The 52,799-nt window shown below is 27.4% G+C and carries 43 protein-coding genes, 2 tRNA genes, 1 other RNA gene and 2 pseudogenes; 33 read left to right on the top strand and 15 right to left on the bottom strand.

Annotated elements, in window-relative coordinates; genetic code table 11:
• On the top strand, positions 1-2,180 hold a 2,180-nt coding region (gene flcA / locus F811_RS0107950; protein ID WP_020004720.1), incomplete at its 5' end, for a periplasmic flagellar collar protein FlcA.
• 788 nt (positions 2,181-2,968) lie between these two features.
• On the top strand, positions 2,969-4,558 hold the full coding sequence (locus tag F811_RS0107945) for an ankyrin repeat domain-containing protein (RefSeq protein ID WP_020004719.1): 1,590 nt from the start codon (positions 2,969-2,971) through the stop codon (positions 4,556-4,558).
• 645 nt (positions 4,559-5,203) lie between these two features.
• Here the strand turns inward: F811_RS0107945 and F811_RS0107940 are convergent.
• Complete coding sequence (locus F811_RS0107940; RefSeq protein ID WP_245555845.1) at positions 5,204-5,605, bottom strand: hypothetical protein; 402 nt, start codon at positions 5,603-5,605, stop codon at positions 5,204-5,206.
• 304 nt (positions 5,606-5,909) lie between these two features.
• On the opposite strand from F811_RS0107940, the gene F811_RS0107935 reads away from it, so the two are divergent.
• Positions 5,910-7,526, top strand: a complete 1,617-nt coding sequence (locus tag F811_RS0107935) for a CTP synthase (RefSeq protein WP_020004717.1) — start codon at positions 5,910-5,912, stop codon at positions 7,524-7,526.
• A 523-nt stretch (positions 7,527-8,049) separates the two neighbouring features.
• Here F811_RS0107935 and rpiB read toward each other — a convergent pair.
• The 5 genes from rpiB to F811_RS0107910 are packed head-to-tail and all read right to left on the bottom strand — an operon-like array spanning position 8,050 to position 11,690.
• Complete coding sequence (rpiB, locus tag F811_RS0107930; protein WP_020004716.1) at positions 8,050-8,499, bottom strand: ribose 5-phosphate isomerase B; 450 nt, start codon at positions 8,497-8,499, stop codon at positions 8,050-8,052.
• A 32-nt stretch (positions 8,500-8,531) separates the two neighbouring features.
• Positions 8,532-9,137 carry a peptide-methionine (S)-S-oxide reductase MsrA gene (gene msrA / locus F811_RS0107925; protein ID WP_020004715.1) on the bottom strand — a complete coding sequence of 202 codons (606 nt, stop codon included), beginning with the start codon at positions 9,135-9,137 and terminating at the stop codon, positions 8,532-8,534.
• A 29-nt stretch (positions 9,138-9,166) separates the two neighbouring features.
• Complete coding sequence (gene msrB, locus F811_RS0107920) at positions 9,167-9,652, bottom strand: peptide-methionine (R)-S-oxide reductase MsrB (protein ID WP_020004714.1); 486 nt, start codon at positions 9,650-9,652, stop codon at positions 9,167-9,169.
• A gap of 60 nt (positions 9,653-9,712) precedes the next feature.
• Positions 9,713-10,696 (bottom strand): hypothetical protein, encoded by a 984-nt coding sequence (locus tag F811_RS0107915; RefSeq protein WP_020004713.1) that lies wholly within the window; start codon positions 10,694-10,696, stop codon positions 9,713-9,715.
• 13 nt (positions 10,697-10,709) lie between these two features.
• Positions 10,710-11,690, bottom strand: a complete 981-nt coding sequence (locus F811_RS0107910; protein WP_020004712.1) for a hypothetical protein — start codon at positions 11,688-11,690, stop codon at positions 10,710-10,712.
• Positions 11,691-12,048: 358 nt separating this feature from the next.
• Here F811_RS0107910 and F811_RS0107905 point away from each other — a divergent pair, with 358 nt between their 5' ends.
• The 8 genes from F811_RS0107905 to F811_RS0107875 all read left to right on the top strand — a co-directional run bounded on the left by F811_RS0107905 (position 12,049) and on the right by F811_RS0107875 (position 17,293).
• A complete protein-coding gene (locus F811_RS0107905) occupies positions 12,049-13,278 on the top strand; it encodes an LCP family protein (protein WP_020004711.1) in 1,230 nt (409 codons plus the stop codon).
• Complete coding sequence (rsfS, locus tag F811_RS0107900; RefSeq protein ID WP_020004710.1) at positions 13,262-13,699, top strand: ribosome silencing factor; 438 nt, start codon at positions 13,262-13,264, stop codon at positions 13,697-13,699. Before F811_RS0107905 ends, rsfS begins: the two co-directional genes overlap by 17 nt.
• A 22-nt stretch (positions 13,700-13,721) precedes the next feature.
• Positions 13,722-14,465: a hypothetical protein gene (locus F811_RS0107895; RefSeq protein WP_020004709.1), complete on the top strand. Its 744-nt coding sequence runs from the start codon at positions 13,722-13,724 to the stop codon at positions 14,463-14,465.
• A gap of 96 nt (positions 14,466-14,561) precedes the next feature.
• Positions 14,562-14,635 (top strand) — tRNA-Arg (locus tag F811_RS0107890).
• Positions 14,636-14,648: 13 nt separating this feature from the next.
• Positions 14,649-14,734 (top strand) — tRNA-Ser (locus F811_RS0107885).
• Between the two features lie 34 nt (positions 14,735-14,768).
• Positions 14,769-14,863: signal recognition particle sRNA small type (gene ffs, locus F811_RS16365), an RNA gene on the top strand.
• Between the two features lie 122 nt (positions 14,864-14,985).
• Positions 14,986-16,272: a recombinase RecA gene (recA, locus tag F811_RS0107880; RefSeq protein ID WP_020004708.1), complete on the top strand. Its 1,287-nt coding sequence runs from the start codon at positions 14,986-14,988 to the stop codon at positions 16,270-16,272.
• 166 nt (positions 16,273-16,438) lie between these two features.
• On the top strand, positions 16,439-17,293 hold the full coding sequence (locus tag F811_RS0107875) for a hypothetical protein (protein WP_013114808.1): 855 nt from the start codon (positions 16,439-16,441) through the stop codon (positions 17,291-17,293).
• Here F811_RS0107875 and F811_RS0107870 read toward each other — a convergent pair.
• The gene (locus tag F811_RS0107870; RefSeq protein WP_020004707.1) at positions 17,290-17,775 is read right to left on the bottom strand and encodes a CAP domain-containing protein; all 486 of its coding nucleotides are present in this window, start codon (positions 17,773-17,775) and stop codon (positions 17,290-17,292) included. The genes F811_RS0107875 and F811_RS0107870 overlap by 4 nt on opposite strands.
• Before the next feature lie 243 nt (positions 17,776-18,018).
• Here F811_RS0107870 and F811_RS0107865 point away from each other — a divergent pair, with 243 nt between their 5' ends.
• Genes F811_RS0107865 through pyrF form a run of 3 tightly spaced genes read left to right on the top strand, consistent with a single transcriptional unit; the run spans position 18,019 to position 21,133 of the window.
• A complete protein-coding gene (locus tag F811_RS0107865) occupies positions 18,019-18,792 on the top strand; it encodes a dihydroorotate dehydrogenase electron transfer subunit (protein ID WP_020004706.1) in 774 nt (257 codons plus the stop codon).
• 15 nt (positions 18,793-18,807) lie between these two features.
• Entirely contained in the window at positions 18,808-19,719 is a 912-nt protein-coding gene (locus tag F811_RS0107860) for a dihydroorotate dehydrogenase (RefSeq protein ID WP_020004705.1), read from the top strand.
• 58 nt (positions 19,720-19,777) lie between these two features.
• Complete coding sequence (pyrF, locus tag F811_RS0107855) at positions 19,778-21,133, top strand: orotidine-5'-phosphate decarboxylase (protein WP_020004704.1); 1,356 nt, start codon at positions 19,778-19,780, stop codon at positions 21,131-21,133.
• Between the two features lie 71 nt (positions 21,134-21,204).
• Here pyrF and F811_RS0107850 read toward each other — a convergent pair whose 3' ends face one another.
• Both F811_RS0107850 and F811_RS0107845 read right to left on the bottom strand, forming a co-directional pair.
• Complete coding sequence (locus F811_RS0107850; protein WP_020004703.1) at positions 21,205-21,810, bottom strand: metal-sensing transcriptional repressor; 606 nt, start codon at positions 21,808-21,810, stop codon at positions 21,205-21,207.
• A gap of 159 nt (positions 21,811-21,969) precedes the next feature.
• Positions 21,970-23,658, bottom strand: a complete 1,689-nt coding sequence (locus F811_RS0107845) for an FAD-dependent oxidoreductase (RefSeq protein WP_020004702.1) — start codon at positions 23,656-23,658, stop codon at positions 21,970-21,972.
• A 321-nt stretch (positions 23,659-23,979) separates the two neighbouring features.
• Between F811_RS0107845 and F811_RS0107840 the strand changes: the two genes are divergently transcribed.
• From F811_RS0107840 to F811_RS0107795, 10 genes and pseudogenes are all read left to right on the top strand, one after another.
• Positions 23,980-24,138: a hypothetical protein gene (locus F811_RS0107840; RefSeq protein ID WP_245555847.1), complete on the top strand. Its 159-nt coding sequence runs from the start codon at positions 23,980-23,982 to the stop codon at positions 24,136-24,138.
• A 198-nt stretch (positions 24,139-24,336) separates the two neighbouring features.
• Complete coding sequence (locus F811_RS0107835) at positions 24,337-24,525, top strand: putative motility protein (protein ID WP_013114816.1); 189 nt, start codon at positions 24,337-24,339, stop codon at positions 24,523-24,525.
• 195 nt (positions 24,526-24,720) lie between these two features.
• A complete protein-coding gene (locus F811_RS0107830; RefSeq protein ID WP_020004700.1) occupies positions 24,721-25,104 on the top strand; it encodes a helix-turn-helix domain-containing protein in 384 nt (127 codons plus the stop codon).
• A gap of 227 nt (positions 25,105-25,331) precedes the next feature.
• The gene (locus tag F811_RS0107825; RefSeq protein WP_020004699.1) at positions 25,332-26,429 is read left to right on the top strand and encodes an ankyrin repeat domain-containing protein; all 1,098 of its coding nucleotides are present in this window, start codon (positions 25,332-25,334) and stop codon (positions 26,427-26,429) included.
• Positions 26,430-26,482: 53 nt separating this feature from the next.
• Positions 26,483-27,420: pseudogene (locus F811_RS16040) on the top strand (Rpn family recombination-promoting nuclease/putative transposase).
• Between the two features lie 160 nt (positions 27,421-27,580).
• On the top strand, positions 27,581-29,266 hold the full coding sequence (locus tag F811_RS0107815) for an ankyrin repeat domain-containing protein (protein WP_020004698.1): 1,686 nt from the start codon (positions 27,581-27,583) through the stop codon (positions 29,264-29,266).
• A gap of 100 nt (positions 29,267-29,366) precedes the next feature.
• Positions 29,367-30,251 (top strand): Rpn family recombination-promoting nuclease/putative transposase, encoded by an 885-nt coding sequence (locus F811_RS0107810; RefSeq protein ID WP_020004697.1) that lies wholly within the window; start codon positions 29,367-29,369, stop codon positions 30,249-30,251.
• Positions 30,252-30,382: 131 nt separating this feature from the next.
• Positions 30,383-32,308, top strand: coding sequence for a lysozyme inhibitor LprI family protein (locus F811_RS0107805; protein ID WP_020004696.1), 1,926 nt, complete (start codon positions 30,383-30,385; stop codon positions 32,306-32,308).
• Positions 32,309-32,487: 179 nt separating this feature from the next.
• A pseudogene (locus F811_RS16035) lies at positions 32,488-33,492 on the top strand (Rpn family recombination-promoting nuclease/putative transposase).
• 137 nt (positions 33,493-33,629) lie between these two features.
• The gene (locus F811_RS0107795; protein WP_020004695.1) at positions 33,630-35,297 is read left to right on the top strand and encodes an ankyrin repeat domain-containing protein; all 1,668 of its coding nucleotides are present in this window, start codon (positions 33,630-33,632) and stop codon (positions 35,295-35,297) included.
• 111 nt (positions 35,298-35,408) lie between these two features.
• On the opposite strand, the gene F811_RS0107790 is transcribed toward F811_RS0107795, so the two are convergent.
• Entirely contained in the window at positions 35,409-36,671 is a 1,263-nt protein-coding gene (locus F811_RS0107790) for a hypothetical protein (RefSeq protein ID WP_020004694.1), read from the bottom strand.
• A gap of 431 nt (positions 36,672-37,102) precedes the next feature.
• Between F811_RS0107790 and F811_RS0107785 the strand changes: the two genes are divergently transcribed.
• Positions 37,103-38,383, top strand: coding sequence for a tetratricopeptide repeat protein (locus F811_RS0107785; protein WP_020004693.1), 1,281 nt, complete (start codon positions 37,103-37,105; stop codon positions 38,381-38,383).
• Between the two features lie 72 nt (positions 38,384-38,455).
• Positions 38,456-39,163 (top strand): acyl-[acyl-carrier-protein] thioesterase, encoded by a 708-nt coding sequence (locus tag F811_RS0107780; RefSeq protein ID WP_020004692.1) that lies wholly within the window; start codon positions 38,456-38,458, stop codon positions 39,161-39,163.
• 2 nt (positions 39,164-39,165) lie between these two features.
• Here F811_RS0107780 and murB read toward each other — a convergent pair whose 3' ends face one another.
• Positions 39,166-40,071: a UDP-N-acetylmuramate dehydrogenase gene (murB, locus tag F811_RS0107775; protein WP_020004691.1), complete on the bottom strand. Its 906-nt coding sequence runs from the start codon at positions 40,069-40,071 to the stop codon at positions 39,166-39,168.
• Positions 40,072-40,581: 510 nt separating this feature from the next.
• Here murB and ychF point away from each other — a divergent pair.
• The 7 genes from ychF to F811_RS0107740 all read left to right on the top strand — a co-directional run bounded on the left by ychF (position 40,582) and on the right by F811_RS0107740 (position 48,853).
• Positions 40,582-41,682 (top strand): redox-regulated ATPase YchF, encoded by a 1,101-nt coding sequence (ychF, locus tag F811_RS0107770; protein ID WP_020004690.1) that lies wholly within the window; start codon positions 40,582-40,584, stop codon positions 41,680-41,682.
• Positions 41,683-41,736: 54 nt separating this feature from the next.
• The gene (locus F811_RS0107765) at positions 41,737-42,987 is read left to right on the top strand and encodes a chloride channel protein (protein ID WP_020004689.1); all 1,251 of its coding nucleotides are present in this window, start codon (positions 41,737-41,739) and stop codon (positions 42,985-42,987) included.
• 49 nt (positions 42,988-43,036) lie between these two features.
• Positions 43,037-44,122, top strand: a complete 1,086-nt coding sequence (locus F811_RS0107760) for a hypothetical protein (RefSeq protein ID WP_020004688.1) — start codon at positions 43,037-43,039, stop codon at positions 44,120-44,122.
• A 587-nt stretch (positions 44,123-44,709) separates the two neighbouring features.
• Positions 44,710-46,620, top strand: a complete 1,911-nt coding sequence (locus F811_RS0107755) for a methyl-accepting chemotaxis protein (RefSeq protein ID WP_020004687.1) — start codon at positions 44,710-44,712, stop codon at positions 46,618-46,620.
• Between the two features lie 120 nt (positions 46,621-46,740).
• Positions 46,741-47,400 carry an electron transport complex subunit RsxE gene (gene rsxE / locus F811_RS0107750; RefSeq protein WP_020004686.1) on the top strand — a complete coding sequence of 220 codons (660 nt, stop codon included), beginning with the start codon at positions 46,741-46,743 and terminating at the stop codon, positions 47,398-47,400.
• Complete coding sequence (rsxA, locus tag F811_RS0107745) at positions 47,393-47,974, top strand: electron transport complex subunit RsxA (RefSeq protein WP_020004685.1); 582 nt, start codon at positions 47,393-47,395, stop codon at positions 47,972-47,974. The genes rsxE and rsxA overlap by 8 nt, the downstream gene beginning before the upstream one ends.
• A gap of 39 nt (positions 47,975-48,013) precedes the next feature.
• Positions 48,014-48,853 carry an RnfABCDGE type electron transport complex subunit B gene (locus tag F811_RS0107740; RefSeq protein WP_020004684.1) on the top strand — a complete coding sequence of 280 codons (840 nt, stop codon included), beginning with the start codon at positions 48,014-48,016 and terminating at the stop codon, positions 48,851-48,853.
• A gap of 76 nt (positions 48,854-48,929) precedes the next feature.
• On the opposite strand, the gene F811_RS0107735 is transcribed toward F811_RS0107740, so the two are convergent.
• From F811_RS0107735 to F811_RS0107720, 4 genes are all read right to left on the bottom strand, one after another.
• The gene (locus F811_RS0107735; RefSeq protein ID WP_020004683.1) at positions 48,930-49,277 is read right to left on the bottom strand and encodes a YqfO family protein; all 348 of its coding nucleotides are present in this window, start codon (positions 49,275-49,277) and stop codon (positions 48,930-48,932) included.
• 17 nt (positions 49,278-49,294) lie between these two features.
• Positions 49,295-49,777, bottom strand: a complete 483-nt coding sequence (locus tag F811_RS0107730; protein ID WP_020004682.1) for a GNAT family N-acetyltransferase — start codon at positions 49,775-49,777, stop codon at positions 49,295-49,297.
• 25 nt (positions 49,778-49,802) lie between these two features.
• Positions 49,803-51,014: a dicarboxylate/amino acid:cation symporter gene (locus F811_RS0107725; protein WP_020004681.1), complete on the bottom strand. Its 1,212-nt coding sequence runs from the start codon at positions 51,012-51,014 to the stop codon at positions 49,803-49,805.
• Between the two features lie 282 nt (positions 51,015-51,296).
• The gene (locus F811_RS0107720) at positions 51,297-52,379 is read right to left on the bottom strand and encodes a glycosyltransferase family 61 protein (protein WP_020004680.1); all 1,083 of its coding nucleotides are present in this window, start codon (positions 52,377-52,379) and stop codon (positions 51,297-51,299) included.
• Positions 52,380-52,799: the final 420 nt, after the last annotated feature.

The following is a 52,799-nucleotide window of genomic DNA, read 5'->3' as shown; positions in this document are numbered from 1 at the left end:
ATGATTTGGATTTGGATAATTTATCATTAGACGATGCAGAAGAAGAAAAACCTATCGAGAGTAAATCAGAAGAAGATAATAAAAAAGATGAATTTAAAAAAGAAGAAGAACATGCTGATGATGGATTAGATTTGGATATAGATAATTTGGATAAAGAAGAGGTTTCAAATAATGCTGTTTCTAATATAGTTGAAGGAGGTACATCTCTTCCAGCCCCTGAAACTGCTGATAATTTGCCTGCTTCAAAATATGATGATGTTGATAAGGATATAGATAAGGATAAAGTTATAAGTGCCATTAAAAACCTTTCTCCTCTTACACAATATCATGTTTTGGATACTATCCTTAATGAGAAAATAGATAAAGACTCAATGGAAACCCTGCTCAATGCTTTAGAGAGAGGCGAATCCAGTGAAAATATTACAGAGCTTTTAAATAAAGAATTAGGTTTGGGAATAAAAGAAGATGGCAGAAAAAATGTAATAGATCTTATACCTATACCAAATTCATTAAAAGATTACGGACGAATAATAAGAGTTGCAGCAGTATTTTTGGTACTTTTTGTTGCTTTGGTAATACTCTCTTTCCAATTTATTTATAAACCAGTAATGGCAAATAAATATTATAAACAAGGACTTGTAAGTATATCAAACGGAGCTTATGATGAGGCAGAACGTAATTTTGCAGAAGGAGAAAGACTTAAACCAAAACAAATAAAATGGTATAATAAATATGCCAGAGCCTATATTGACAGAGAAACTTTTAATAATGCTTTCAGTAAAATACAAGGTGCTTTAAATATTAAGCCTAGAGATTTTGAAACTAGAATAACATTCGGATACTATTACAGAAAGAAAGGAGAGAAAGAATTATCAGAAGAAGATTATGTATTGGGTGAACAACTATATGAAGATATGCTTGCTTATACAAGTAAGAAGAAAGAAAAAGAAACTATATATGATGAACGCGGTCTTCTTATGATAAGCAGAGCAAGAAATATGTTAGAACCTCAGTATTATGATATAGCTTATACTAATTATATTGATATGATTACTTTCTTTGGAGACGGTGTTGTACCTAGAAAGAGAGGTATGCTTATAAAGATATATCAGGATAATTATGATCATGTAAAAGCTTTGCAAAATCATATAGAGCTATTAAAACCTGGATATATAGATGATGAAGTTTATCCTAAATTGGCTCAGTACTTGCTTGATAAAGATGATTTCTACGGCTCAAGAGTATTGTTTGAAAAACTTTTAACAGCCTATCCTAATAATTTGGAATCTATAGTGGGATATGCAGATTATGAAACTAGATTAAAACATTATGACAGAGCTATGGAACTTCTTAATACAGCAGCATTGCCTTTATATGAGTCTAATCCTTTTAATAAGGGTAAAGAGTATGTTTATAATATGTTAGGTCAGATATATTATAATTTGGGAGAATACGGAAATGCTGTAAGAAACTTTAATGAGGCACTTGCTATTAATGAAGTATATCCAGACGCTAATTATAATTTGGGTAATGTTTACTTCTATAAAGATAAAGATTATGCTAAAGCCAAACAGTATTATCAGATGGCTTATGATAATTTAGCTCCGAACCTTAGAAGTGATCAGCTGCTTTATAATTTATCTTGGATATATTATTCAGACGGAGAATATGACAGTGCTTTTGAAGGATTCAATGCATTATTTCAGAAAAACCCTAGCAACAGCGTAGTATCTTATGCTTTAGGTAATTCGCTTTTACATTTGGATAGAGCTAATTTAGCTAATGGTTTTTATAGAAATGCTTTAAGTCAGGTACTATCTAAACGCAGCAGTTTGGGAAGATTGGAAATGCGTACAGAGAGGGATTTTATACTTATAAGTTATTTGGCTAGCCTTTATAACAATATAGGTGTTTCTTATGCTTATAATGCAGCTGTTACAAATACTGTAGTTAATGAGCAGCAGGCATTTAAACATTTTGTTTTGGCAAGCGAATATTTTGACCAGATTAGAACCTCTAATATAGACTTGGAAAGAGCAGAAAAAAGAACTGTATTAGTTGATGACCAAAATATTGGAGCTGCTACATACAATATTATGTCTATGCAGGCTAAAAGAAATTTAAAAGAAACTACTGTTATAGATGATTATATACCTAAAGATATGTATTATATAAGATAATAATAAAAGTTTGCATAAATTTAAAAGCAGGGCTTAGTGTAATAAAGTCCTGCTTTTAATTTAATTATATACTTTAAACTTATTTCAAAACTTTTTATAAAATTATTACAGTTATTTGTTTTTTACTTCACGAAAAACACTACTATTAGATTTATACGTTGGTGATTATTAAATGTATGGTAATTTCTAAAATTCAAGCTTCACATAAAGGCGTACTTCTTAAAATGAATTTTTTCTCTGCATACAGCACTCATAATGAGTTTTACTGCGTATGGTTATTTGTGATAATTCGTACCTAACGGTATTTATTACAGGCGTAAATAACTTAGTATGTACATGTGGGGCAAAGCCGCAATATTAAAATTATAAATATTATTTTGGATCATTATATAATGATATAAAATTGACAATTAAAAAATAAATTATTATACACATAAACGACTATAATTTGTCAAAAAATAAATATTTTAATTTAAAATATTGCAGGGTTTTGCTGCGAAGCACACAGTCATTTCGCACCCCACTTTAGGAAGTGCCTGTGGTATTTCTACAAAGAAGCAGGCACATCCAGCAGTTATTTTATTCTAAATTCAATAATTTGTTTACATATAAAACATAAATGGTACTATTTAGTACTATTTAGTATTATTTTTAGGCTTGCACTTTTTGCAACTTTTGCGGCGGGAAAAAGTTGAATAAAAAAAATTGACAAACTTAGGAATTTTTAATATAATTCCAAGAATATTTTTTAATTTTTAAAAATTAATGAGGAAGTTTAAGTAAGTTTTATGAAAAAAATTATATTAATGATAGCTTTAAGTATTATAGTAGGCTGCAATAATAATAAATCTAATAACACACAAAACAATACGAAAGTTAATAACAATACAAACATAACAATCACTAACAATACCACTCAAAATACAAATCAAATTATAAATCAGCAAACAACTCCAGCAAGAAATAAAAAAATAGAATTTAAAAATATATATCCTATCAAACCATATACAGAAGAAGAAATTGACGAAATATTATACAAAACCATTGACACAGAATTATCAAATTATGGAATATCTGATAATTCCAAAAAAGAAAGAAGAGAAGAAGAAAAACAAAGAATGCAGAATATTAAAGATTTACTTTTGAAAGGTATAAACAGCGAAGATGAAGATGGAAACAGCATATTAACTCTAATGCAGAAACTTGACTATAGAAATTATGCTTATAATGATTTAGTAAAATGGCTTGTTGAACTTGGCATTAGTTTAGATGATACTAGAATATTAGATTATAATTATACTGATAAGATTATAGATTATTTATTAGATAGCGGAGTTAATTTTGATTATAATACAGTATATAATAAAATTGACTTAAAAAATAATAATTATAATTTAATATCAAAATTGATTAAAAAGTTAGAATCTGCAGGTTATTATTTTTCTGATATAGATTATCAATTACAAAGCGATTTATTATTTCAGTCTATTTTAGCTGATAATTTGGATTTAGTAATATTATTTTTAAAACTTGGTGCTGATATAAATTCCATAAACAGAATTCGCGATGGTTATGTGGGAACTCCTTTAATGTATAGTGCCTATTATGAAAAGTATGATATTATGGATTATTTAAAAGAGAAAAATGCGGATATTACTATTCACTGCTTTCAAGATACAGAAGAATTAGAAAGTATCCATAATGATAGCCATATATCTTTTGTATTGATGGAAAATTTTCCTGTTTTAAGTCCTACAAATTTAATTAATACTGTTATCACTGGAAACAACAATGAAGATTTGATGATAAGAATATTAAATAAAATATCTCAAACTTTTAAATTTGCAGATACTAGCTATATTTATTCACCTGCCTCACAAATTGAATTTACAAATAATAATGAAAAATATATTTTAATACAAAGTCATATATTAAATGAAGAATATGTAGAAAATCTTATATCAATGGAAAAATATGTATATGATTTTGAAGTAAGCGATAAATATTTTAATTATGTAACTATATGGAAAAGAGATAAAAACAATGAAAATAAAGCAGAGTTTATAACAGGCTTTTATCCAATGCAAAATGATGACTACTCACAAACTTATGATATTGCCTCATCAGGAAATTATGTCACAATAGAAGCAATAGATGACGGTACATATTATTATACATTTATAATAGATAATAATGATTTTTATTTAGATAAATTTTCTATGGAAAAGTATAATAGATCAGACAATAACAAAAAAGAAGAAGAGCATTATTATAATTATAAGAGAGATGCTAGTAAATTTAATCATACCAGCAGAATAAAAGCTATTGATTTAGAAAGAAGTTTCTTTAGTAAGTTAATAGAAGAATACAATAAATAAAAAATAATAAAGGTCTTTAGTTTTTTAGTTAACTTAAAGCCCTTTGTTTTTTATTGATTATAATTTTTTTATACATATATACATAAAAAATTATTCGCTGAAAATATCTGACAAGTAAACTTATCAGATGCTCATAATTTTTTTATACATATATACATAAAAAATTATTCGCTGAAAATATCTGACAAGTAAACTTATCAGATGCTCATAATTTTTTTATTTCTTTTATACTCAATCCTCTTAATTCTCTTATAAGTTTAAGTCAATATTTTTATTTTTCATATTTTTAGTATATACTGAAAATTTTTAAGTTTGTCAATTTTTAACTGTTCTTTTTCCCGCCTTCGCTTGCCTACGGCACACAGAGTGAGGCGTACTTCGTATGTGGCAATACCATACCTAACGGTACTTCCTTTGCTCACAGACTTCCTACAGTCGCAAAAGAAGTGGGGGGACTGTGTGCTTCGCATGGCTAGTCCCTGAAAATAATAAAAATATAAAAACTAATTTTGACAAATTATAATTGTTTAGGTATATAAATAAAGAGAAAAATGCTATAACTATATTTTAAAGTTATAAAATAGTAATTGATAACTTTAGTCATAAGCTAGTTTATCACTGGCAATAATAAAAGCATAATAAAATTTATTTATATAGTTTCGGCGATACATATATATTATTTTGTTTCAATTTAAAAGCAAATGTAATTATGACTATTGCTAAAAATATAAATATAAAAGCCAAAATTAATGTGTATTTATTAGGTTCATTTATAATGGTTCCAGATTTAGTGTCATAAAATATTTCTGTTTTTGAATTAACCAATAAATTATTATTATTATCTTCTAAATATGAATTTGTAAGTATGATATTTTTTCCTTCGTATACGAAACTGTAAACTATATTTGCAAATTTTCTTTTTTTAATAGTGCCATATTCATAGTGATTTATGCTTTCTATATTGGCATAAATTTTTATTATACTGCTGTTATTATGATTAAATCTTATATTAAGAAAAATAATCATCAGTGCTGAAAATAGAAACATAAATCCTATAAAAAAAAGAGTGATTTTATACTTTATTACTTTGTATTTACTTTTCATAATAATATATATTAATATATTTTAGTTTTTAAATAAACTATCGTTAAATAAAAAATTATAATTAATTGATTTTTACTCAATATTTTTAATAATTAAATAATTTTTTTAATTATCATTACTTCTAATCGTATTTACTTACTTTTATTCTTTTAATTATAATACAAAATTTACTTGATTTAATAATAATTTATGATAATGTTATAGCGATTTTATTATATTTAATAAAAAATAAAAATTAGAGGATTATATGAACACTAAATACATATTTGTAACAGGCGGTGTTGTATCTGGTTTAGGTAAGGGTATAACAGCAGCTTCACTAGGAAGACTTTTAAAGGCTAGGGGATTAAGTGTAACTATACAAAAATTTGACCCGTATATAAATGTAGACCCAGGTACTATGAGTCCTTTTCAGCATGGTGAAGTTTTTGTTACTGATGACGGAGCGGAAACGGATTTGGATATTGGGCATTATGAGAGATTTATAGATGAGAACTTAAATAAATACAGCAATGTTACAACTGGTAAAATATATCAGCATGTTATAAATATGGAAAGAGAGGGTAAATACCTAGGAGAGACTGTTCAGGTTATACCTCATATTACTAATGAAATAAAAAGAAGAATATACAGAGAAAATGATACTAAAAAAACAGATATAGTGATTACAGAGATAGGAGGTACTATTGGAGATATAGAATCTCTTCCTTATATAGAGGCTATAAGACAGGTAAAAACTGAGTTAGGTCAGGATAATGTACTTTATATACATGTAACTTTAATACCTTTTATAAAATCTTCAGAGGAAATCAAAACAAAACCTACTCAGCATAGTGTTAAAGAACTTATGCAAAGCGGTATTATACCAGATATTATAGTTTGCAGAACCAGTCAGCATTTGCAGGAATCGCATAAAAAAAAGATAGCATTATTCTGTAATGTTCCTAAAGAGAATGTGTTTGAAAATTTTGATGAGCCTAATATATACGGAGTGCCTTTAATGCTTGAAGCTCAGGGGCTTTCTGATGTTGTATGCAGGCATTTTAAATTAGAGACTGCTAAAATAGATTTAACTAATTGGACTGATTTAGTATGTAAGCAGAAAAACATAGCTATACAGAATGACAAAGTAAAGATTGCTATAGTGGGAAAATATGTTTCTATGAAAGATGCTTATATTTCTTTAACAGAGGCATTAAATCATGGCGGAATATATAATGATATTAATGTTGATATAGATTGGATATCTGCTGAGGATTTGGAAGATATTAACGATATATCAAAATATTTTAAAGGTGTTCATGGACTAATTATACCGGGCGGGTTTGGAGAGAGAGGAATTGAAGGCAAAATAGAAGCTATTAAATATGCTAGAGAAAACAAAATACCTTATTTTGGAATATGTTTGGGTATGCAGCTTATGAGTGTAGAGTTTGCAAGAAATGTATTAAAACTTGAAGATGCTAATACTATAGAAGTTAATGAAAATGTTAAAAATCCTATTATTACGCTTATGGAAGAGCAGAAAAAAAACATCTTAAAAGGCGGTACAATGCGTCTTGGAGCTTTTGACTGCGATATAAAAGAAGGAAGTTTGGCACATAAATTATATGGAAAAACTTCAATAAGTGAAAGACACAGACATAGATATGAATTTAATAATGCCTATGTAGAAAAAATGGAGAAAGCTGGATTTATTATTACAGGAAAATTAAAAAATGGAAATTTAGCTGAGATAGCAGAAGTAAAAGATCACCCATATATGATAGGTGTTCAGTTCCACCCAGAATTAAAATCGAGAATTACTAATCCTCATCCTTTGTTTGTTGGATTTATAGATGCAGCTAAAAAATTTAGAAATTAAAAATTAACATTTTTATAAATTGGCATGCTTAAAATTAGCATGCCATTCTTATATATACTGAAAATTTTTAAGTTTGTCAACGGATGCACTTTATATAGAAATTATCAACTTTTTTACCGCACACACTCTGTGGGCTTCACCAAAGTTTTTATCCTTCGGATACGCTTCGTGAAAAACGCAATCACTAGAATTTTATATTTTAGTGGACTTCGTCAAATGTAGTTATTTAGCCTCTATGACACACAGAGCTGTACAGCGTATGGTTCTCGCCGAAAGCGGGATTTGCTTTAACCATACCTAACGGTACTTCCTTCGGCATTGGTGGACAGACGTCATAAAAGAATTGGGGCTACGTCACACATCATGGTCACTCTGTGTACTTCGTAAGGGCAAAGCCCTGAAAATATTTTAAATTAAATAATGTATACTTGTTACGCATACACTTTATTATATTTACTAATCAAAAAATTTGTTACACAAAAACATAATCAAATTAAACTTAACACATATATTTTATAAAAAATTAAATTTCCTCTCCATTCTCTATTTTTGTGATAAGCCCAACTCTTCTAGCATGACGTCCGCCTTCATATTCAGCATCAAGCCATTCTTTTACTATCATTTTAGCCAAATCAACGCCTACAACTCTAGCACCAAATGCTATTATATTAGAGTTATTATGCTGTTTGGAAAGTTTAGCAGAATAAGGCTCACTGCATACTGCTGCCCTTATACCTTTGACTTTATTTGCTGCTAATGATATACCAATACCAGTTCCGCATATTAAAACACCGCCTTCATATCTTCCGCTTGCTACCTCATCAGCAACTTTTTTCCCATATATGGGATAATCTACACTTTCAGAAGTATAAGTTCCAAAGTCTTTTACTTCATGTCCTAATTCTTCTAAATATTTTATTATCTCTTTTTTCAATTCTATAGAAGAATGATCTCCGCCTATAGCTATTTTCATAATTTTATTCCCTTTTAATTTATGGTATTTAATTAAAATAATTTTGTATAGAAATGACAATAAGGCATAGAACCTTTTTTAGCATAATAATCCTGATGATAGTCTTCTGCTTCATAAAAATTTTTATACTCTCTTAATGTAGTAGCCACATCATAATTTCTATCTCTAAGCATTTTTATATATTTCTCTGCGATTTCTTTTTCTTCTTCATTTTGATAGAATATAGCAGATAGATACTGTGAGCCTATATCAGGACCCTGACCATTTTTTTGAGTAAAGTCATGAGTTTCAAAGAAAAGTTTTACAAGCTCTTCGTATGTTGTTTTTTCTGGGTCGTAGCATACTCTAACAGTTTCTAAATGACCTGTAAGGCCTGTGCATACTTCTTTGTAAGTAGGATTAGCCTTATGTCCCCCAGCATATCCGCTTACAACCGAAATGACACCTTTAGATTTTTCAAACCAATATTCTGTTCCCCAAAAGCAGCCTGAAGAAAAATATGCATATTTAACATTATTTGGTATTTCTGTTTTAGTCATATCATCGTCCTTATTATTAATATTTTGGCTGTTTAATTTTTGAGAACAGGATATTACTGATAATAAAGATAAGATTGTTATTATAATTTTTTTTATCATCGTATTCTCCTATAATCTTTATATTTATTTTATTTATTTGTAGAGATTTCATTTGTGAATTTGTTTATAAAATTAAGAGAAACAGAATTTATGCAATACCTTGTTTCTTTTTCAGTAAATCCTTCATTATAAAATACATGTCCTAAATGTCCGCCGCAATTTGCACATACCACTTCAACTCTGTTTCCGTCTTTTTGTAATTTTATATTTTCTATTATAGCATCATCAAAACTAGGCCAGCCAGTACCAGAATTGAATTTTGCTTCAGAATGAAATAAAGGAGTATCGCATATTTTGCATGTATATATTCCGTCTTCTTTATTATTTAATAACTCTCCTGTAAATGGAAGCTCTGTACCTTTATTTATTAGTACATGATATTCTTGAGCAGACAGAGTTTTGGAGCAGTCAGCCGTACTGTATTTTTTATCATCAATATTATTAATATTATTCTCTTCATCACATGAAATGATGCTTATAAATATTAAAATAATTAAAAAAATATATTTTTTCATAGCAGTTATTGATATTAATTATCCTTTTTAAAATTAATTTTATATTTATTTTATATGTGCTTATCTATGTGTTTTTATAGGAAAACTATAAGCCGTTCTGTCTTTTATATCAAAAATATTTCCAGAAGTATCTATTAATTTATAATCAAACATATGAGTAAATTTTTTATATTTAATTTTAGCAGGAAGCTGAATAGTTTCTATATTACCAGAATATGAATCTATTCTGTAAAGCACCATACTTTCAATTTGAGTGTTTGATAATTTTTCCTGTATTATTGCAGGAGTGTCTAAATATACTTTATTGTCTTCTTTGAGGTAAAAAAATCCTCCGCTGTAATGATTAAGGAATGATAAAAATTGTATTTTCCATATAATTTTTTTATTGCTGTAAAGTGAAATAGATTCATCATGATCCATTAAAAGCAGATCTTTTCCTTCTGCATTAAAAATTTTAGATACTTTTATTTCCGCATATCCAATAGATTCTTTTGTTTCAGTTAGAGAATTAAAGTTTAAATGATATATCACTCTATTTTCTGATATTGAAGGATATGAAAATATAATTCTTTTTTCATCAAAACAGCCGTTTTTAATAAAAATATGTTCCTTTAATAAATACATAATTTTCTTATTTTGAATATCATATACAAATACTTTCATAATATTTCCATCTTTAATTCTCATGAAAATATATCTTTCATTTGCAGTGAAATATGCTTCATATACATACCATTCAGTTATTTCTAATAATACTTTATTTGTACCTATTTCTATTATTTTAAATATATTATTTTTAGAATCACCGCTTGTAACAGATATAGTCATTATTTTTGTACCATCTAATGACAGATCTATAATAGAGTATGACCTAGCATTTTTATGAAATATTCTGCAAATATCTAGTTTAAAATCGTATAAAAAACTATTCCAGCTTCCTTTATAGTACGGAGTAAATATACCTTTATTAGTTTTTTGATCTATATAAATATAATAATCTTCTTTATCAATCTCATTATAAACTACATTTTGTTTAGTTATCATAATATCTATGCTCCTAATCTTTAACTTTCACTATCATCATAGGTTCTATTTTATCATAATATTCACTTTCTAATATAGCAAAATTCTCATAAGTTTCTATAACTTTTGCAGATGCTATAAAGTTTTCAGCATTTTTATAATATCTATATTTATAGAGCATTTCACTAGTATACCAAACATCACCTTTTTCATTTGTTCTTACTGACATATAGCTTCTGTTTATTTGATTTGTTTGTGTTGAAATTTTAGGGCTGTTGCTTATGTTAGTTATGATATTTATTTGACTTGAACTTGGCATTTCTAGTATTTTTTCTATCTTGTATATATTAAATTCATCACCTTTTTTTATATTATTTTTTTTACCTAAGTTTATATATATCTGATTATTTTCTATTCTTGTTATAATACCTGTTAATGGAGGATTTCCTAAAAAATCGGATATACTTAATGCTGTTTTATTAAGAGCAATATCTGAAGCTCTCCCCAAAGCAGTTTCATTAAATAATGCGTCCTCGGCAGAATATACCATACTATTGTTTGGAAGTGTATAAGTTCCTGTATCAGTGAATGATTTTATAGTTCTTAATGAGTTTATATCTAGTAAATTTACTCTAAACTTCACATTTGCTACATCTTTTCCGCCTTTTTTCAAATTAAAGTCTAATACTTCGCCAGTTATGATATAATCTGAATTAAAAGTTTCTTTAACAAAATCTGAAGCTATTTGAAGATTAGTTACTAGTGATTTGTATGAAAGTACTATATCATATGAGCTAAAATAGGATACTAACAGGTCATAGTCGGTAACTTCAAACATTTTTGTGTTTATAAGGGAATCCTGCAAAACTCTAGGTATTCCGTCATCTACTTTATACTCATTTATCCACTCTTCATTTTCTGATGTAAATGGAAGTATTGTTAGTGTAATAGAGTAAATATTAATACTATAGATTAGTATTATTGATAATACAATTTTACTTCTTAAAAAAAACATATTTAATAGTCTTTTGTTATTTCTTTCTCTTTTTTTGGTTCACGGTATGACATTAATGCGTTTATAGATATTAATGACAAAAGTATTCCAAAAATAAAAAATATTTTCCTAAAAATTTTCATAATACTTAGATTTCCTCTTTAAGTATTTTATTATTATTATAGTATAAAGTATAACAATTTCAATAGAGTTAACATAAAAAATATTAATGCAGTTTATTATTATAACAATGCTTTAAAAAATACTAAAAATTAAAACAGTATAATTATTTATTAGTTTAGTTTAAAAATGAGTATAGTATTTAAATTAGCATTAAAATATATTTGACAACTTAATTAACATAATATATTATATATTGATGACTAAACATAAAAAAAATAATACTAATGATGATAAAGCTCTTAGAACTATAAGTCAGGCAAATAAAAAAGCCACTATACTCGTATTTTTTTCAGCTATTATTATCGTATTTGTATTTGGTTTTATATTTTATTACTTTTTCTTTAGTAAATTAAATACTGCAAAAAAGAATGATGAGCCTTTATATTTTGCGGTATTATTTATAGATGATGACAGAGAAATTTACGGAGCTTATGTAGGTATTATATCGAGTCTTCATAATAGGATAGGTATGATAGGGCTTCCGCGTAATATAGCTTTATGGGAAAATAGTAAGGATTCGCCTCCTGTACCATTAGAAACTTTATATAAAAACGGCGGAGAAAATGCTGTTTTTAGGGCTATAGAAACATCCGTTGATAAAAAAATAAGTTACAGAATTGCTATTGATAATAATCAAATTTCTGATATTATAGACTTGATAGGCGGTGTGAAAATGTATGTTGAAGAGCCTATTGAGTTTAAAGACGAGGAGAAAGGATACGAGCTTTCATTTGGTATAGGCGAGTGGCTTTTTACAAGCAGTAAAGTAATATCATATCTGCATTATCTTCAAATGAACGGATACAGCGATATAGAAACGCTTTACAGATTAGAAGATGTAATAATTAATTCTATGATAGGGTTTATACAGAGTCCTCAGCTTAGAAATATTTTTCATTCTAAGGATATGCGTAAAGCTATAGCTTCAAAGGTAAAAAGCAATTTAAGACCTCCAGATATGAAGGCATTTTTAGATATACTCTCAAACAGCAATGAAAGAACATTAGTTATAGAAAATATAGATGCAAGGCTGGATGATAATGGGGTATTAACTCCTATATTTGAAGGAAGTGCTTTTATTAAACAGATGGACGATTTAACATTATATGTTGAGCTTAAAACTCAGAAAAGCGAGTTAACTAATGAAGATGTGAGTTTAACAGTACTTAATGCCACTACGGTTGCAGGTCTTGCCGACAGAATAAATATAAGAATGCGTTATAGGGGATTTGCAGCAGGAGAGTACGGCAATTTTACTACCAACTTGAATGAAAGTGTTGTACTTATAAGAGATGGTCAGATAGAGAAGGCATTTATGGTGGCAAATGAGGGCAGGGTAAGCCGAGTATATGCTAAAACTGACAGAAGAGTATTAAATAATGCAGTATTAATTTTGGGGAATGATTACTATGAAATTACACAATAATAATATTAATAATGAAAACAATAATGAATTAAATTCTAACAAATCCAAGCCTAAAAAAAAGAAATTTATAGACAGAGAAAAAGCTAAAGAATTAACTTTAAAAGCAGCTAAGGCTTTAGATGATAAAAAACTTGAAAACATTACAATTCTTGATTTAGACGGAGTAACAACTCTTTCAGACTATTTTATATTGGCAACGGCTTCTTCATCTCCGCAGATGAAAGCTGGTTCTGATGCTGTTTATAAAGAATTAAAAGAAGATGGTGTTTTGCCTTATGCTGAAAATGATAATGATCCTGAGGCTGTTTGGTATTTAAGCGATTATGGTTTTTTGGTAGTGCATATTTTTACTGAAGAGGGAAGAGAGTACTATAACTTGGATAAATTGTGGCATGAAGCTAAAAAAATAGATTTAGTATAATTATTTATTAAGGAGTATCTCTATGAAAAAAATTACACTCATTATTTTATCTATTATGTTGGTATTTGCTAAATTATCATTTGCTGACAGCGGATGGCAGTTTAATATTATGGTGCCAATAGGGGCAAGTTTTAGTTTTTATAATGTTAGTTTTAATACTTCTCAGGCTACTGAAGATTATATTAAAAATTATAGAAAAAGCAGCGGAATAATAGGATTTGATGCAGGTGTAAATTTGCAGGCTGGATATTTGATAACAGACGGAGATAAGGGTATAAGTTTGCTTCTTGATTTAGGATACGCTCATGATTCTTTTGGATTATCAAGTTCTTATGATGAAAATAATGTAAAAGTTCAGGTAAAAGAATATTATACTTTTGAAAATCTATCTATAGGAATACTTCCTAAATTTCATTATGAGAAGTTTGCATTTGGTTTAGGTGTAGGTGTAAAACTTCCATTATATCTTACGCACTCTACAGAGATATCAAAAGATAATACAGCTACAAGAACTTACGGATATTATAATGCTTCAAAAATGAATACAGTTATGAAAAATGCTGTTATGACTTATGTTAAACTTACTTTTGACTATTCTTTTTATGTTCATGAAGACATTGCCATCTTACTTGGGGCTTATGTTGGTACAGATTTCGGTATAGATTTACGCGGTGCTGAGCTTGTTATGGTAGACAGCAGAAATTTAGCTTCATTTGATTTTGGAGTTCAGTTGGGATTAAAATTCGGAGACGGATTATTTGATTAATAGTTAATAATATATAATAAATATATAATAATAAAGTAAATTAATATTTGCAAAAAAATATTAAATATGTTATAATTCTTAAACTAAAATATTTAAGTGCCTGTAGCTCAATTGGATAGAGCATCAGATTGCGGTTCTGAAGGTTGGAAGTTCAAATCTTCTCAGGCACGCTTAAATTAATCAGGAGAGATGTCCGAGCTGGTTGAAGGAGCACGATTGGAAGTCGTGTGTACGTAACAGTACCGTGGGTTCGAATCCCACTCTCTCCGTATATATGTTTTTATTTATTTTATACATCTCTTATAACGGGGTTCTACGGCAGTTGATGATGAATCCGCCAGGTTCGGAAGGAAGCAACGGTAAGTCAACCCAACTGGGTGCTAGTTCTCCTGTTATAAGGGGCTTTTTTTATATACCAAAATATTTTTAATTTTTTCATTTTTTACCTTAAAATAACTTGACAAAAACAATGTATTTTTATACAATGTATTATTATATTGTTTTTTTAGGAGAAAACATAATGGCTACTAAAAAGAAAGAAACTGCTGAAGTAAAAAAAGACGGTAAAAGTGAGGCTATAGAAGCTATTACCGATCAAATAAATAAAAAATATGGTCCGGGCTCTTTTATGAGACTTGGAAGCAATAAAACTGTTAATGTTGATGTTATATCTACTGGGGCATTAACTCTTGACCATGCTTTAGGTGTAGGAGGGGTTCCTCGCGGAAGAATTATAGAGATTTACGGTCATGAGGCTTCTGGTAAAACTACACTTACTCTTCACATTATAGCAGAAGCTCAGAAGGCTGGAGGATATGCTGCTTTTATAGATGCTGAACATGCTTTAGACCCAGTATATGCAAGTGCTTTAGGAGTAGATATTGATAATTTATATATATCTCAGCCAAACAGCGGAGAAGAGGCACTTGAAATATTAGAAAAAGTTGTTTCTTCTACTGCATTTGATATAGTTGTTGTAGACTCTGTTGCTGCACTTGTTTCTAAGGCAGAGCTTGCTGGTGATATAGGGGACGCTCATATTGCTTTACAGGCTAGACTTATGAGCCATGCTTTAAGAAAATTAACAGCTATAATAAGCAATACAAATACTGCGGTAATATTTATTAACCAATTAAGACAAAATATTGCCACTACTGGTTATGGAGCAGGACCTACCGAAACTACTACAGGCGGTAAGGCTTTGAAATTCTATTCATCTGTGAGACTTGATATAAGAAGAACAGAATGGATTAAAAAAGGCGATGATACTATAGGTCATAAAGTAAAAATAAAAGTTGTTAAAAATAAATTATCATCTCCATTTAAAGTTGTTAATTTGGAGATAATATTCGGTAAAGGAATATCATCTGAAGGTCTTTTAATAGATTTAGCTATGGAAGCAAAAATTATCACTAGAAGCGGTGCTTGGTTTTACTATAATGGTGAACAGATTGCTCAGGGTAAGGAGAAGGTGAGAGAACTTTTAGCATCAGACCCTAAAATGCGTATGGAACTTGAGATACAAATTAGAGAAACTTTGAATATGGGCGGAGCTGATAAGGTAAAAGAAAAACTTGCTGAGTATTTAGAAGAGCAGAAAAACGGAGGTGCTAAAGAAGTATCAAAAGAAAACAGCGATGATGAAGAAAGCAATGAAAGTTCTTCTTCAAAAAAGAAAGGTAAAAAAGCAGAAGAGGAAGAAGAAGCTAATCTTTTAATGAGTGCTGAAGAGGCTTATTCTGATGATGAAACTTACAATGACAATGATTTTGAAGATACTATTGTAACGCCTTTAAAAAATCAATAATTTTTTGATGATATAAATTTATTAAGGGGACTTTTAAATAATGTCTCCTTTTTTATGCTTTAATAATTATTGGTTATAATTATGTAAGATATTAAAACCATATACATATTTTTATAAAATGTTATAATATAGTGAATTATTATAATATTGATTATTTTTTATTTAGATGAAGTTATTAAAATTTTTAATTATTTTTATATTATATGCATTAGTAATATTAAAGCCTCTCAATGCCCAAACTAATATGCAGGCAGGTCTTTATATAGGTGCCGATTTAAATGCAAGGTTTAGTCCGTATTTAGACGGCGGCGGAAAGATTATGCTTTTTTATAGATTTATATCCGATGTATTCCCCGGTTATATTTGGGAGGGTATAAAAACTGATGTAGGTATAAGCGATCATATTAGTGCTGAAATGAATAGGCTTACATTTTTTGTAAATAGTTCAATATCCGAATATTTTAATATAGATGTGAAAGTGTCAATGCTTAATTATTATCTTTCATATGCCAAAAGAGGTTTTGTAAATTTTAATAGTCCAAGCGATAAATTTGGTACTGAAGAAATAGCTAATGCTCCGAAAACTTCTAATATATCATTTGAAGCTGAGGCCACTCCTACATTTAAGGTGAGTTTTTTAAGATCATTATTTGAAGGCAGGGGATTAACTCTTCAGGCAGGACTTACTTTTAAATATGCTTATAATAGATATGGTAAATATTATTTGGATTATGATTTATTATTAATCAGAGATCAAAATGATATATCGTATAAACTTGATGCTATGCTTCTTTTTGATTTAATGCCTCTTACTGTAGGTATTAATTATATGCTTGCTTATATGAATAATACTAAACAGTTATGGCATTCAATAGGAGCTTATGCACATTTTCAGTATGAATTCTTAAACAGAATATATACAGAAGTTAATTTGAAAATAGGGCAGTATATAGCACATCCTCAGTTTCCAGCTACATTATACTTCGACATGAATGCCATGATCACATATAGGATAATTTAACTTAAAAAAAGCTGCACCCAATATTTGCTTCCATTATATTCATAAACACCAATGCCTATTGTAGTATAATAATCAGCCAAAATATTCTCTTTATGTCCTTGAGAGTCCATCCAAGCTTTCATAGCTGAAGATGCACTTTCACGCTTAGCAACTATATTTTCTCCCCTAGTATATGCTTTTGAATTGAATCCGTATTCATCAAGTACAGTATCCCATTCTTTTCCATCAGGTCTTATATGGTCATATTTTTCCACTATTTCTTGAGCTCTTTTGTTGGCAGCTTCGCATAATTTTGTATCTAATTTATATGCTTCAAGTCCAGCCTTTGCTCTTTCTTGGTTTACCAAATCAAATACAGTTTGGGCATCTGAACTTACAGCATTATTATTTTCAGAAGTAGTGCTGTCAGGTTTTGTAGTATTATTTTGGCAGGAATTAAATAAAAATGCTGTTATAAGCATAATAAAAACATATTTTTTCATTTTTTATCCTTTGTTTTACTTTTATTAAAAATATAACAATCTTATTACACTTTTGATAAAAAATTATTTTAATGCCGTGCTTGAATTTTTAATGATATATGATATATTAAATCTTTATGGAACGTATTATACTTTTTATATCAAATTTTGCATATATATTTTTTAAGAATACTAAATTCTCTTTATTGAGAAGAAGTATTCTTTTTTTATAATTTAATATTAATAATCAAAGGCTTATATAAAATGTTTTTAGAAGACTCAGTTGTAATAGACAATATACAAATATCAGATGATAAATATATTATTAAAGTAAAATCAAAAGAAAGTTACAAATATTCAAAAGCGGGTCAGTTTTTTATGCTTAAAAGTAATACTTTTTTAAGACGTCCTATAAGTCTCCATTATATCGATAATGACATATTAGAGTTTTATTATCAGGTAAAGGGTGAAGGCACAAAATATTTATCACAATTAGAAAAAGATGATATTCTTAATATTCAAGGTCCTCTAGGCAATGGATTTGATATATCTTTTAAAGATAAAAATATACTTCTTGTAGCTGGAGGAATGGGAATAGCACCTTTTAAACTTTTGATAGAAAAATTGCTTTATAACAATAATTCTATAACTCTAATAATGGGCGGAGCTAATGAAACGGCTATAAAAATAATAACAAGATTTGATACAAGTAGTATTGACTTATACATCACAACAGATGACGGCTCTGTTGGAGATAAAGGGAATACAGTAGATAAAACAAAAGAATTATTAAAACAAAAAAATTTTGATATTATATATACCTGCGGACCTACTGTTATGATGAAAGGGATAGTAAATATAGCTAATGAGAATAATATACTTTGTTATGCTTCACTTGAAGAGAGAATGGCATGCGGTGTTAATGCATGTTTGGGATGCAATATAGAGATAAAAGATAATAATTCAGAAAACGGATATACATTAAAAAAAGTTTGTCATGACGGACCAGTATTTGATTCTAAATTATTAAATATTTAAATAACGGATATTATTATGAGCAGATTGAATATAAATTTTTTGGGTAAAGAATTAAAAAATAATGTTATAACATCTTCAGGCTGTTTTGGTTTCGGAGAGGAGTATAGTAATTATTTTGATATTAATGAGCTTGGTGCTGTTAACTTAAAAGGAATAACTTTAAATAAAAAAGAAGGCAATAAAGGCACACGCATAGCAGAAACTCCATCTGGAATGATAAACTGCATAGGGCTTGAAAATCCGGGTATAGAATATTTTAAAAATAATATAGTAAAAAATATAAAATATACTTCTCCTATAATATTAAATATAAATGGTGCTGATACTGATGAGTATGTAAAAGTAGCTGAAATAGCTAATGAAATAGAAAGAGTTGATTTTGTAGAGCTTAATATATCATGCCCAAATGTAAAAAACGGAGGCATGGCTTTTGGGGCAAGCTGCGAGAGTGCTGAAGCCATTACAAAATATGTAAAAAAAGTGCTTAATAAAAAACCTTTAATAGTAAAACTTTCTCCGAATGTAACTGATATAGCAAGTATAGCAAAAAGTGCTGAATATGCAGGTGCTGATAGTGTATCTTTAGTTAATACATTTTTGGCTATGAAGATAGATACAAAAACAAGAAAACCTCTTTTAGGAAATATATTCGGAGGTTTATCAGGTTCATGTATACGCCCTATAGCTGTAAGAATGGTTTATCAGGTATATAAAGCTGTAAAAGTACCTATTGTAGGTATGGGAGGGATTAGCAATTATAACGATGCTTTGGAGTTTATAATGGCGGGTGCTTCTTTGGTTTCTATAGGGGCTGGAATATTTTCAAATCCTACTCTTCCTATAGAGGTTATTAATGGAATAGATAATTATCTTAAAGAAAATAATATAAATAATATAAAAGACCTAATAGGGGCAGCACATTTATAAAATTAAATATAATAATATTTTGATATATAAAGATAGATAAATTATAAAGGACAAATTTATGATAAAATTAACTGATGATCCAAAAGAGAGATTAATTATAGCATTAGACTTTAACTCTATGGGAGAGGCAACTAAACTTATAGATGAGCTTGGAGATGAGGCGGTATTTTATAAAGTAGGGCTTGAGCTTTTCTTATACACTAAAGGGGAAATAATAGAGTATTTGGCAAGTAAAAATAAAAAGGTATTTCTTGATTTAAAATTCCATGATATACCTAATACTACAGCTATGGCTTCTCTTTTTGCAGCTAAACAAAATATATTTATGTTTAATGTTCATACAAGCGGCGGAAAAAAGATGATGGAAAGAACTGTTGAGGAGATAAAAAAATTAAATAAAGATAATCTTATAATAGGCGTTACAATACTAACAAGTCTTTCTGAAAATGATGTAAAAAATATGTTCAGTTCCAATTTAGCATTAACAGATTTAGCAGTTAATTGGGCAAAATTAGGAAAAGAGGCTGGACTTGACGGAGTGGTATGCTCTCCTAAAGAGGCCAGTATAATAAAAAAAGAATGCGGAGAAAACTTTAGAACAGTATGCCCTGGTGTTAGACCTAAATGGGCTAGTGTTGATGATCAGGAAAGAATAATGACTCCGAAAGAAGCTATAGAAAACGGATGTGATTATTTGGTTGTAGGAAGACCTATTACAAGAAGTGAGGACAGAGTAAAAGCATGCAAAATGGTTGTAGAAGAAATTGCAGAAGGTATAGAGCATAATAAAAAATTAAAAGCAAGATTAATAGCGGGAGCTTTACTTGAAACTAAAGCTGTTAAACTTAATGTTAAAGAACCATTTACTTTTGTATCTGGAATAAAAAGTCCTATATACTGCGATAATAGATATGTTATAGGTTTTCCAAAGTACAGACAGGTTATAGTTGATGCTTTTGTGAGTATATTAAAAGATAAAGATTTTGATGTTATAGCTGGTACTGCTACAGCTGGAATACCTTGGGCTTCTTTTATAGCTTATGAACTTAATAAACCATTATGCTATATAAGAGCAGAGAAAAAAGAACATGGAAGAGGCAAGCAGATAGAGGGTGCTGAGTGTGATGGAAAAAAATTAATCTTAATAGAAGATTTGATATCTACAGGCGGAAGTTCTATAAAAGCATTTGAAGCTGCTAAAAATGAAGGTGCTATCGGTCTTGAGATTATAGCTATATTTTCTTATGAGTTTGAAAAGGCGTACAAAAATTTTGAAGAGGCTGGAATAAAATTCTCATCACTTTCTAACTTTACATCTCTTATGGAAATAGCTAAAGATGAAAATTATATAACAGAAGATGAATTAGATAAAGCATTAGAATGGAATAAAAATCCCGATGAATGGGGAAAATAGATTTTTAATAATGAAATGGCTTTTAGTAGATAAATATTAAAAGCCATTATAAAATACAACAATAATAATAATTACTTTATAAGTTTTCTCATATATCTGAAGAAATCTTCCTTCTCTTTAGGTGAAATCATACAGGTGTTTAAAAATACTTCCATAATTTCCTGATTAACACTTCCCATAGCAGCTTTAACAGCTAGAGACTGATTAAGTATATCTCCGCAGTATTCGCCTTTAGCAAGCATTTTTTTCATTCCCTTAATCTGACCTTCAATTCTATTTAATCTAATAATAAGTCTTTTTCTTCTTTCTACAGCTTCTTCTCTGTCAAATTTAGAAACCTTATTACTGTCTCCAAAATGTTTATTCCAAGCCTTTAATCCGCCTTCCAAAACATAAAGATTATTAAAACCTTCTTCTTTCATATACTCAGCTGCTTTAATGCTTAATTTCCCTACAGAACAATAAAGCAAGTATGGGGTATTTTTATCTAGTTTTGATATTTCTCTTTTAAATACTCTAGGCTTAAGGAAATCCATAGAAACGGAATCTTCAATCATACCCTCATAGTTATGCTCCATCTCTGTTCTTACATCAAGTATAACTACGTTTTCAGTATTTTTAATAATTTCACCAGCCTCCGAAGGCGATACTATATTTAATCCATTTTCTATTACCATAATTTACATCCTTATAAAAATCTTCTTATTATTATATTTTTCTATTATAGTTTATATTATATAAAAAAAATAGATTTTTACAAAATATTTTTTGAAATAAAAATGTAAAATGTTATTTATTATGAATAAAAATAGCTATTTTTATCACATATTTGATAATTATTTAAAATAACCTGTTAAAATAGGTTTTCTTCCAGTAACTTTGTCATTATAATATTCATATTGAGATAAACCTACAAATCCGCCAGAAACATTAATAACATTATCAAAACCTATGTTTTTTAATATTTTACATGCAGTATAGCTGGTTAATCCAGTTTTGCATGTAATGTATACAGGTCTGTCTTTAGGAACTTCATTGTATCTGCTTCTTAAAGCTCCAAGAGGTATGTTAACCGCTTTTTCTAAATGTCCTACAGCAAAATCTTCAGGAGGTCTTACATCTAGGAAATAAGCATCTTTTTCTACTAATTCTCTTACTTGGCTGAAATGAACTTGTTTGAAATCTCCGTTTCTTAAATTTGAAGCTACATATCCTGCAAAGTTTACAGCATCTTTAGCAGTACCGAATGAAGGAGCATAGCATAATTCTAAATCTTTTAAATCATCTATAGTACCGCCGAATTTTATTAAAGTAGCTATAACATCTATTCTCTTATCAACATTTCCTTTACCTATAGCCTGAGCACCTAAAACTTTTCCAGTAGGAACTTCGTATATGAGTTTGAAATGAAGAAGTCTTGCAGAAGGCATTATTGATACGCCGTCAAATGGTATAATTTCAACAGTATCATAATCTATATTTAAGTTCATAGCTTTTATCAAACCTTCAGAAAGTCCAGTAGAAGCTCCGTTATATCCGAACACTTTTATAACAGATGAGCCTATAAATCCTCTGTTATCAACAGTTCTTCCATTAATATGGTCAGCAACTAATCTTGCCTGTTTCTGAGCAGGTCCTGCTAAAGCCAATTTGAAATAATCATTAAATAAAGGACTGTAAACTTCTATAGCATCTCCTACGGCATAAATATCTTTGTCATTAGTACGGTAATTAGCATCAACTTTAATTGCTTTTGTTTTTCCTAATTCTATTCCAGCTTTAACAGCTATATCAGTTTCTGGAGTAACTCCTATAGCAAGAATAACAGCATCAGCCTCTATTTTTTTACCAGAACCTAAAATAACTGTATTGGTATCAAAACTATCTACTTTATCATTAACGATCAAATCAACACCGTTATCAATTAATTCTCTATGAAGAATTTGAACCATATCATAGTCGAAAGGCTTCATTATTTGAGGTAATGCTTCTACTATTGTTACATTATATCCTACTTTTTTTAAGTTTTCAGCCATCTCTATACCGATAAATCCTCCGCCTATAACAGTAACTTTAGCATTAGGTTTTCCGTTAAGAAAATTATGTATTTTGCTTATATCAACAACATTTCTTACAGTAAATACATTAACTTTATCCATTCCTTTAAAAGGAGGTACTATTGGTTTTGCCCCCATAGAAAGTATAAGTTTATCATAACTTTCTTTATATTCTCTTCCTTCAGATACAACTGTAACTTCTTTTTTTTCTCTGTCTATTGCTACAACTTCGCTGTTTATTCTAGCATCTACATTGAATTGTTTTAAAAATTTCTCTGGATTCATTAAAAGTAAAGTTTCTTCATTTGGAATTAATCCGCCTATATGATATGGAAGTGAGCAGTTAGAAAAAGATACATGAGGACCTTTTTCAAACATTATGATTTTATCCTCTTCATTTAGTCTTCTAAGTCTTGCAGCAGCAGAAGCTCCTCCTGCAACACCACCTACTATTAATATTTTTTTCATCTTAAAACTCCGTTATTATTTATATACCTAGTATATGTATAATACAAAAAGAAGTCAATATTTTTATACAAAAAAACACAAAAAATAAATAAAATTCTTCTTATACTATGTAATAATATTATTAATAGAAAGATTAAGCTTAAATAAAATACTTTATATCACAAAATAATTTTTTGATATTTTTTATGTTTTTTTATTGTAAAAATTGTATTAATTTTAATAAATAATCCATATATTCCGATACTTAATTATGTATAAATAATAAGTCTCTGGAGGTTATAAATGGGAGTTTATTCTATTTATTCATCTGAAATGTTTCCATTGACTAGACATATGACTTCTGCAGGATTAAATGTCTACAACTCTTCAGCTTATGGTTCTGCTCAATCTGCTGAAAAAGTTGCAAGTATGGTAATTCCTCAAGGAGCATCTGTAGCTATTAATAACAACATTGGAAAGAGTTTGGATGTGTATGCTTAATTATTGTTCATGACCAATTGTATTATAAAAAAATGCAGTTGGTCATACAATTATTACATAAGTATTTATTATCATAATACATTCCGTTATTTTTTTATTTTCTCTATTTTTTATAAAATTTCCTTGATTAAATTTTTTATTGGTTTACAATTATCATATAAATAAGTTTTATACACTATATTAAAAATGGAGGATAATATGGATATTTCAGCTTATAATTCTTATTCAACAGCTATGCTTAAACAAGATATATCTTTAAGCATGATAAGAAAAACTTCTGATATGCAAGCTCAGGCAGTTGATAAAATAATGAGCAGTGTTCAGCCTCAAGCTGTTTCTGCTCCTGTAAGACCTGGTATTGGTCAGAATTTAAATGTTTATGCATAATAAATGATTTTATTAAGGGGCTGCTTTTATGAAAAGGCAGTCCCTTTTTGTATTTAAATAAATATATTATATCCCACTATAAGAAGATAAAAATTACTTTTTTCTCAAATAGTCATTTTATAAATTGTTTTTTTAATTAAAATTATTATATATCATAATTAACTCTAATAATTACTATGAAAATAGGAGTTTTTTATGATAGATACAGAAACTGTATTGAAAAATTTAGGTCAAAATATAAGAGAATTAAGAAGAAATAAAAAGATGACTATAGATGAACTTGCTGAAAAATCTTCACTTTCTGGAAAATATTTGCAGGGTGTAGAAGTGGGCAACCGAAATATATCTATAAAAAATTTGAATAAAATATCTAATGCATTAGATATATATCCAGACAGATTGCTTAATATAAGATCTCATAATTTGAAAGATTCAGAAGAAAAAATATTTGCAATATCAGAAAAACTTAAAAAATTTGAAGAAAATAAATTGGATTTTATAGGAAGTATGCTTGATCATTTAAATAATATAATGGAAGAGCAGGGTAAAAATCAGAAAGCAAATAATAATAAAAAGTAATAAATATCTGTCTTATTAGTTTTTCAATAGTATTAAATTATCATCCTTATAATTTTCTTCTTTTTATTAAATAAAAATTTATATTTGATTTTTTTAATTAAATATATCATAAAAAATAGTAATAACAATTATATAGAGTAAAAATATAGTATATACTTTTTATTAATATATTGCAATTTTAATCTTTTTAATTTATCATACAAAACTATAATACGTATGGGGGATATATGAAAAAGTTAATTGTATTATTTAATATATTTTTATTTAGTATGTGCTTAAACGCTCAAATTGTTAATAAAAGTAAAGTTTTTGAACAATTAAGAGATTATGTATATGAAGGCAATATTAAAGAAGTTGAAAATATTCTTAAAAAATATGATGTTGATATAAATAATTATTATGATGGGCATTTTACATTGTTATCAGATGCCGTTATAAATAATAATATAGAAATGGCTGAACTTCTTTTGAAATACAAAGCAGATATTAATGCTGTGGTAGATATTAAGAGTAGTGTATTAATGATTGCAGTTGATAATAATAATATGGAAATGGTTAAACTACTTTTAAGTTATGGTGCGGATATTGATTATCAAGGCTTTAGAGGAATAACTGCATTATTTTCTGCTTTAGAATATGATAGAAAAGAAAATATTGAAATGGTAAAACTCTTAATAAAAAACAAAGCTGATGTTAATATAGCTTATAATGGAGATAGAGGAAATGAAGAAACACCTTTAATGTATGCTGCTATGGAAGGTTATAAAGAAACGGTAAAAATATTAATTGAAAATAAAGCTCTTGTAAATAAAAGAAATAGAAATAATGTTAATGCTTTGATTTATGCTTATATGTTTGGACATGATGATATAGCAGATATTTTAATTCAAAATGGTTCTGATTCTTTGGATAAAAGTTTGAATGCGGCTAATCTTAATGAAGCAACTTTGCTTAGTGATAATGCTCCATTGATAACTGCAGTAAATTATTCTACCAATGAAGTTTTTTTACAGAAGCTGATTGATAATGGTGCAGATGTAAATTGTCTAAATTACAATGGCGGTACTGCTTTGATAGATGCAGCATGTAATGGTAAAATTAATTTTGTCAAATTACTTATAAAAAATAATGCAGATGTTAATGTTCTAAATATGGGCGGTATGACAGCATTAATGTGGGCTTGTCATAACGGAGATTTAGAAATGACAAAAATGCTTTTAGATGCAGGTGCTGATAAAAGTATAAAAAAAGGTGATAGAGATGCATTATATCATGCCAGAGAATACGGAGAAAATGAAGAGATAATAAAACTCCTTACAAAATAGTTATAGTCTTTAAATAAGTTTACTTTTTTAATAATTTTTGTATAATAATATTCATGAAAGATTTGGATAGATTAAAACAAATATTAAATGAACCTGTTACAATTGATAATTTAAATAGAATCAATGATTATTTTATACGCTATTTATTTTCTCATTCAGGTAATGAACATATAGCTTTAAATTTCATTAATGCTGTATTTAAAGATTTGGACTTTGAAACTTTTAAGAAAATAGAAATACTTAATCCATTTAACATAGCAGAAAATTATGGTGAAAAGGAAAGCATTGTAGATATAAAAGCTACTACAGAAACAGGTATAACCGTTTTAATAGAAATACAATCGAGAGGAAATGAAGATTTTATAAAAAGAGCTTTGTATTATTGGGCTTATAATTATAGTTCTAGTTTAAATAGAGGTTCTTTTTATGATGAATTAAAAGCTACTGTAAGTATTAATATTACAAATTTTATACTTACAGATGAAGATAAAGTACATAGTTGTTATATTTTAAAAGAATTAAATAATAATAAAATTTTAACGGATCATTGTCAATTGCATTTCCTTGAACTTCCTAAATTCAATTTAAAAAATATTTCTGCAATAGAAAGTTTAGATAATATACATAAAGAATTCATTTCTTGGATAAAATTTTTTTATTTATAAATGAGGAAGACATGGCTATTTTAATGAAAGAAAATACTATATTTGAAGAAGTAGAAAAGAAATGCCGTACATTTGTTAATGATAGTCCAGTAATGGATAAGTATAAAAAACGAGAAGTAGATACATATTTCTTTAATAAGAGTATGGAGTTAGATATAAAGAAGGCTAAAGAAGAAGGTATTAAAGAAGGTATTAAAGAAGGTATTAAAGAAGGTATTAAAGAAAATCAAATATTAACAGCTAAAAATATGAAAAAAGAAAATATAGATGTTAATATTATAAGTAAAATAACAGGCTTGAGTATACAAGAAATAGAAAAATTATAATAAAAATAAATAAAAAATTATACTAATAAATATAAAAGCTATAATAAAAAGTGAATGCATTATATGTATGCACTTTTTTATTATAGCAATATTCCATAATTGAAATTTTGATAATTCTAATTTATAATGCGAAAACAACAATACACACATGGAGTACAATATGAAAAATTTGATTTCTATAATTGCATCATTTATTTTAATTACTGCTATAATTTCATGTGGAGGCAGTAACAGCGGTAATACTGAACAATCAGAAAATACTCAAACTAATCAAACAGAAACTAATAAAGTATATGTTAATCCTACAACTACAAATGAAAATCATAATACAGATATTGATATTAATAAAACTAAACATACTAATGAATATATTCAAGGTACAGAGTTAGATCCTATACCTACAGGATATAGTAAAATAGATGAAATACTTAATCAATATAAATATAAAGCACCAATATACGAAATATCAAAATTATTGGCAGAGGAAGGACTAGAAGGAAAAATCACTGAAATGACAAATTTTGGTGATAACTACAATAACTACATATATAAAGATTCCACTCCTTTGTTTTTGGCAGTACAATTCGGATACAATGATTTAGCAAAAGAGCTTATAAAAGAAGGTGCAGATGTTAATGCTAGAGCAAGCGATATGGAAACAGAAGATGGTATTGATATGCTTTATTATGCTGTTGAAAATAATAATGTTGAAATGAGTAAAATCTTAATTGATAAAGGACTTGATGCAGGCAGAAATTATGGTTATGAATATCCTTATTATTTAACAGATGCTGCAATAAACAATAATAATCTTGATATGCTTAAAATACTTCTACAAAGCGGAGATATAGATTTGGAATCAAGCTTAATTCCTGATGCCATAGAAGAAAATAATATAGAAATGGTTAAATATTTAATATCTATAGGACAAGATGTAAATGCTCAAATATTTGCAGATGGAGGTTGGATTAACTCTCCTATGAAAGTAGCAGCTCAAAATGGCAATATAGAAATAGCTAAACTTTTAATTGATGAAGGTGCCAATTTAAACTCAAGCGATGATTATATATATAATGCAATAGATTATGGTAATTATGATATAGCTAAATTATTAATAGATAATGATGTTTTTAATCTTAATACTAATACAACTAGAGAAGAAGCTATAGAATTAGCAAAGAAGCAAAAATATTATGAAATAGAAAAATTATTATCAAGCGAAGATTCAAACAATATAGCTGGATATGATGAATTAATGAATGCTGTATCTAAAGGCGATATGAAAGCATTAGAAAAACTTATAAAAGATGATACTGATTTAAATAAACAATATGATAAGATTACACCTCTTAATTTAGCTTCTGCTAGAAATGATAAAGAAATGGTGAAATTTTTAGTAGAGAAAGGTGCTGATATAAATTTAGAAGATGGATACGGATATACTCCTTTAATGAAAGCAATAGATTATTATAATGTGGGTTTAGCTAAAAATATTATTGATTTGAAGCCTGATTTAAATGCTATATGTTCAGCAACAGGAGATACTCCTTTAACATATTTAGTAAATGCCAACAAGTACGGCGGCGGAGCAGATCTTTGTTATTATATGATAAAAAATGGTGCTGATATAAATAAAAAGAATAAGGAAGGAAATACTCCATTAATGATTGCAGCTGCAAGTTATAGTTATGGTATTGTGGGAGTTCTTGTAAATATGGGTGCCGATTATAATATTAAAAACAAAGAAGGAAAAACAGCCATTGATATTGCTTCAGCTAGAGATGATAGCTCAGCGCTTCATCACATGACTAATCCAAGCGATTTAGAACATTATCTTAGTTACTAATAAATAATAAAAAAGTGCATGCATTATATATGTATGCACTTTATTATTTGCAGTTTTTCAAATTTTGACAATTTATGTTTATTTTAGTATAATATATTTTATGGAAAAAAAATCAAATATTAAAAAAATCAAATATTTCAATCCTTTGAATGATTATTTTATACGCTACCTTTTTACTGATAAGGGAAGCAGTGAGTCTATACTTTTGGACTTTATCAATTCTATAATGCTTAATGCTAATATGAAGATTTTCCGTTCAGTAGAAATTTTAACTCCATTTAATTTGAAGAAAAATAAAAATTTAAAGGAGACAATAGTAGATGTAAAATGTATTACCCAAAACGGTTCAGTAGTCATAATAGAAATACAGTTACAAGGTAATTCAAGATTTCCAGAACGTATCTTATATTATTGGGCAGCTAATTATAGTAAGTTATTAAAACATGGTGAAAGATATGATGAGCTTACACCAGTAATAAGTATTAATTTACTTAATTTCAATTTGGATAAAAATAAAAATATACATTCCTGCTATATGCTTTATGAGATGAATAATAAAAAGTTGCTAACTGATCATTTACAAATACATATAATAGAATTAAAAAAGTTTAAGAAAAATATATTGGCTAAAGATTTAAACTGTTGGTTAAAAATGTTTACAAGTAAAAATTTGGAGGCATCTATGTCTGAAATAGTAAAAGAAAAACCTATAATGGAAGAAGTACAGAAAAAATATAATAATTTTGTCAAAAGTAAATTAATGATGATGGAATATGAAAAAAAAGAGGCTTATTTATATGGTAATCAAATAATGCTTGATGAAGAAAGAAGATTAGGAATTGAAGAAGGAATTAAAAAAGGAAAAGAAGAAGGTATTAAAGAAAATCAAATATTAACAGCTAAAAATATGAAAAAAGAAAATATAGATATTAATATTATAAGTAAAATAACAGGATTAAGTATACAAGAAATAGAAAAACTATAATAATAAATAAAAAATATTGAAGTGCTTGCATATTTTTATATGTATGCACTTTTTTTGTTAAAAATATTTTTTAATTGCAATTTCAATCATTTTAATTTATTATACATAAAAATACTTATGGACGGTTTAGCATGAAAAAACTTATTTCTATAATTGCAGCATTTATTTTTATGATTGCTATAATTTCCTGCGGCGGCGGTAATAAAGAAGCAAATCAAACAGAACAATCACAAAACACTAACTCTCAAACTTCATCGGATAATCAAAAAACAGAAACTAAAAAAGAATTCTTTGATATGAAATATGTTTATAAAGGTGTTAGAGTAGATAAAGCTAAATTTGATGAAGAGCTTAAAAATACAAGAGAAAATAATGAATATGCAAAAAGAAATTTTGATTTTCTTAATAGAAAATTTGCAAATGATGATGAAAGAAAAAAATATTCTATAGAGTTTATATCAAATGTTAATTATGATCCATTTAGTGAAACTTTCAGCAGTTGGGATAGGTATAATGAAGATTTGACAGATTATTATGCTGATGAATATTTGTATGTAGAACAGAATTTAGCATTAAAAAAAGCAAGAGAAGAATTATTAAAATTAAATAAAAAGGATGCTGATATTTATTTAGCTTTGTTTTTATCTCATTTTGCTACAGATTCGCTTTATTATTTTGAAGAAGAAAAAAAGTATTTAACAGAATGGAAAAAAGCAGGCGGAAGTAATATTGCTATGATGATATCAAAGTATGATGATGACGCTTACAGTGGTAAAATGAAATTAGTTGATTATATAATAGAAGCTCCTGATTCTTTAAGGGCAGAAAAATTAGTTGCTGATGCTTATAACAATGGTTTCGCTAGATATATTACAAAAAATACTGGATATATAGATTTATTTAATGAAAATAATTATTCTTTAAGTTCAATTGAATTGGAAGGTACAGCTCATGTATCTTCAGTAATGGTAGTACCAGAAATAGTTAATACGAATATAATAAATAAATATTTAAAAACATATGTTACAAACAGACTCAGCGATGATAAATTATATTTTGATGATGCGGAGTATTTTAGAAATTATTACGCAATTGATTTCATGGAGTATTATGATGGATGGAATGGACTTAGCTTTCTTGAGTTTAAGAAGAATACATTTTTAATTGAATCACAAGCAAATATGCATTATTATAATCCTGAGTTTATGAATGATCATATATATGCTTCATTTGAGGAGATAAAAACTTATAATTTCAGACTTGGAGATATAGATAAAGTAGAATCTGCTGAAATTAATTCAATTTCTACAAATGATTTGAAAGATTATACTAAAGGCTCTAAATTTATAAGTTTCGGTAAATTTAATGAAGAAAAATATTTGGAGTATATAGATGAAACAATGGGTTGGCGTGTATATCCATCCTTCTTCTTATGCGACATCAATAATGACGGCAAAGAAGAATTAATGCTTTCAGGGGATTATGATTATGGCGGAGGAAGAGGCGGTACAGTGAATTTTACTTTACTTTTGAAAGAGAATTTGGAAATAGATTTTGATTCAGAAATAGGACAGCTTATTAATAATCAAGATTTTCAGGATTTAAATAAAAGTCAAAAAATATATACTGAAGACGGTAAAAATAAAATGTTTTTGTTAAATGAAGCTTCTACTGAGGCTTTGGATATATTCATTGATAACAATGAAATAAAGAATGCAGATTATTTTAATTATATTACATATAGTTATCAGCCAAAATTGGAATGGAAAGGCAGTATACTTGACGGAGTACCTGAAGGAGCTTTAAAAACTGATGCGAGCTTTGATATGTCTAAAGCAGAAAATGCTTCAGACAAAGCAATAGTGTCCGACAGAACTTTGAGAATGGCTGACAAACTTATAAGCGATGCATATTTTTCTAAAAAAGCTACTTTGGATAAACAAGGTCAGGAAGAATTACTAGAACAAAGAAGGGCAGAAATCAAAACTATTCAGGAAGCAAAAGGCGACATTAAGGCGATAGAAGCTGAAATGCTTAAGATTTTAAATTTACAATAAAACATATTGATTTATTTATTATTTCTATTAGAATAGTAGATATCATTTCGTCATAAGTTTTCCTCCTATAATATTTTGTAGGAGGATTTTTATGTATAGTACATTTTAGATTTATCCACTATATATAATACAAACTTATTAAACTTTACTTTTATAATTATTTTTGTATAATAAATATCATGAGAGATTTAGATAGATTAAAACAGATATTAAATGAACCTATTACTGTTAATAATTTAAATAGAATTAATGATTATTTTATACGCTATTTATTTTCTCATGCTGGTAATGAAAGTATAGCTTTAAATTTTATTAATTCAGTATTTAAAGATTTAAACTTTGAAACTTTTAAGAAAATAGAAATACTTAATCCATTTAATATTGCTGAAAATTATGATGAGAAAGAGTCTATAGTTGATATAAAAGCAACAACAGAAACAGGAATAACTGTTTTAATAGAGATACAGTCAAGAGGAAATGAAGATTTTATAAAAAGAGCTTTGTATTATTGGGCTTATAATTACAGTTCTAGTTTAAATAGAGGTTCTATTTATGATGAATTAAAACCTACTGTAAGTATTAATATTACAAATTTTATACTTACAGATGAAGATAAAGTGCATAGCTGTTATGTATTAAAAGAATTAAACAATAATAAAATTCTAACAGATCATTGTCAGCTTCACTTCCTTGAACTTCCTAAATTTAATTTAAAAGATATTAACAAAATAGAAGAATTTCATAAAGAGTTTATTTCTTGGATAAAATTTTTTTATATAAAAAATTATGAGCGTCTTTTAAGTTTACTTAAAAGAGCCTAAAAGCGAATAATTTTTTATTTATAAATGAGGAAGATATGTCTATCTTAATGAAAGAAAATACAATATTTGAAGAAGTAGAAAAAAAATGCCGTACATTTATTAATGACAGTCCAGTAATGGATAAATATAAAAAACGAGAAGTAGATACATATTTTTTTAATAAGAGTATGGAGTTAGATATAAAGAAGGCTAAAGAAGAGGGTATTAAAGAAGGTATAGAACAAGGTATAGAACAAGGTTATAGAACAAGGCATTAAAGAAAATCAAATATTAACAGCTAAAAATATGAAAAAAGAAAATATAGATGTCAATATTATAAGTAAAGTAACAGGATTAAGTATACAAGAAATAGAAAATATATAATAAATATAAAAGTTACAGTAAAAAAGTGCAGGCATTATATATGTATGCACTTTTTTATTGTAAAAATATTTTGTAATTGAAATTTTAGTTATTATAATTTATAATGCGAAAATAAAAATACATACGGACGGTTTACTATGAAAAATATTATTTCCATGATCATAATATTTATTTTAATGATTTCTATAATTTCATGCGGAGGCGGAAACAAAGAAGCTGAACAAACAGAAAATACTCAAACTAATCAAACAGAAACTAATAAAGTATATATCAATCCAACAAGTACAAATGAAAATCATAATACAGATATTGATATTAACATTGATACAACTAAATATACTAATGAATATATTCAAGGTACAGAGTTAGACCCTATGCCTACAGGATATAAAAAAATAGATGAAATACTTAATGAACATAAATATAAAGCACCAATATACGAAATATCAAAATTATTAGCAGAGGAAGGACTAGAAGGAAAAATTACTGAAATGACAAATTTTGGTGATAAATATATATATAAAGATTCTACTCCTTTATTTTTGGCAGTACAATTTGGATACAATGATTTAGCAAAAGAGTTTATAAAAGAAGGTGCTGATGTTAATGCCAGAGTAGATGATATGGAAACAGAAGACGGTCTTGATATGCTTTACTATGCTGTTAGAAATAATAATCCTGAAATGACTAAAATCTTAATTGATAAAGGACTTGATAAAAATAGAGATTATGGTTATGAATATTCTTATTATTTAACAGATATTGCTATTGACAACAACAATCTTGATGTACTTAAACTTCTTGTAAAAAGAGGAGATTCAAAAGAAACTTTAATTCCTGATGCAGTAAGAGAAAATAATATAGAAATGGTTAAATATTTATTATCTATAGGACAAGATATAGATGCTCAAATATTTTATGACGGATTTTGGGTTAATTCTCCTTTGAAAGTAGCTGCAGAAAACGGATATGTAGAAATGGCTAAATTTTTAATTGATGAAGGAGCAAATTTAAACTCAGCTGATGATTATATGCTTTATGCATATAATAATTATGATATAACTAAATTATTAGTAGATAATGATGTTTTTAATCTTAATACTAATACTACTAAAGAAGAAGCTATAAAATTAGTACAAGACGGCAAATATTATGAAATAGAAAAATTATTATTAAGTGAAGATTCAAACAATATAGACGGATATGATGAATTGATGAATGCTATATCTAAAGGCGATATGAAAGCATTAGAAAAACTTATAAAAGATGATACTGATTTGAATAAACAATATGATAAGATTACACCTCTTGGCTTAGCTGCTGCTAGAAATGATAAAGAAATGGTTAAATTTTTAGTAGAGAAAGGTGCTGATATAAATTTAGAAGACGGATACGGATATACTCCTTTAATAATAGCAATGAAGTATCGTAATATTGGTTTAGCTAAAGATATTATTGATTTAAAGCCTGATTTAAATGCTATATGTTCAGCAACAGGAGATACACCTTTAACATATTTAGTACGTGAAGTTTGGTTTGGTACAGATGCTTGTTACTATATGATAAAAAATGGTGCTGATGTAAATAAAAAAAATGATAATGGAGATACTCCATTAATAGTTGCCGTAGAAAATGTTATTGGAAGTTATGGTATGTTAGGAGTTATTATAAATATGGGTGCTGATTATAACATTAAAAACAAAGAAGGAAAAACAGCTATGGATATTGTTATAGAAGAAGATGACAAAGTAGCACTTCATCATTTAAATAATCCAGACACTTTAGAATACTATCTTACTATATAAATATAAAAATAATAAAAAGTGCATGCATTATATGTATGAACTTTTTTATTTACATTTTTTAATTTTGACAAATTATATTTGGTTATATAATAATTTGAAAATTATTTTTTATTATCCAAATATACTATATAATACAGGTATTATAAAACATACTATAAAAGCCCAAACTCCGTAAATATATATATAAAATACTGATTTGGTATTACCTATAGTGATTTCTTTTATATTTGGAATACTATCAGTTTTTTTGAATATTATCAGTATAGACTTGATATTAAAAAATGTTATAAAAATCAAATTGCCTAACATAACTAAATTTGTACCTATCAATGTTATTTTATTTGGGCTTATACCATATTCTACTAATCTGTACAAAGAAGATGTTAACACTAATATATCAAAAATAATTGCTATTAAAGGAAGAACAATATATAAAGCCTTAGTAAATATACTTGATTTATAATCAATCCTTATAAAGAACATGTTCAATACAATTATAGCAAGCATTATATTATAAAGTATAAAACTGACTCTGTTATCATAAGGGCTTATGTCGGGCATTAATAAGAGAATCAAAAGTATAAATATAAATAATAAACTGAAAGGCATTAATATTCTTGATAAATATATAGAAATATTAGTTTTCATATTCCTATAAACTGTATATACCAAAAAAGGAAATAATGAAGTAAAAAATGATCCTGATAATACTATTAATTTTATTATAATATCATCATCTAAACTGCCAATAATATCTTTTATTAAAAATAAAACTATCGCTGCAAATATTCCAAATACTGCTGATACTACACCTGCTATCAAGCCTGCAAATATTGATATGTCAGCAGAAAAAGTAAAGAACTCTGAAATACTTTTGGAGTTTAATACTTGAAAACCATTATATGATAAAGCTATTATTATAAAAAATATTATATTATTAAATATATATTTTATAATAGAGATTTGTTCAAAAAAATCCATATTATCTATAGCAACACTTCTTATAAAAAAACCAGTGCTTAAATCTACAATAAATATAAAAATAGCTGATAGAAATGTTATTAATATATTTTTTAAATTAAAATTTTTATTTATATAAAATATCAAACTTAAAGAGAAAAAATAAAATAGATGAAAAAATGGAGTAAATAAAGTAAAACTATATTCTGAATCCATAAGGAATCTAGAAATTCTATTATTCATCAAAATAAAAATAGTAAATGTAATAAGAGATGAAGCAATAAGACCTATAAAAATAATTATTAAATTTGATATTAAATTATTTTCTAATATTTTTCCTATTTTACTGTTTATATCATTAATTGTATTTGTTTTTTCATTTGTATTGTTATTTTGAATACTATTTTCTTCCATAAATTGTTACCTCATAAACCCCATAATAGTAAATTAAAAAATTGATAACCATTATAATATAATAAACATAAAAATCAAGCATAAATATATTAGAATTGTTTCAAAAGTACTTGACAAGATTATATATGAAATTTTTACAATTTATTAATTATAAAAATAATGTTTTACATGTTATATAAACTATAATTGTAGTATATAAATATGCAGTCTTTTTGCTTCTTTGTGCCACGCCACGGGCGGACAGCGTCCAAAAGAAGTGGGGGTGTTACGAAGTACGCAGAGCGGTGGGGCTAGTCCCCACAATTAAATAAATAAATTTAGTTTTGAAACAAGTCTATTGTATTCTTTTTATAAACATTTTACTTGACAAAACAACGCTTTATTTTATATTTTTCATTACTATATTATTATAAAGAACATAAGGAAATAAGATGTCATACTTTGAAGAAGGTTTAAAACTATTTAAAGAAGGCGAATATAAAAAAGCTGTAGAATTATTTAATAAAGCCTTAAATAAAGAAGAAGAAAATACTAAATCAGAAATATATAACTATCTTGGGCTTTCAGAAAATGCTTTAGGCAATCTTGAAGAGGCTATTAATTACTATGATAAGGCAATAGAAACAGATGAAAATTATGCTGAACTTTACTATAACAGAGCTAATACAAAATGCAATTTAGGTCTTTATGAAGAATCTGTAAAAGACTATGATAAAGTGATAGAATTAGTACCTACACATTCAAAAGCATATGATGACAGAGGATTTGCTAAAGGTAATTTAGGACATTATGAAGAGGCTTTAAAAGATATTGATAAAGCTATTATTTTGGACAGCACTAATATAGATGCATACAGCGACAGAGCATTTATAAAATTGATTTCAAAACAATATACAGAAGCTATAGAAGATTATAAAAAAGTTTTGGAGTTGGACAATAATGATATATATGCATATAATGGTATAGGAGATGCTAAAAGAAGCATTGGACTTTATGAAGAGGCTATTTTTTATTATAATAAGGCAATAGAGATTTCTCCTGCGAGCAGTGCCTATGCATATAATAATAGAGGAGTTTGCAAAATAGGATTAAAATTATATAATGAGGCTATACTCGATATAAATAAATCTTTAGAGATATATGATGAATATACTGATGCATACAACAACAGAGGAATAGCAAAGTATAATCTCGGACTTTATGAGGATTCTATAAAGGATTTTGATAAAGCTATAGAATTAAATCCCCAGTATTACTATGCATACAATAACAGAGGCAACTCTAAAAGTGCATTAGGGCTTTATGAAGAAGCTATAAGCGATTTTGATACAGCATTAAATATAGAGCATTCATATATTGATGCATATTATAATAGAGCACTTGCAAAAAATAATCTTGGTCTTCATGAAGATGCTATAAAAGATTATGATATTGTAACAGAGTTTGATGATAATAATATAGAAGCATATTATAATAAAGCACTTTCATATTATAATTTGTCAGATTATAAAGAGGCTTTAAAAAATTATGATAGGGTTATAGAATTAAATCCTCAATCTGCTGACGCTTATAACAACAGAGGCTTTACAAAATATTGTATGGGGCTTTATGAAGAGGCTATAAAAGATTATGATAAAGCCATAGAAATAAATCCTGATTATGAAAGGGCTAAACAAAATAAAGAAGAGGCACTTACAAAACTAAAAAATTAATTATCTTTGACAATTATATTTTTAGTATTATAATATTTTTTAAAAATAAATTGTAATAAAAGGTTATTGTGTATGTACGAAATGAAAACTGTAGTAGGAACAAGCCAAATAGATAAAGACGGACTTTTAAAAGCTTCATCTATATTTGACCTTATGCAGGATTGTTCTTTTTTTCAATTGGATTCTGATATAGAGCTTACAAAATATTTTAATGAAAACAATATAAGTATGTTTTTGGTATCAAGGCAGGTTGATATATATAAACTACCAAAATACAGCGATAAAATAACAGTACGTACTTATGTATATGAATGTAATGAGGCGTATGGATATAGAAATACTGTAATATATGATGAAAATGATAATGAACTTGCTATTTGCTATGCTATAGGAGGATTTGTAGATTTATCAAGCGGTGCTTTGATTAGGGTTCCTTCTTCGTTTATAGAAAATTATAAATTTGATAAAAAACAGGATATGAATTATCTGCCTAGAAAAATAAAAACTGATAATAATTTGTTAAAAGAAATTGACAGATTTAAAGTAAAAAAATACTGCATAGATGACAATAATCATGTTAATAATGCAAGGTATATTGATATGGCTATAGATTATGCCGATGATGATTTTAAAAGAATAAGAATAGAGTACAGAGTTCCTGCCGCTTTAGGTGATACTATAGTGGTAAAAAAGGCTCTAATTGATGATAAAGTTTTACTAAAGTTTGATAATGAAGATAATAAAACATATGCAATTATAGAGTTTTCTTATAGTTTATGATACTATAATTTTGCCTCTTCATCATTGGATATTATTCTCACTTCAGCATTAAGAGTAATTCCTTTTTGATTATATACTTCTTCTTTTACCTTTCTCATAAGATTAAGTATATCATAACCAGAGGCATTATTATAATTAACTATAAAATTGGCATGATAAGGAGAAACCATAGCTCCTCCTAATCTTACACCCCGCATATTGATAGAGTCTATAACTTTTCCAGCTATCATATTTGTATTATAATCATTTAGAAATGTACTTCCTGCAGAAGGATATGTAAATTGATGTTTTGTTTTTCTGTCTTTAAGATATTTATTCATTTCTGGTTTTATTAATTTTTTTGATGATTTATTTAATTTAAATCTTACATCCAAGATAATATATTTTTTATCCTGAAAAATACTTCTTTTATAATCATATTGGCATTCATTATTTCCTATATGCATATATTCAATATTATCATCTATTATTCCAACACTGTCTATAAACTCAGATACCGAATGCTCATAACATCTTGCATTCATGTAAGCTGCCCCGCCTATGCTTCCGGGCAGACCATATAAAAATTCCAAACCAGTAAATGCATTTTTATAAGCGTATTTTACAGTGTCAATAACTCTTGCACCAGAATATGCTAATATATTATGCGATGTATGTTCTATACGGCTGAAAAAACCTGTATATATTATTGGAAACTCTATTACCTTATCCAAAAATAATATATTGCTTCCGCCTCCTAATATTAAATATCTTTTATCTTTTTCATTAAGAAGTTTTATTAAATCTATAAATCCGTTAATGGTCTCTGGAATATAGAATTCTGCAGCTTTAGCATTAACTCTGAAAGTATTGAATTTTTTAAGCGATACATTTTTTCTTATTAAAACGCCTTTTATAGATTTATTCATAATATTTATTTCCATATATTTTATTAACATAATAATAACAAATTTAATAAAACATTACAATACACTATATTTGTTTCAAAACTCAATTTATTAATATTTATAGTTTTTTAATTTAATATTTTTTTAATTATAGTTTGGGCTTTGCTGCGAAGCACACAGTTGTGCCTGCTCTGCGTGCCTTTGGCAACCCAACTTCTTTTGCCACCTAGACACTTACTAGGTAAGCGGCACAGCTGACGTAGGCAAGCTAAAGACTGCATGTTTATATACTAAAATGATGTTTTATACCACATGTAAAACATCATATTTCTAATTTTAAAAATCAAATAATTTTATATTTAATGTTGTTAAGTAGTTTTGAAACAAGTCTAATAAATTATAAATTAATAAAAAAATTTTATTATGCTTTTTAATATACTTGTTATTAATATTTTTTAATATATAATGTTACCGTAAAAAATAATTTTTATTTGTAATATAAAATTAAATATCTTTTAAGGAAATAAAATTATGGCTTTATCTATAGGAATAGTAGGACTTCCAAATGTAGGAAAATCAACACTTTTTAATGCTTTAACTAATGCTCATGCTGAAGCGGCTAATTATCCGTTTTGTACTATAGATAAAAATGAAGCTACAGCTATAATAAAAGATGAAAGAGTTGATAAATTAGCAGCACTTTTCAAATCAAAAAAGAAAGTTTATAACACAACAACATTTGTAGATATTGCAGGACTTGTAAAAGGAGCTTCAAAAGGTGAGGGATTAGGCAACAAATTTCTTTCTCATATTAGAGAAGTTAATGCGGTGCTTCATGTTGTACGTGTATTTGAAGATGGAAATATTACTCATATAGGAGATGTTGATCCTTTAAGAGATTTGGATATTATATTAACAGAGCTTATGCTTGCCGATATTGAAACTGTTAATGCTAGAATGGAGAAACAAAAAAAGATAGCAAAAGGGGCTAAAGTAAAATCGGCAGAAGAGGAAGTTGCATTGCTTGAAAAAATACTTCCAGAGTTAAATAATTTTAAGCCAGTATTTAGTCTCGATCTAACAGATACAGAGAAAGAAATATTAAAGCCATTATTTTTACTTACAGCAAAAAGCATGATGATAGGTGCTAATTTATCAGAAAATGAACTTGCTAATCCAGAGAAAAATCCTAATTATGTAACATTACAAAAGTATGCAGATGAAAGAAATATTGAGTTAATACCTTTCAGTGCTAAGATAGAGGCAGATTTACAGGATTTGGACGAAGAGGAGAGATTAAGCTATTTAGAAGATTTAGGAGTTAAAGAATCAGGAGTTGCAAGACTTACAAAGGCTGGACACAGATTATTAAAACTTTTAACATTCCTAACTTCTGGAGAAGATGAAACAAGAGCTTGGACAGTTAGAGAAGGAGCTTATGCCCCAGAGGCTGCTGGTGTTATACACAGCGATTTTGAAAGAGGATTTATCAGTGCTGAAGTTATAAACTGCGATAAACTTTTAGAGCTTGGAAGTTTTGTTAAAGCCAAAGAGGCTGGAGCTATAAGACTTGAAGGAAAACAGTATCTTATGCAGGAAGGCGATGTTGTAACTTTTAGATTTAATGTTTGATTGTTATAATTAATAAATAAAAAACATATAAAAATAAAAACAACGATTAGAATAATGAATATAAACTTTGAAATAAAATATATAAAACTTTTTGTATTGTCAGCATGTATAGGTGCTGTTGTAGGATTTATAGTTTCTATTTATAGATTAATATTGTATAGATTAAGTGTTAATGTCTTTTATGTTTCAAATTTTATATTTGACAGGTGGTATTATCCTATACTTCTTTTTATATTTCTTATAGGTATGGGCTGTCTTATAGGTTATATATTAACGCAGTACCCCCAGATAAGAGGTGCTGGAGTTCCGCAGATAAAATATTATATATCGCTTCATGAACCAAAAAACATATTTTTTGAAATTTTATTTAAACTTTTAGGCAGTATGATATCTTTTGCAAGCGGTATTTCATTAGGAAGAGCTGGTCCTTCTATGCATGTTGGTATGCTTGTAGGGCTTTTCTTTCATAAATATTTTTCTAAATTATCTAAATATAGAAGATATCTGCTTGTTTCAGGTGCTTGTGCTGGAATGACAGCTACTTTCAGTGCTCCTTTTACTGGGATTGCTTTTTCTTTTGAGGAGCTTGGCGAACAGAAAAACCATATAGTATTTGTATGCATAGTTTTTTCTTCAATAGCTTCAATATTGGTTGTGGAGCATATAGTAGGGCAGGGATTTATACTTAATTTTGATTTGCCTAAAATACTTGAAGTAAGACATTATATATCTATTCTTCCTTTTGGTATAATATGCGGAATACTTGCTTCAATTTTAAACTTTCTTATGAATTTCTTTTCTAAGATGTATCAGAAAATTAAAAATGATATAATTCGCCCAGTGCCTGCTTTTTTACTTGCTGGTTTTATGATAATGTTTTTTCCTTATGTTTTAGGTAGTGGCGATTTGCTTATAGGAAGTATTGTTAAAGACAAATTTTCTGTTTCTATGCTTTTTATACTTATATTTGTTAAACTTTTTTATACCTCTGTATGTGCCACATCTGGTGCTGTAGGAGGAGTATTTTTCCCTACATTTATACTTGGAGCTTCTATAGGATCTGTATATGATACCTTTCTTATTAAATATTTTCCAGATTATGCTGTATACGGAGATTTATTTATACTTCTTGGCATAACTTCTCTTATGTCTGGCATTACAAGAACTCCTATAATGGTATGTATATTAATACTAGAGATATCAAATTCTATTTCAAACTTTTCTGCTCTGGTAATGACGGCAATTATATCATACATGGTTGCTAAAGTGCTTGGTGTAACTTCTATATATGACCAAGATAAATAACAAAATAAATAATGAATATAAAACTAATTATATGTTTTGAGGGATTTATATGTTATTGTATCAGGAGATGTTTAATGATTGTTTGAAAGAATATTATAATGTTTTTGAAGAATTATTAAATTATTTAGAAAATAATGATAAAGAACAATTTGAAATAAATATTGCTCCATTTGTATATAAAGAAGATAATGAGGCGGAATATACAAAAGATAAAAATTATATTGAAAGATTAAAATTAGTTTTATCTATGCTTTATCATAAAAATAGAAATGATTTAATGAATAAAAAATCATTTGAAGATTTGCTTGTTTTTTTGTTTGAAGAAGAAATAAAAGACAGACAAACTAATTCTTATCAAGGTATAGGTACTTCTTTGGAAATTATAAGTTTTTTATTTGTCAAACTTTATAATGGTGATATAAATAAATTACTCTCTAAATATAAAGATTTATTTGATAAAGCAAAAAATGCAAACTTTGATTGTAATTGCGGTTATGGTATTGATGACTATAATTATTATAATGAAAGATTAGATGAATTAAATTTAGATTCTATAATATCATATACTATAGATATTAATGAGTTAACATTGTTTTCAAAACTTGTTTGTATATGGAAAAGCAATGTAAAAGAATGGGACAAAAAGAATTTAGATAAATTAAAATATTATGTATCATTTATAGAAGATAAAGAATCTTTACTTGAAACTACTAAAAAACTTTTTGAAATAATTCTTCAAGAAAATGAAAGTAATTGGGATATAGTTTCTGCTTTAAATAGTTATCTTAAATCTTTAATTGATAATAATAAATATGATTATGCTTGGCAATTAATATCAAAATATATGAACAATATAAAAAATATTCAAGATGATAATTTTTATGATATTAATTTAGGCAGATATATAATAGAAAGATCAGCGGATATAATGCTTAATATTAATGATAAAGAAACAGAAAAAGAGATATGGGATTTTATTAGCGAGCCTTTCACAAATAAACATTCTTCTTTTTATCTAAAATTATACGAAAAAGTTTTATTATGCTGTGATATTGTAAAAGATGAAAAATTAAAGAATAAGATATCAAAAGAATACAAAAAAGAATTAAAAAAGATTGAAAATATATTCAAATAATTTGTATTTCATTATTAAAACATATCATACTTGTTTCAAAATTACCTTATAAACAATTTTACAAGTTTGTTATTCCATACGAAATATATAATATTAATAATAAAATAAATATTTTACATTTCGTATAAATTATATATTCAAGCTTCAAAAATGCGTTTTTTTCATGCGGTAAGGCCTTGATTATTTTATATCATACCTAACTGTACTTCAGAGGTTATAAAATTATTGGTGGTATTATGGAGTACTCAGAGCGGTTAGTTATCAGTATTTAGTAATTGCAAAAAACTAATTATTAGAATTATAAATATTATTTTAAATTATTATATAATAATATCACTATATACATATATAATATTGCATTAGCTTTGATAATTATTAAATTATTTGTGATTATTTTTCATATAAAATTTTTTTATCAATATTATTAAATTTTATGTAATGCATTTTTTATATACTATAATTAAAATATTAGTTTAATTATTTGATTTTTTGTATTTTTTATATTATATTATAGTGTATGAAAAAAAGTTAGTTTTTTAAAAAATATCTAAATTTTTTTTAGTTTATTTTTATGTGGTTTGTATATTATGAAAATAAATAATCTTTCCTTTAGAATACCTTTTATAATTTCAATTACTTTTATATTATGTATGTTTGTTATAGTGCTTATAATTACTGTAGTAAGTTCAAAATCTATAGAAGATACTGCTATAAAGGGACTTAGAGTTGCTGCCAAGTCGTATTCGGATATGATAGATTTATATTTTTCAGAGAAGAGACTTGTTATGGATTTATACTCTAAAGATCCTAATTTAGCAAGATATTTAGTTAATCCTACCGAAGAGAATAGACTTGCTGCTGAGGCTTCTTTAAAAGAGTTTACAAGAGAAGTAGCTGATACAGAGGTTTTTTATAATTATTCATTAGTAAACTTTAATGCCAATATAATACTTGATTCTATAGGAGGCAAACTTCTTCATATTAATTACGGAGCCGACTCATCAGACTGGACTAGATTTAAAGAAACAGGCTATGATTTTGCAGGAAGAGATTTGATACAGCCTTCTTCAGCCAATCCTCTTAATGCTATATGTGTTATATGGAAAGGTGTCAAAGATGAGAACGGTAATGTAGTAGGTGTATTAAACAGCTCTATTAACTGGATGAAGTTTATAGCAGATTATATTACACCAAGCCAATTAGGACGCACAGGTTCTATAGCTATTATAGACAAAAATAAAAATATAATAGCACATAATGATACAAATAAACTCTACATATATGAAAGTAATATAATAGGGACATCAGCTTATGAGAGAAAACCAGAAACTATAAGAGAAAGAGAAGATAAATTTTTTCAGTATGTTTTAGATAATAAAGAAGGTATTTTGGAATATGTAGATGATAATAATGTTTCAGAAATATCTTTATTTAATCCTATAAATAATACACCTTGGTATTTAATAGTAAGCTACAGCCAAGATGAAATTTATGGCGATAAAAATAGGCTTACAAAAATAGTTATAGTTATAGCTTTGATTATGTCTGTTATAATTTGTATAATAGGAAGATTAATAGCAAAATCAATAATAAAGCCCTTGAATATGGTTGTAAAAGAGGCTGACAATATATCTAATGGTTATATAATAAATAGTGATGTTACATGCAGTACTAGAAGAGATGAGATAGGTAATTTAATGTGCAGTTTTTATAATATGAAAGAGGCACTTACAGATGCTGTTAATGTAGTAAATGTTATTTCTGCAGAGGCAAAAAATAGGGCTGGAGAGATATCTTCTAAAAATGATAAACTTCATAGTGAAACAGAAAATAATTTTGATAAGATGCATACTGCTTTTGATATTACTAACAATATAGGTAATTCTGTATCAGAAACTGCAAATTATGCTAATGAACTTATAGATATAATGAAAGAAGCTAATGCTTATATAGATATGGCTGACAATAGTATAAGCGAGGCAGCAGAGAATTCCAATTCAGTAAGTGAGGTAAGTAATAAAATAAAAGATATTACTAAAGTTATAGAACATATAGCTTTTCAAACTAATATATTAGCTTTGAATGCTTCAGTAGAAGCAGCCCGTGCAGGAGAAAACGGAAGAGGATTTTCTGTAGTTGCCAATGAGGTTAGAAACTTGGCACAAAATACATCAGGTTCAGTTAAAGATATATCTTCTCTTATAGAGGAAAGCCAGAAACGCATAGAGCTTGCGGCAGAGTCTACTAATAAATCAAAAGAATTATTTTATGATATGAAAGAAAAAATAGAAAAAACATATTCTCTTTTATCTAATTTTACTGAGGCTTTGAAACTTCAAAAAGAAGGTATAGATTCTATAAGTATGCATATAAGCGATATAGAAAAAAGCTCAAAGAATAATACTAAATTGGCAGAAGATGTAAGCGAAATTTCTAAGGAACTAGAAGAATTATCCATAAATTTAGAGGAAGCTGTATCATTTTTTAAGTTAAAATAGCGAATGATTAATAAAAAATACCTACAATGTGTATATATTTTTGATATTACTTGAAAAATCTTGCAATTTATGATATAATATATAAATGTATAATCTTAATTAAATCAAGGTTAAATTATTATGAAAAATTCTCAAGTATTTATGGAAGGTGTATGGAAAAATAACCCAACCTTCGTTCAGGTTCTTGGTATGTGTCCCAGCTTAGCAGTAACCAGCAGTGTTATGAATGCTATAGGTATGTCAGCAGCTACTATCTTTGTATTAGTATGCTCATCTGCTTTAATTTCACTTATAAAAAAGATTTATGCTAATGAAGTTAGGATTATGGGATACATTGTAGTTATAGCAGCTTTTGTTACTTTAACTGATATAGTTATGAAAGCTAAGTTTTATACTTTGTCTTTAGCTTTAGGTCCTTATATTCCTCTTATAGTTGTAAACTGTATTATATTGGGAAGAGCTGAGGCTTTTGCAAATAAAAACGGTATTATACCTAGTATATTTGATGCTTTGGGCAACGGTGTAGGTTTCTTCTTTGCTTTGACACTTCTTGCATCTGTCAGAGAGATATTAGGAAACGGTACTTGGCTTGGTTTTGATATAGTAGGAAGTATAAGAGGTTTTGTAGAATCTGCTATGCCTTTTGCTTTGAATGCCTATAATGAAATTACGACTCCTTGGGTTGTTATGATCATGGCTCCGGGTGCTTTCTTTACTTTGGGTACTTTAATCGCTATAAAAAGAGCCATAGATGCTAGAGGAGGAAAAGCTAATGGTTAATTTAATTTTACTTTTTGTTGCTACTGTATTGGTTAATAATTTTGTACTAACTAAATTTTTGGGTATATGTCCTTTCTTGGGCGTATCAAATAAATTAGATTCTGCAATAAGTATGGGTATTGCTGTTACTTTTGTACTTGTACTTACTGCCGCTGTAAGCTGGATGATTCAATACTATATATTAGTTCCTTTTAAAATTGAATTCCTTCAAACTATACTGTTTATTATAGTTATAGCTGCTTTGGTTCAGTTTGTAGAGATGGTTGTTAGAAAAACTAGTGAAAGTTTGTATTTGTCTTTAGGTATTTATCTTCCTCTTATTACTACTAACTGCTGTGTATTAGGTTTGGCTTTATTTGGAGTATTATACAAATATAATTTTATACAGAATATAGTATTTGCTTTAGGAGCAGGAGTAGGCTTTACATTAGCATTGGTTATAATGGCCAGCATAAGAGAGCGTTTATCTACTGCTGATATACCTCAGGCGTTCAGAGGACCTGCTATGCCTTTTATAACTGCAGGAATACTTGCTCTTATATTTTATGGTTTCTCTGGTATAATCAAAATATGATTATTTGTGTGTTAGAAGTTATTTAAAAGGATAATAAAAATGATGACATCTGTTTTGGTAGCTTCAATATCTTCAGGCTTAATTGCTTTGATATTGGCTGTTTTATTAATATTTTCTTCCAAAATTTTTAAAGTTGAAGTTGATGAGAGAGTTACTCAATTAACCGAAATGCTCCCTGGTGCTAACTGCGGAGGATGCGGTTTTCCTGGCTGTGCTCAGTTTGCTAAAGCTTTAGTTGATGACAAAGCTCCTGTAGACGGCTGTTCTGTTGGAGGAGCTAATACTGCTGCTAAGGTTGCGGACTTTTTGGGTAAAGTAGCACCTGCTCAAAAAGAGAGAACAAGAGCTTATATTTTCTGCCATGGACATAATGGTATAGCAAAATCTGATAAAGTATATAATGGTGCTGATACTTGTGTTTCTGCTGTTATGGCTGGAGGAAATAAAAACTGTTCTTATGGCTGTGTTGGTTTTTATGATTGTATGAAGGCATGCGAGTTTGGTGCTATTATTAAAGATGAAAAAACTGGAATGCCTGTTATTGTTGAAGATAAATGTGTATCATGTAATGCTTGTGTTAAGGCTTGTCCTCAAAAACTTATAGAAATACACCCTGTTTCTCAAGAGTTCCATGTATACTGTAAATCTAAAGATAAAGGTCCTATTGCTAAAAAGGCTTGCGACAGAGCTTGTATAGGATGCAGTATTTGTGTTAAAGCTACTAAAGAGGGCGGTATGAAAATAGATAATTATCTTGCTATAGTTAATTATGATGATTATTCTATTACAAATGAAAGTATAGCTAAATGTCCTACTAAAGCTATTACTAATGAAAGAGTAAATTCTGTAAAAGATCTTTCAGAAGTTAAACAGGCATAAAATTAATTAATTTGTAAATATAAAAAGCAAGAGTCTATAATTATAGACTCTTGTTTTTTATTGTATTTTGTTAATATTAATAATTTAAATCAATATTAAATCTGTCATTGATTAATGGTATTATGTTCATTACGGGCTCTTCATAGGGGTGAACTTCTTTCATAACCTTAATAATATTTTCTACATTTTTTATATCGGTTGAAAACTCTACCTTATCTTCAGGAGCTTTTGATATTTTATCAACTTCTCCATCAAAAGGATTAGCTCCTTCTAAAGGACGCCAATACCCAGTAATTTTTGTTACAGACATGACATTATCATAGTTGCCAATACCTAAAGCTCCTATACTATTTAAAGCCTCTCTTAATTTATCAGTATATTCTTCTGGTATATATATTTCGATTTTTACTTTTTTAAAATACATAAAACTTTATCCTTAAATCATAAATCTATATAATAAAGCACAATATCTTCGTATTCATTATTTTTATTAAGATATCCTTTTTTTACTATTCCTATTTTATTAAACCCAATTTTTTCATATAGTTTATGAGCAGCATTATTGGATATTACAACAGCATTAAACTGAAGTATTTTATATCCAAGCTCAGCACCTTTTTTAATAGAATCTCTTACTAAAGCCTCTCCTATACCTTTGCCCCTTGCATCTTTACTTACAGCATATGAGGCATTAGATATATGTCCGCATCTTCCTATATTGTTTGGGTGAAGTATATAAACTCCGTATATTTTATCATCTTCATAGGCAATACCTGTATAATCCTGAGAGCTAAAGTATTTATGAGCCTCTTCTTCATTTTGCAGAGTTTCTATTTGAGGAAAATATATTCCTTCTTTTATTATATCATTCCATATATTTAATGCTTCTTTAAGATATTTTTTTTCGTATTTTACTATTTTCATTTTTATTTCCCTTTTTTAAATTTATCTAATTTTGTTTTAACCAATTTTTTCCTTTAAATATTCTAGCCATAAGCATACCAACTCCTACATCATTAGTAGCATTTATTGTTGTAGCTGGGGCATCTGTTATTGTTCCTATTAATACCATTATAGGTATAGCCTCCTGTGGAAAATGGAATGCAGATATTATAAAAATCTCTCCTACATATCCTCCTGCAGGTATTGCTCCCATAACAGAAGCAGCAAGCACCGATACTAATATGGCAGTAATAATATTTTGAGGCTCTAATATATTAACATTAAACATACTGCACATAAAAGTAATTTTTAATACAGTTATTAATGCAGCTCCAGATTTATGAAGATTGCATCCCATAGGTATAGTTAAGTCATTAATATCATCTGGTATTCCTATATTTCTTCCAGCTATTAAATTTGTAGGTATTGTAGCAGCTGATGAGCATGTTCCAAGCGATACCAAAGAAGGAGGTATAATATATTTCCAAAATAGTTTTACTCCTTTTATTCCAGCACCAAGGTATGCGAATATTGTATTTGATAAAAAATAAAATACAATAGCAGCTATAAAATATATGATTAAAGCCCTAGATAGAGGTCCTGATAGTGCAGCCCCATTTTGCCCAACCAAGACAGCAAAAAAAGCACCTAGTCCTATAGGAGCTAAATACATAACATATGAAACTACTTTTGATATAATGGCCGTTAAAGAACCAAATAATTTTATTGCCTGTTTACCAGCCTCTCCTGATTTAACCGTTGCAATCCCTACAAACATAGCAAATACTATTAATGCCATTAAGTTTTGTCTTGACCATAAAAGATTAAAATCACTTACAGTAAACATAGCTAATATATTTGAATTGCTTTTAATATTACTTATAGTTTCATTCATTACTATATTAGAACCTTCTGCTGGATTAAATATTATAGTTATTACAAGCATATAAATTGAAGCTATTATCTCTGCTAATATAAAAATTATAATCATAACAGACAGCACTTTTCCTAATTTATTTGTATTTTCCATATTTGATATAGAATACACTAATGAAACAAATATCATAGGTACAACACAGCAGTAAAGCAGATTTAAAAACACATCGGCTATAGGCTGAAGAATAGCTGCCTTTTCTCCAAATACCGCCCCTATAACAGCACCTAATATCATTGCAAAAATTAATATGAATGAAAACTTATAATTTTTTAAAATATTCATAAATTTGCTCCCAAACTATTATATTACTGTAATAGGTTACATGAAAAAAATTAATAAGTCAATATTATTTATACATTAATATAAGATTATAGTATTATTAATTTTTGGTAATATAAATAAATAATAAAAAAATATGTTTTTTAAAAAATTTAATTGTTTATGCTATAATAATGCAATGCTTATAAATTATTATGAAGTAGTAATTTTAATAATATTTAATTTTTTAAATGATTTGAGAAATATTTCATCAGTAAATATTTTAATTAGAAAATAATTTTATAATCAGCATTTCTCAAAGTCTTCAAGAACTTTTTTGAACCTTTCTAAATCTATGGAAAAATTATATTTGTCCCTATCCTTTATATTGTAAAAATAATGTATGTTTTTAGGATCATCTTCTATATATTCAAAATACTTCATACCCTTTATAGAACATATATATTTATGATAATCCTCATAACGAACATTTGCTACTATACCAAACAGTGAAGTATTCTTATCACAGCATATTATATTGGTTAATCCGCTTCCCAAAACAGATATTATTTTTTTAGCTTTATTAAATAAACAAAATTGCTCTGCTATAGAATAGTCTTCAGGATATATAACTTTATATCCTAATGGTAAAAGTATATCAAGTAATTCTTTTTCATTTATAATATTTCTAGTTTTTACTTTTTTACGGCTTATATATATTTTATCATGAAATTCGATATTACATTTATTTAATAATCCTTTAGTAAACTCTAAAAACTTATCACATTCCCATTTAAAAGGTTTTGAAGGAACTAAACATGGGAAAGAGCTAAAAAATAAATTTTCACATTCTATCTTTTTTTCATCTGGAACATTAATAACATTTTTAACTCCAAATAGTTCAAGACTTTCTTTATAAAATTTGGCTTTACATCCTTCACTTATTATAAAAGTATCTATTTTATCAAATAATCCAGAATCTTTTAATATAAATAATCTTGATAATATATCGTGAATCCAATGTCCGTAATATTCCTGAGCTGCAGATTTTAAAGCAAAAATATTACCTTTAATTCTAATTTTTCTGCGTAAACTAAAAAATAAAAATCGTCCAGATAACTGTGCACTAGGTTCTATTATATCATCATGTAAATTATCTTTTATTAATTTGCCATCTTTAGTAAAGATAAATCCGCAATCTGAATAAACTACTGCATTTTTGATAGAACATATATAATCAATTTTATTAGAAGATTTATATTGTATAGGTATATAATTTGTATATTCTGAATCTTTAGCATTAATTGATTTTTTTTTCAAAGCATCAGATATTTTTTTTGATAACTTATTTCTTATACTAGAATGCAATAATTTATTGAATATAGGCATTATTGTTCCTTATTAAATTAATAAAACTGCTAAAAAAATATTTGATATAATTTTCCAGATTAGTGAAATATTTTACAATTAGGTATTGTATGATATGACAGTCAATAATATAAAAAATTAATTTAAATGTGATGCGATGCGATGCGATGCGATGCGATGCGATGCGATGCGATGCGATGCGATGCGATGCGATGCGATGAACATATAAAAATCCTATCTATAGTTGTTTATAAAAATTAATTAAAATATACATTAATTTTAGAATTTGTCAATAAAATAAATTATTTTAATATTTTATTTACTTTACTTTTATATAAAAAATTATTAAAGTATATTGACAAATATATAATTAGTTATATATTACTTCACGTTTTTATTTACTATATTAATGTTTTTTTAGAGATTATATTATGAATTCTA

The sequence above is a fragment of the Brachyspira innocens ATCC 29796 genome, from assembly GCF_000384655.1.
GTDB classification, from domain to species: domain Bacteria; phylum Spirochaetota; class Brachyspiria; order Brachyspirales; family Brachyspiraceae; genus Brachyspira; species Brachyspira innocens.
The sequence above is the reverse complement of the archived record's forward strand: the minus strand, read 5'-3'. Positions and strand labels throughout refer to the sequence as shown.

Bases quoted from the DNA above. Each gene is read 5' to 3' on its own strand.
- F811_RS0107945 (WP_020004719.1), top strand. From the start codon at position 2,969: ATGAAAAAAATTATATTAATGATAGCTTTAAGTATTATAGTAGGCTGC.
- F811_RS0107940 (WP_245555845.1), bottom strand. From the start codon at position 5,605: ATGTTTCTATTTTCAGCACTGATGATTATTTTTCTTAATATAAGATTT.
- F811_RS0107935 (WP_020004717.1), top strand. From the start codon at position 5,910: ATGAACACTAAATACATATTTGTAACAGGCGGTGTTGTATCTGGTTTA.
- rpiB (WP_020004716.1), bottom strand. From the start codon at position 8,499: ATGAAAATAGCTATAGGCGGAGATCATTCTTCTATAGAATTGAAAAAA.
- msrA (WP_020004715.1), bottom strand. From the start codon at position 9,137: ATGATAAAAAAAATTATAATAACAATCTTATCTTTATTATCAGTAATA.
- msrB (WP_020004714.1), bottom strand. From the start codon at position 9,652: ATGAAAAAATATATTTTTTTAATTATTTTAATATTTATAAGCATCATT.
- F811_RS0107915 (WP_020004713.1), bottom strand. From the start codon at position 10,696: ATGATAACTAAACAAAATGTAGTTTATAATGAGATTGATAAAGAAGAT.
- F811_RS0107910 (WP_020004712.1), bottom strand. From the start codon at position 11,690: ATGTTTTTTTTAAGAAGTAAAATTGTATTATCAATAATACTAATCTAT.
- F811_RS0107905 (WP_020004711.1), top strand. From the start codon at position 12,049: ATGACTAAACATAAAAAAAATAATACTAATGATGATAAAGCTCTTAGA.
- rsfS (WP_020004710.1), top strand. From the start codon at position 13,262: ATGAAATTACACAATAATAATATTAATAATGAAAACAATAATGAATTA.
- F811_RS0107895 (WP_020004709.1), top strand. From the start codon at position 13,722: ATGAAAAAAATTACACTCATTATTTTATCTATTATGTTGGTATTTGCT.
- recA (WP_020004708.1), top strand. From the start codon at position 14,986: ATGGCTACTAAAAAGAAAGAAACTGCTGAAGTAAAAAAAGACGGTAAA.
- F811_RS0107875 (WP_013114808.1), top strand. From the start codon at position 16,439: ATGAAGTTATTAAAATTTTTAATTATTTTTATATTATATGCATTAGTA.
- F811_RS0107870 (WP_020004707.1), bottom strand. From the start codon at position 17,775: ATGAAAAAATATGTTTTTATTATGCTTATAACAGCATTTTTATTTAAT.
- F811_RS0107865 (WP_020004706.1), top strand. From the start codon at position 18,019: ATGTTTTTAGAAGACTCAGTTGTAATAGACAATATACAAATATCAGAT.
- F811_RS0107860 (WP_020004705.1), top strand. From the start codon at position 18,808: ATGAGCAGATTGAATATAAATTTTTTGGGTAAAGAATTAAAAAATAAT.
- pyrF (WP_020004704.1), top strand. From the start codon at position 19,778: ATGATAAAATTAACTGATGATCCAAAAGAGAGATTAATTATAGCATTA.
- F811_RS0107850 (WP_020004703.1), bottom strand. From the start codon at position 21,810: ATGGTAATAGAAAATGGATTAAATATAGTATCGCCTTCGGAGGCTGGT.
- F811_RS0107845 (WP_020004702.1), bottom strand. From the start codon at position 23,658: ATGAAAAAAATATTAATAGTAGGTGGTGTTGCAGGAGGAGCTTCTGCT.
- F811_RS0107835 (WP_013114816.1), top strand. From the start codon at position 24,337: ATGGATATTTCAGCTTATAATTCTTATTCAACAGCTATGCTTAAACAA.
- F811_RS0107830 (WP_020004700.1), top strand. From the start codon at position 24,721: ATGATAGATACAGAAACTGTATTGAAAAATTTAGGTCAAAATATAAGA.
- F811_RS0107825 (WP_020004699.1), top strand. From the start codon at position 25,332: ATGAAAAAGTTAATTGTATTATTTAATATATTTTTATTTAGTATGTGC.
- F811_RS0107815 (WP_020004698.1), top strand. From the start codon at position 27,581: ATGAAAAATTTGATTTCTATAATTGCATCATTTATTTTAATTACTGCT.
- F811_RS0107810 (WP_020004697.1), top strand. From the start codon at position 29,367: ATGGAAAAAAAATCAAATATTAAAAAAATCAAATATTTCAATCCTTTG.
- F811_RS0107805 (WP_020004696.1), top strand. From the start codon at position 30,383: ATGAAAAAACTTATTTCTATAATTGCAGCATTTATTTTTATGATTGCT.
- F811_RS0107795 (WP_020004695.1), top strand. From the start codon at position 33,630: ATGAAAAATATTATTTCCATGATCATAATATTTATTTTAATGATTTCT.
- F811_RS0107790 (WP_020004694.1), bottom strand. From the start codon at position 36,671: ATGGAAGAAAATAGTATTCAAAATAACAATACAAATGAAAAAACAAAT.
- F811_RS0107785 (WP_020004693.1), top strand. From the start codon at position 37,103: ATGTCATACTTTGAAGAAGGTTTAAAACTATTTAAAGAAGGCGAATAT.
- F811_RS0107780 (WP_020004692.1), top strand. From the start codon at position 38,456: ATGTACGAAATGAAAACTGTAGTAGGAACAAGCCAAATAGATAAAGAC.
- murB (WP_020004691.1), bottom strand. From the start codon at position 40,071: ATGAATAAATCTATAAAAGGCGTTTTAATAAGAAAAAATGTATCGCTT.
- ychF (WP_020004690.1), top strand. From the start codon at position 40,582: ATGGCTTTATCTATAGGAATAGTAGGACTTCCAAATGTAGGAAAATCA.
- F811_RS0107765 (WP_020004689.1), top strand. From the start codon at position 41,737: ATGAATATAAACTTTGAAATAAAATATATAAAACTTTTTGTATTGTCA.
- F811_RS0107760 (WP_020004688.1), top strand. From the start codon at position 43,037: ATGTTATTGTATCAGGAGATGTTTAATGATTGTTTGAAAGAATATTAT.
- F811_RS0107755 (WP_020004687.1), top strand. From the start codon at position 44,710: ATGAAAATAAATAATCTTTCCTTTAGAATACCTTTTATAATTTCAATT.
- rsxE (WP_020004686.1), top strand. From the start codon at position 46,741: ATGAAAAATTCTCAAGTATTTATGGAAGGTGTATGGAAAAATAACCCA.
- rsxA (WP_020004685.1), top strand. From the start codon at position 47,393: ATGGTTAATTTAATTTTACTTTTTGTTGCTACTGTATTGGTTAATAAT.
- F811_RS0107740 (WP_020004684.1), top strand. From the start codon at position 48,014: ATGATGACATCTGTTTTGGTAGCTTCAATATCTTCAGGCTTAATTGCT.
- F811_RS0107735 (WP_020004683.1), bottom strand. From the start codon at position 49,277: ATGTATTTTAAAAAAGTAAAAATCGAAATATATATACCAGAAGAATAT.
- F811_RS0107730 (WP_020004682.1), bottom strand. From the start codon at position 49,777: ATGAAAATAGTAAAATACGAAAAAAAATATCTTAAAGAAGCATTAAAT.
- F811_RS0107725 (WP_020004681.1), bottom strand. From the start codon at position 51,014: ATGAATATTTTAAAAAATTATAAGTTTTCATTCATATTAATTTTTGCA.
- F811_RS0107720 (WP_020004680.1), bottom strand. From the start codon at position 52,379: ATGCCTATATTCAATAAATTATTGCATTCTAGTATAAGAAATAAGTTA.